The 57671-nt window shown below is 52.3% G+C and carries 53 protein-coding genes (1 of these 53 running past the window's edge); 29 read left to right on the forward strand and 24 right to left on the reverse strand.

The window, feature by feature from the left end; all coding sequences use genetic code 11:
- Positions 1 to 213: 213 nt before the first annotated feature.
- On the forward strand, positions 214 to 756 hold the full coding sequence (locus tag GF617_RS16900) for a DUF3916 domain-containing protein (RefSeq protein ID WP_108648564.1): 543 nt from the start codon (positions 214 to 216) through the stop codon (positions 754 to 756).
- A gap of 237 nt (positions 757 to 993) precedes the next feature.
- On the opposite strand, the gene GF617_RS16905 is transcribed toward GF617_RS16900, so the two are convergent.
- Positions 994 to 1554, reverse strand: a complete 561-nt coding sequence (locus GF617_RS16905; RefSeq protein ID WP_181619739.1) for a hypothetical protein — start codon at positions 1552 to 1554, stop codon at positions 994 to 996.
- A 422-nt stretch (positions 1555 to 1976) separates the two neighbouring features.
- On the opposite strand from GF617_RS16905, the gene GF617_RS16910 reads away from it, so the two are divergent.
- Positions 1977 to 2387: an ASCH domain-containing protein gene (locus GF617_RS16910; RefSeq protein WP_181619738.1), complete on the forward strand. Its 411-nt coding sequence runs from the start codon at positions 1977 to 1979 to the stop codon at positions 2385 to 2387.
- A gap of 130 nt (positions 2388 to 2517) precedes the next feature.
- On the opposite strand, the gene gap is transcribed toward GF617_RS16910, so the two are convergent.
- Together gap and GF617_RS16920 are read right to left on the reverse strand one after the other, a co-directional pair.
- Positions 2518 to 3528: a type I glyceraldehyde-3-phosphate dehydrogenase gene (gene gap, locus GF617_RS16915; RefSeq protein ID WP_203452125.1), complete on the reverse strand. Its 1011-nt coding sequence runs from the start codon at positions 3526 to 3528 to the stop codon at positions 2518 to 2520.
- A 78-nt stretch (positions 3529 to 3606) separates the two neighbouring features.
- Positions 3607 to 4587, reverse strand: a complete 981-nt coding sequence (locus GF617_RS16920; RefSeq protein ID WP_203452126.1) for a GlxA family transcriptional regulator — start codon at positions 4585 to 4587, stop codon at positions 3607 to 3609.
- A 203-nt stretch (positions 4588 to 4790) separates the two neighbouring features.
- Between GF617_RS16920 and GF617_RS16925 the strand changes: the two genes are divergently transcribed.
- Together GF617_RS16925 and GF617_RS16930 are read left to right on the forward strand one after the other, a co-directional pair.
- Positions 4791 to 5762, forward strand: coding sequence for a fatty acid desaturase (locus GF617_RS16925; protein ID WP_203452127.1), 972 nt, complete (start codon positions 4791 to 4793; stop codon positions 5760 to 5762).
- Positions 5755 to 6558, forward strand: coding sequence for a phosphate/phosphite/phosphonate ABC transporter substrate-binding protein (locus GF617_RS16930; RefSeq protein WP_181619734.1), 804 nt, complete (start codon positions 5755 to 5757; stop codon positions 6556 to 6558). Before GF617_RS16925 ends, GF617_RS16930 begins: the two co-directional genes overlap by 8 nt.
- Here the strand turns inward: GF617_RS16930 and GF617_RS16935 are convergent.
- The 7 genes from GF617_RS16935 to GF617_RS16965 all read right to left on the reverse strand — a co-directional run bounded on the left by GF617_RS16935 (position 6535) and on the right by GF617_RS16965 (position 12460).
- Positions 6535 to 7884: an LLM class flavin-dependent oxidoreductase gene (locus GF617_RS16935; protein WP_203452128.1), complete on the reverse strand. Its 1350-nt coding sequence runs from the start codon at positions 7882 to 7884 to the stop codon at positions 6535 to 6537. The two genes, GF617_RS16930 and GF617_RS16935, sit on opposite strands and share 24 nt — an antisense overlap.
- Positions 7885 to 7930: 46 nt before the next feature.
- Complete coding sequence (locus tag GF617_RS16940) at positions 7931 to 8830, reverse strand: ABC transporter substrate-binding protein (RefSeq protein WP_203452129.1); 900 nt, start codon at positions 8828 to 8830, stop codon at positions 7931 to 7933.
- Positions 8831 to 8867: 37 nt separating this feature from the next.
- On the reverse strand, positions 8868 to 9539 hold the full coding sequence (locus tag GF617_RS16945; protein WP_181623773.1) for an ABC transporter permease: 672 nt from the start codon (positions 9537 to 9539) through the stop codon (positions 8868 to 8870).
- A complete protein-coding gene (locus GF617_RS16950; RefSeq protein WP_203452130.1) occupies positions 9539 to 10168 on the reverse strand; it encodes an ABC transporter permease in 630 nt (209 codons plus the stop codon). The genes GF617_RS16945 and GF617_RS16950 overlap by 1 nt, the downstream gene beginning before the upstream one ends.
- Positions 10161 to 11249, reverse strand: a complete 1089-nt coding sequence (locus GF617_RS16955) for an ABC transporter ATP-binding protein (protein ID WP_203452131.1) — start codon at positions 11247 to 11249, stop codon at positions 10161 to 10163. The genes GF617_RS16950 and GF617_RS16955 overlap by 8 nt, the downstream gene beginning before the upstream one ends.
- Before the next feature lie 147 nt (positions 11250 to 11396).
- The gene (locus GF617_RS16960; protein ID WP_203452132.1) at positions 11397 to 11717 is read right to left on the reverse strand and encodes an AzlD domain-containing protein; all 321 of its coding nucleotides are present in this window, start codon (positions 11715 to 11717) and stop codon (positions 11397 to 11399) included.
- A gap of 2 nt (positions 11718 to 11719) precedes the next feature.
- Complete coding sequence (locus GF617_RS16965) at positions 11720 to 12460, reverse strand: AzlC family ABC transporter permease (protein ID WP_203452133.1); 741 nt, start codon at positions 12458 to 12460, stop codon at positions 11720 to 11722.
- Positions 12461 to 12567: 107 nt separating this feature from the next.
- Between GF617_RS16965 and GF617_RS16970 the strand changes: the two genes are divergently transcribed.
- On the forward strand, positions 12568 to 13407 hold the full coding sequence (locus GF617_RS16970; protein WP_309228283.1) for an AraC family transcriptional regulator: 840 nt from the start codon (positions 12568 to 12570) through the stop codon (positions 13405 to 13407).
- 1 nt (position 13408) lies between these two features.
- On the opposite strand, the gene GF617_RS16975 is transcribed toward GF617_RS16970, so the two are convergent.
- Together GF617_RS16975 and GF617_RS16980 are read right to left on the reverse strand one after the other, a co-directional pair.
- A complete protein-coding gene (locus GF617_RS16975; RefSeq protein WP_203452134.1) occupies positions 13409 to 15697 on the reverse strand; it encodes an FdhF/YdeP family oxidoreductase in 2289 nt (762 codons plus the stop codon).
- Between the two features lie 133 nt (positions 15698 to 15830).
- Positions 15831 to 16646: a hypothetical protein gene (locus GF617_RS16980; RefSeq protein WP_203452135.1), complete on the reverse strand. Its 816-nt coding sequence runs from the start codon at positions 16644 to 16646 to the stop codon at positions 15831 to 15833.
- A 320-nt stretch (positions 16647 to 16966) separates the two neighbouring features.
- Between GF617_RS16980 and GF617_RS16985 the strand changes: the two genes are divergently transcribed.
- From GF617_RS16985 to GF617_RS17015, 7 genes are all read left to right on the forward strand, one after another.
- The gene (locus GF617_RS16985) at positions 16967 to 18235 is read left to right on the forward strand and encodes a site-specific integrase (protein ID WP_203452136.1); all 1269 of its coding nucleotides are present in this window, start codon (positions 16967 to 16969) and stop codon (positions 18233 to 18235) included.
- On the forward strand, positions 18236 to 18874 hold the full coding sequence (locus tag GF617_RS16990; RefSeq protein ID WP_203452137.1) for a hypothetical protein: 639 nt from the start codon (positions 18236 to 18238) through the stop codon (positions 18872 to 18874).
- 93 nt (positions 18875 to 18967) lie between these two features.
- A complete protein-coding gene (locus GF617_RS16995) occupies positions 18968 to 19153 on the forward strand; it encodes an AlpA family transcriptional regulator (protein ID WP_203452138.1) in 186 nt (61 codons plus the stop codon).
- The gene (locus GF617_RS17000; protein ID WP_094322652.1) at positions 19150 to 19416 is read left to right on the forward strand and encodes an HAD family hydrolase; all 267 of its coding nucleotides are present in this window, start codon (positions 19150 to 19152) and stop codon (positions 19414 to 19416) included. Before GF617_RS16995 ends, GF617_RS17000 begins: the two co-directional genes overlap by 4 nt.
- 65 nt (positions 19417 to 19481) lie before the next feature.
- Positions 19482 to 20480, forward strand: a complete 999-nt coding sequence (locus GF617_RS17005) for a hypothetical protein (RefSeq protein ID WP_171882391.1) — start codon at positions 19482 to 19484, stop codon at positions 20478 to 20480.
- Positions 20477 to 21778, forward strand: a complete 1302-nt coding sequence (locus tag GF617_RS17010) for a VapE domain-containing protein (protein ID WP_198422110.1) — start codon at positions 20477 to 20479, stop codon at positions 21776 to 21778. Before GF617_RS17005 ends, GF617_RS17010 begins: the two co-directional genes overlap by 4 nt.
- Before the next feature lie 370 nt (positions 21779 to 22148).
- Positions 22149 to 22892 carry a hypothetical protein gene (locus GF617_RS17015; RefSeq protein ID WP_203452139.1) on the forward strand — a complete coding sequence of 248 codons (744 nt, stop codon included), beginning with the start codon at positions 22149 to 22151 and terminating at the stop codon, positions 22890 to 22892.
- Positions 22893 to 23296: 404 nt separating this feature from the next.
- Here the strand turns inward: GF617_RS17015 and ychF are convergent, their stop codons facing one another.
- Together ychF and pth are read right to left on the reverse strand one after the other, a co-directional pair.
- Positions 23297 to 24391 carry a redox-regulated ATPase YchF gene (gene ychF, locus GF617_RS17020; protein ID WP_181619725.1) on the reverse strand — a complete coding sequence of 365 codons (1095 nt, stop codon included), beginning with the start codon at positions 24389 to 24391 and terminating at the stop codon, positions 23297 to 23299.
- Between the two features lie 126 nt (positions 24392 to 24517).
- The gene (gene pth / locus GF617_RS17025) at positions 24518 to 25102 is read right to left on the reverse strand and encodes an aminoacyl-tRNA hydrolase (RefSeq protein ID WP_203452140.1); all 585 of its coding nucleotides are present in this window, start codon (positions 25100 to 25102) and stop codon (positions 24518 to 24520) included.
- Positions 25103 to 25381: 279 nt separating this feature from the next.
- Between pth and ychH the strand changes: the two genes are divergently transcribed.
- On the forward strand, positions 25382 to 25657 hold the full coding sequence (gene ychH / locus GF617_RS17030) for a stress-induced protein YchH (RefSeq protein WP_181619723.1): 276 nt from the start codon (positions 25382 to 25384) through the stop codon (positions 25655 to 25657).
- A gap of 124 nt (positions 25658 to 25781) precedes the next feature.
- Positions 25782 to 26828, forward strand: coding sequence for a MerR family transcriptional regulator (locus GF617_RS17035; protein ID WP_203452141.1), 1047 nt, complete (start codon positions 25782 to 25784; stop codon positions 26826 to 26828).
- On the opposite strand, the gene dauA is transcribed toward GF617_RS17035, so the two are convergent.
- The 4 genes from dauA to lolB all read right to left on the reverse strand — a co-directional run bounded on the left by dauA (position 26808) and on the right by lolB (position 31180).
- Positions 26808 to 28505, reverse strand: coding sequence for a C4-dicarboxylic acid transporter DauA (gene dauA / locus GF617_RS17040; RefSeq protein WP_181619721.1), 1698 nt, complete (start codon positions 28503 to 28505; stop codon positions 26808 to 26810). The two genes, GF617_RS17035 and dauA, sit on opposite strands and share 21 nt — an antisense overlap.
- Before the next feature lie 124 nt (positions 28506 to 28629).
- Positions 28630 to 29577 (reverse strand): ribose-phosphate diphosphokinase, encoded by a 948-nt coding sequence (gene prs / locus GF617_RS17045; protein WP_003856663.1) that lies wholly within the window; start codon positions 29575 to 29577, stop codon positions 28630 to 28632.
- Between the two features lie 125 nt (positions 29578 to 29702).
- The gene (ispE, locus tag GF617_RS17050) at positions 29703 to 30572 is read right to left on the reverse strand and encodes a 4-(cytidine 5'-diphospho)-2-C-methyl-D-erythritol kinase (RefSeq protein ID WP_181619720.1); all 870 of its coding nucleotides are present in this window, start codon (positions 30570 to 30572) and stop codon (positions 29703 to 29705) included.
- The gene (lolB, locus tag GF617_RS17055) at positions 30569 to 31180 is read right to left on the reverse strand and encodes a lipoprotein insertase outer membrane protein LolB (protein ID WP_181619719.1); all 612 of its coding nucleotides are present in this window, start codon (positions 31178 to 31180) and stop codon (positions 30569 to 30571) included. Before lolB ends, ispE begins: the two co-directional genes overlap by 4 nt.
- Positions 31181 to 31390: 210 nt before the next feature.
- On the opposite strand from lolB, the gene hemA reads away from it, so the two are divergent.
- From hemA to kdsA, 6 genes are read left to right on the forward strand one after another with little or no spacing between them, the layout of a single operon-like run.
- Positions 31391 to 32647, forward strand: a complete 1257-nt coding sequence (hemA, locus tag GF617_RS17060) for a glutamyl-tRNA reductase (protein WP_181619718.1) — start codon at positions 31391 to 31393, stop codon at positions 32645 to 32647.
- 41 nt (positions 32648 to 32688) lie between these two features.
- Entirely contained in the window at positions 32689 to 33771 is a 1083-nt protein-coding gene (gene prfA / locus GF617_RS17065) for a peptide chain release factor 1 (RefSeq protein WP_181619717.1), read from the forward strand.
- The gene (gene prmC, locus GF617_RS17070; RefSeq protein ID WP_181619716.1) at positions 33771 to 34601 is read left to right on the forward strand and encodes a peptide chain release factor N(5)-glutamine methyltransferase; all 831 of its coding nucleotides are present in this window, start codon (positions 33771 to 33773) and stop codon (positions 34599 to 34601) included. Before prfA ends, prmC begins: the two co-directional genes overlap by 1 nt.
- Positions 34598 to 34990 carry an invasion regulator SirB2 gene (gene sirB2 / locus GF617_RS17075; protein ID WP_181619715.1) on the forward strand — a complete coding sequence of 131 codons (393 nt, stop codon included), beginning with the start codon at positions 34598 to 34600 and terminating at the stop codon, positions 34988 to 34990. The genes prmC and sirB2 overlap by 4 nt, the downstream gene beginning before the upstream one ends.
- A 3-nt stretch (positions 34991 to 34993) precedes the next feature.
- On the forward strand, positions 34994 to 35803 hold the full coding sequence (sirB1, locus tag GF617_RS17080) for an invasion regulator SirB1 (RefSeq protein ID WP_181619714.1): 810 nt from the start codon (positions 34994 to 34996) through the stop codon (positions 35801 to 35803).
- A gap of 36 nt (positions 35804 to 35839) precedes the next feature.
- A complete protein-coding gene (kdsA, locus tag GF617_RS17085; protein ID WP_181619713.1) occupies positions 35840 to 36694 on the forward strand; it encodes a 3-deoxy-8-phosphooctulonate synthase in 855 nt (284 codons plus the stop codon).
- Between the two features lie 66 nt (positions 36695 to 36760).
- Here kdsA and chaA read toward each other — a convergent pair whose 3' ends face one another.
- Entirely contained in the window at positions 36761 to 37861 is a 1101-nt protein-coding gene (chaA, locus tag GF617_RS17090) for a sodium-potassium/proton antiporter ChaA (RefSeq protein WP_181619712.1), read from the reverse strand.
- 447 nt (positions 37862 to 38308) lie between these two features.
- Here chaA and GF617_RS17095 point away from each other — a divergent pair, with 447 nt between their 5' ends.
- Entirely contained in the window at positions 38309 to 39004 is a 696-nt protein-coding gene (locus GF617_RS17095) for a gamma-glutamylcyclotransferase (protein ID WP_181623771.1), read from the forward strand.
- Between the two features lie 42 nt (positions 39005 to 39046).
- On the opposite strand, the gene GF617_RS17100 is transcribed toward GF617_RS17095, so the two are convergent.
- The 3 genes from GF617_RS17100 to GF617_RS17110 form a co-directional block, all read right to left on the reverse strand.
- Positions 39047 to 39289, reverse strand: a complete 243-nt coding sequence (locus tag GF617_RS17100) for a DUF1883 domain-containing protein (protein ID WP_181619711.1) — start codon at positions 39287 to 39289, stop codon at positions 39047 to 39049.
- A 212-nt stretch (positions 39290 to 39501) separates the two neighbouring features.
- Positions 39502 to 41286 carry a methyl-accepting chemotaxis protein gene (locus GF617_RS17105; protein WP_203452142.1) on the reverse strand — a complete coding sequence of 595 codons (1785 nt, stop codon included), beginning with the start codon at positions 41284 to 41286 and terminating at the stop codon, positions 39502 to 39504.
- 107 nt (positions 41287 to 41393) lie between these two features.
- A complete protein-coding gene (locus GF617_RS17110; RefSeq protein ID WP_181619709.1) occupies positions 41394 to 41747 on the reverse strand; it encodes a DsrE/DsrF/TusD sulfur relay family protein in 354 nt (117 codons plus the stop codon).
- 73 nt (positions 41748 to 41820) lie between these two features.
- Here GF617_RS17110 and nasR point away from each other — a divergent pair, with 73 nt between their 5' ends.
- The 7 genes from nasR to GF617_RS17145 all read left to right on the forward strand — a co-directional run bounded on the left by nasR (position 41821) and on the right by GF617_RS17145 (position 54196).
- Entirely contained in the window at positions 41821 to 43005 is a 1185-nt protein-coding gene (gene nasR, locus GF617_RS17115) for a nitrate regulatory protein NasR (RefSeq protein WP_203452143.1), read from the forward strand.
- Between the two features lie 228 nt (positions 43006 to 43233).
- Positions 43234 to 44481, forward strand: a complete 1248-nt coding sequence (locus GF617_RS17120; RefSeq protein ID WP_181619707.1) for a CmpA/NrtA family ABC transporter substrate-binding protein — start codon at positions 43234 to 43236, stop codon at positions 44479 to 44481.
- Between the two features lie 2 nt (positions 44482 to 44483).
- Complete coding sequence (gene ntrB / locus GF617_RS17125; protein ID WP_181619706.1) at positions 44484 to 45365, forward strand: nitrate ABC transporter permease; 882 nt, start codon at positions 44484 to 44486, stop codon at positions 45363 to 45365.
- Positions 45366 to 45374: 9 nt separating this feature from the next.
- Positions 45375 to 46163 carry an ABC transporter ATP-binding protein gene (locus GF617_RS17130; RefSeq protein ID WP_181619705.1) on the forward strand — a complete coding sequence of 263 codons (789 nt, stop codon included), beginning with the start codon at positions 45375 to 45377 and terminating at the stop codon, positions 46161 to 46163.
- 13 nt (positions 46164 to 46176) lie between these two features.
- Entirely contained in the window at positions 46177 to 50160 is a 3984-nt protein-coding gene (gene nirB, locus GF617_RS17135) for a nitrite reductase large subunit NirB (protein WP_203452144.1), read from the forward strand.
- Positions 50157 to 52655, forward strand: a complete 2499-nt coding sequence (locus GF617_RS17140; protein ID WP_203452145.1) for a nitrate reductase — start codon at positions 50157 to 50159, stop codon at positions 52653 to 52655. The genes nirB and GF617_RS17140 overlap by 4 nt, the downstream gene beginning before the upstream one ends.
- 134 nt (positions 52656 to 52789) lie before the next feature.
- On the forward strand, positions 52790 to 54196 hold the full coding sequence (locus GF617_RS17145) for a YchO/YchP family invasin (RefSeq protein WP_203452146.1): 1407 nt from the start codon (positions 52790 to 52792) through the stop codon (positions 54194 to 54196).
- Between the two features lie 2 nt (positions 54197 to 54198).
- Here GF617_RS17145 and narL read toward each other — a convergent pair whose 3' ends face one another.
- Positions 54199 to 54849, reverse strand: coding sequence for a two-component system response regulator NarL (gene narL / locus GF617_RS17150; RefSeq protein WP_203452147.1), 651 nt, complete (start codon positions 54847 to 54849; stop codon positions 54199 to 54201).
- Positions 54842 to 56638, reverse strand: coding sequence for a nitrate/nitrite two-component system sensor histidine kinase NarX (gene narX, locus GF617_RS17155; RefSeq protein ID WP_203452148.1), 1797 nt, complete (start codon positions 56636 to 56638; stop codon positions 54842 to 54844). Before narX ends, narL begins: the two co-directional genes overlap by 8 nt.
- 309 nt (positions 56639 to 56947) lie before the next feature.
- Here narX and GF617_RS17160 point away from each other — a divergent pair, with 309 nt between their 5' ends.
- Positions 56948 to 57671 carry the 5' portion of a NarK family nitrate/nitrite MFS transporter gene (locus tag GF617_RS17160; RefSeq protein ID WP_181619699.1) on the forward strand. Its footprint extends 674 nt past the window's final position, so the window shows 724 of its 1398 coding nt (coding positions 1-724); it begins with the start codon at positions 56948 to 56950; its stop codon lies off the right edge, out of view.

The following is a 57671-nucleotide window of genomic DNA, read 5'->3' on the forward strand; positions in this document are numbered from 1 at the left end:
ATATTTGCTGGCTCTCGAAGCGAGACACTCGCCCTTACTGAAGCCATAAAAAGCTTGTCGAATGTCTCAGGGCGTGAAGCGGACATAATTTCTCGCAAACCGATTGCGGTGCGTTAAATTACATGCATAACGATAAACTGAACAAATTAGGATAGAATGCTTTGTGTAGGGACACAACTCGAACTGTTTGACGAGCTAAAAAGTAAACTATTCATGAGTAGACGACTTAATAGAGACTATCGAACCAAAATCAGAAATATTCCCCGACGCCTAAAAGCTCTTAACCGTTGGGCTAGTACTTTTCACAACCCTGAACGTAGCATTTTCTCAGAAGATGAGCATTACTGGAATTTCAAAATTCCAGTAGACATTAATATCGTTGAGGGGAAATGCAGCACGCTTAAAACCAAAGCGGCTTGTGCGCAAGCTTTAATTAATGCATGTTCAAACCTCATAACGGCTACTGCTGGTATGAATTACAGTCCTCGAATTACCGCTGTCGTATGTCTTCCTGATATGTTTACAAGTGAGGTCTGTCTTTATCGATCCGAAGAATACTTTCAAGGGTTTATAACTGAAGGTCGCTCTGAAAATGGTGCTTCGGCTTTGATCAAAGATCGTAGCCTTGCAGCTGAGTGGGGACTCGTTCTTCCCGCTAACATACAGGAAATCGGTATCACTCTCGAATATTATGGAAGTGAGGACCGTGATGAGTGGTTTACGGGAGAACGCTGGTATTATGGTCAGGTGACTTAAGGGAATTGCTTTCATTTGATTAAAAATAATGCACTTATAAAAAGGGATACTACTTATGTCTAACGTCCGCTCCTGGCACTGAGCGGCTATTCAGTTAGGTTAACTTTTGTACCTGAGTTCATAGAGTGAACGATGAAATTTTTGCTGAATATACTCAAGTAAAATGCGAAAAAGAGTTCAAATCTGATGGAATTATGCACAGAGGAAAGACACCTTTCAGGGGGGGGGGGGTATAAATTACCGCACAAGCAGATCCAACCAATCTGGGTTCTCAATTTTACGGGAATAGGGCAGCATCGCGCGATTAATCAGCTCAAAGAATTCTGACTCATCCATCCTTGCTGCTTCGCTTGTACCAGTGCCCTCCCACTCGTCAAAGAGATGCCAGTAAAGCGATTTCAGGGTATCCACTACTTCCGCGAAAATCTTTACATCAGGTTCAAGCCAATGGCACACCAGAAAACACATTTTCTGTTCTGCATCATGGATGGACGCACACTGGGAAAGTTGACTCATAAATAGCTTGATCCAGACCAATGCTGCTGTTTTTAGCGGTGGCAGATCTATCCGCTGTTCTGTCATGTATCGTAACAGATATAATTCAACCTCGGTCCGTTCAGGTTCATTATCAAGTCCCAGCGAAGCGAGAATTAAAAGAGTCTCCGAATCATTTCCTTCGGTGATTTGATCTTCAGCCCATGCAATGATCAGACAGTCCAGATCATTGTGCAGAAAGTGATATTTCTGTGAAAAAACAAGCAGCCCGAGCAGGTCATTGAGTGTATATAGAGATGGCATCTGGTATTCCCTTTCCTGTACTGTTTACATAAATCCTGGCAACGCTAATCTCTGAGCCCATCATTAATTGAACGATGGATCTATGTAACCGAATGAAACTTCAGTTAACCTTCATTTTCTCTTACCTATTAATATAAATAGCATAAAGTGCAATGGCACACCGATTTTAGCCACGTATTCAGGAATGCGAAATACCCGCTTCTGGCACACAGCAAACCCATTGATTATTCTCCCTCCAGGATGTCTTTTGCTTTATCAGACCAGACACAGGAACAAACCTCTGTCCAGTAGACACGATTTTAGCTTTTACGAACATCACGGAGCTGGACAGAACAGGTTGAAATAACGGCTATTTTTCCGTGTTTCTACATTCAGAAGAGGGTAGATTAATCTTATAACGTATCGTTGAGAAGGGTCTGAAGATGAGCGCGGTTGATAGCGTAAACGCGAAGTATCCGGGAGCAAATGCCTGGCAAATTGGCGACAGTACCGATATGGCCAATGCACTTGCAGATCTGGTGGTAAAAGGGATGAAAACCGCCTCATGCGGCTCTTTGGCTTCCTTTCAGGCAGAAGCGTCTGCGCCCAAAATAGGGAGTTATAATATTATCCTCAATGGTCAGGGTACGCCGGTCTGCGTTGTGAGAATGGTGTCGATGCGCCTGGTTCGTTTCTGTGATGTTACCGAAGAGTTTGCCAGGAAAGAAGGTGAAGGCGATTTAAGTCTTGAATACTGGAGGAAAGAGCACCAACGTTTTTTCACCCGGGAAGGTTTCTTTTCTGCTGATATGGAGCTGGTTGCTGAGGAATATGAGCTCGTTGAAGTTCTGTAATCCACCTACGTTATGCGCAGTATCGACAGGAAACATAATCTGGCGCAATGCGCATTCAGCCGATCCTCTTCGTACCGCAGGGGGAGGGACAACGCCGGAAACCCTCACCCTCGCGGGTGAGGGCCGTGTGCTAAAGCCCTTTTTTCTCCATCAATACCGCCAAATCAACCAGGCGGTTTGAGAAGCCCCATTCGTTGTCATACCAGGCCAGGATCTTGACCATATTTCCGCCAATCACCAGAGTGGACAGCCCGTCGATAATGGATGAGCGTGGATCACCCTGGTAATCACTCGATACCAGCGGTTCGTCGCTGTAACCCAAAATCCCAGCCAATGGCCCACTGGTCGCGGCTTTTCGGAAGGCGGAATTAACCTCTTCGGCGGTCACGTCGCGGCTGAGCGTCACCGTCAGGTCGACAATAGAGACAACAGGAACCGGGACGCGAAGCGAATAGCCTGTCAGGCAGCCATCCAGTTCCGGGATGACTTTCCCCAGCGCTTTCGCCGCACCGCTGGAGTAAGGGACGATAGACAGGGCTGCCGCACGCGCCCCGCGAAGATCTTTCTCCGGCTGGTCGTGTAGTGCCTGGCTGTTGGTATAGGCATGAGTGGTATTCATCAGGCCATGTTCAATACCAAATTGCTGGTGCAGTACCTGAGCCGCCGGGGCGAGGCCGTTAGTGGTGCAACTGCCGTTACTCACCACGAAATGCTGTGTGGGGTCATACAGTTCGTGGTTTACCCCCATCACAATTGTCAGATCGTCATTCTTACCTGGGGCTGAAATAATGACGCGTTTTGCCCCACCGCGATGAATATGTACTGCGGCTTTTTCCCGTTCGGTGAAGAACCCGGTCGCCTCGATAACCACCTCAACGCCCACATCTCGCCAGGGAATAGTGGCCGGGTCGCGCTCGCTAAACACCGTGATCCGCTGACCATCCACCTGTAGCGCACCATCAGCAGCCTCTACAGGGGCAGGCAACGTGCCAAGCAAGGAATCGTATTTCAGTAAATGGGCGAGGGTTTTGCTGTCCGTTAGATCGTTTATGGCTGCAATCTGAATATTCGGATTGCCCAGCGCTGCGCGCAGGAAATTACGTCCGATTCTGCCAAAACCGTTAATACCGACCTTAACCATGATCAACTCCTTATCTGTGATTTCTGGAGTGACTGTAGGCGTCAGGCGTGATGGCGTAAATGACAAAAAAGGATCATATTACGCCATGTTGCGGCAGTGAAAGCGCTGGCGGTACTCGCCAGGTGTGAGATGAAGCTGTTTTTCGAACACCCGGCGCAGATTGATACTGCTGCCAAACCCGCTCTTTTCGGCAATAAGTTCCAGTGATTCAGTTGTTTGCTCCAGTCGCTGACGGGCTGCGGCAAGACGGGCCTCGGTGACATAGCGAGCCGGAGACACGCCAGCATCACGGGTAAACACGCGGGTGAAGTTACGCGGACTCATTGCGGCTCTTTCCGCCAGATTTTCAACACACAGGTCGGCGGTGAGGTTGTGCAGGATCCAGGCTTGTAGCTCGCTTATCGGGCCGGACGCGCCGGTTTGTTGCAGGTTATAACGGCTGAACTGCAGTTGTCCGCCGGGGCGACGCAGATACATCACCATGTCCTGGGCAACGTTCCTGGCAAGAGTAAAACCGTAATCGTCCTCAACCAGTGCCAGAGTCAGATCAAACCCGGAGCTGACGCCACCGGATGTCCAGATTGGACCATCCTGAATGTAAAGCGGGCCACCTTCGACATTGATTTTTGGATAGCTGGCTTGCATTGTCTCCAGCAGTCGCCAGTGCGTCGTCGCGCGTCGGCCATCAAGCAACCCGCTCTGGGCCAGCAGCATCGCCCCACCACAAATGGATGCAATACGCCGCGCATGAGGAGCCGCAAGGTGTAGCCAGTCCACCACGGCGGTGCTCTCCAGTTCGTTCATTCCGCGTCCGGTGATGATGATCGTATCGAGCGGTTCACGCGGGTCCAGCTCCGGCAAGCGATAATCCGCGAGCAGGTTCAAACCAGACTGACCGTGGATCACCTGATGGGGTTGCGTGGTGGCGATAATAATGCGGTAGCAGGGATGTTGCAGGCCTTCCGGGTGCTGCCGGTTGGCCTGCATCAGAATGTCGGCGATACCCGCGGCTTCAAACAACATGCCGCCATCAGGAACAATAATCAGGATTTTCTTCATGTCCTGAAAAGTACCTTTATTACAGAGTAAGTCAAGTGGCAGAGTGTGGGCGAGCATGCGGACAAGAAAGAAAAGAAAGCGCAGCGCAGGCGTAGGATGCTCATTTTTCTGGCAAAGCATAGTCGTTTAAGTTCGTTGTCATTTCTCGCGCGATCTCAGATCGTCAGAGCACAACGATACTGACGGAAATGGCGCGAGAAGGAATGGGTAAACGATCGTCCCTTTATTTGCACGAGCAGCAACGAGAACGTATTCACCAGCTATCAACAACCTGGTTGTGGCGAAGCGAAATACCCACCTGGATACTCATCATCGTGATCTATAGCGGCTGGTTTATCACGCTCGCGAACTGGCAAACGCTGGGGTTAGTGCCCACGACGCTGATCCTTACCGTGTTTACCGCCTGGTATATGTCGCTTCAGCATGAATTAATCCATTGTCATCCCACACGCTTTCCGTGGCTCAACCAGCTCTTCGGCATACTGCCGCTGGCGGTATGGTATCCCTACGGACTTTACCGGGATTCACATCTGGCGCATCACCGTAACGATCATCTGACCGTCCCGGTTGACGACCCTGAGTCCTACTATTTCACCGATGAGAGCTGGGCGCGATTTTCCCCGTGGCAACGGCGCGTCATTCATGTACGTAACACGTTCATGGGCCGGTTGTTGCTGGGGCCACTCCTGGATATTGTTCAGACGCTGGGTGGGGCGATAACCGCGTTTCGGCGTCTGGATTTTCCGGCCATCATGATGTGGCTGGTGCATGGCCTGTTGCTGGCCGCACTGTTCACGTGGATGTCGCGCGTTGAATTTTCCCCACTCTGGTTTGTGCTGGCGGTGAGCTACCCTGCGCTGGCGTTGACGAAAGTGCGTTCCTTCCTTGAACACCGTGCGGCGGACGATCCGCTCGCTCGCTCGGTCATCAACGAGGCCGGGCTGTTCTGGCGCGTGTTGTTTCTGAACCTTAACTACCATTTAGTGCATCACGATCTGCCTGGCGTCCCCTGGTATGGGTTGAAAGCGATCTACCAGCATAACCGTGATGATTATCAGCAGCGAAACCAGCAATTTCTGGTTCGGGGTTATGGTGAATGGTTGCGCAAGTTCTGGAGCAGACCGGTGGATGTGACCGTCCATCCCGGCATCAAAAAAGAGGATAGCGATGCATAACTCGCTGGCATTCCCTATGTATGCGGTAAGCCGTCAGGATACCGAATCTCTGTGGCGGGCGGTACAGCACTTGCTGACAGAACGTGGTGTCCCTGTGGGTAATCTGACGCCGGGTTGGCCAGAATCGGCGCTACTGGAACACTGGAAAAACCCCGACCTTATCCTGAGCCAGACCTGCGGCTACCCACTGGTAACTGTGCTACCGGAAGTGCAGACCGTTGGCTGTTTTCACTATACAGCGCCGGGCTGTGAAGGGTTCTGTTATCGTAGCCTGCTGGTGGTTCGCGACCAGGAGCGTGACAACACGCTGGCGGATTTTCGTGGTCGCCGGGTGGTGTGCAACGCCACCGATTCCCAGTCGGGTTACAACGTGTTGCTGAAAATGGTGGCCCCTCTGTCGGAAAACGGACGCTTTTTCTCGCAGGTGATACTGAGCGGCAGTCACCGTCAGTCGCTTATCGCAGTGCGGCGTGGTGAAGGTGACATCGCAGCCATTGACTGCGTGACGTATGCGTTATTGCAGCGCCATGAACCCACGTTGCTTGATGGCCTGGCGATAATTGCCAGCAGCCCGCTTGCACCTGGGTTACCGCTCATTACATCGGTAAACACGGCGGCCGAAACGCTCCATGCCATCCGCGATGCCCTTAAAGCGTTGGTGAGCGCTCCTGAGTATCGGGAGGTGCTTTCCGCCGTATTGATTGGCGGGTTTAGCGAGGTGACGCGCCAGCCGTATTCCTTACTGCTCGACTGGCGCAAAGAGGCGGGAAGGTCAGGTGTGACGCGTCTGGGATGATGCCGCGAAGCGGTTCTCAGGCACTGGCAGCCCCAATTTTTCCCGTAACGTCCCCGGCGCATACTGCATTTTCATCACTCCACTGGCTTTCAGGAGTGGCACAACCTGCTCCGTGAAGCGTTCAAAATCACCCGGCAGCAGGGGGAACATCAGGTTAAAACCGTCCGCCGCACCAGAACGATAGATCCTGATCAGAGTGTCGGCCACCTCCTGCGCACTGCCGATCACCAGCCAACTGTCTGAACTTTGTAGCAACAGACGGCCCAGCTCAAGGATGGTGAGAGACGGATCATAGTCACGAATCAGTTGTAGCGTCGTGCGAATGCCATTGAAGCTATCTTCATCCGGCAGTGGAGGAAGGGGGTGATCGCGGGGATACTGGCTCAGATCTCGCTTCAGATAAGATGAGAGCAGATCAATCGCCATCTGGTCGCTCATCAGTTGCGCATTAAGCTGCTGGCGTTCGGCTTTTTCCGCTTCGGAATTCACCACCACGGGCAGCACACCGGCGATGATTTTGAAATGTTCAGGTTTACGCCCAAGCTTAACCAGCCTCTGGTTCATCTCTTCGCGATAGGCCAGCCCTTGCTCAATGGATTTGATAAACACGAAATGCATATCAGCCCAGGTTGCCGCCAGATGTTTACCTGCTTCAGATGATCCCGCCTGAACCAAAACGGGGTGTCCCTGAGGCGGGCGTGGGACGTTAAGTGGGCCGCGAACCTTAAAGAAATCGCCCTGATGGTTGAGATGATGAATGTGTGCGTTATCTGCAAACAGACCGCTCTGTTTATCGAAAAGCAGCGCGTCGTCTTCCCACGAGTCCCACAGACGAGTGACCACGTCGATAAATTCACCCGCACGCTGGTAGCGATTGTCGTGCCGGGGGATCTGATCCAGACCAAAGTTGGCCGCTTCCTCTTCCAGCCAGGAGGTTACGATATTCCAGCTTGCTCGCCCGTGACTTAAAAAATCGAGCGAGGCAAAGTAACGCGCCAGATTATAGAGTTCAATCCAGGAGGTGGATGCGGTTGCCATCAGGCCGATATTATCCGTTACTGCGGCGAGCGCAGACAGGAGCGTCAGCGGCTCCAGACGCGCGTTAGCGTAGTGGGTTAAACCGCTAGGTACGCTATCCCAGACGCCCGTATGATCAGCGACAAAAATGGCATCAAGGGTAGCCGCCTCGGCCTTACGCGCGAGATCGGCATAATATTTCAGGGTAAAGACAGCTTTTTCCGGAGCGTCCGGATGACGCCAGGAAAAACGGTAGTCTCCCTGCGGGTTAAAGAAAAACAGATTCAGGATCAGTGTGTTGTGCGACATTGTCAGGCTCGTTTCTGGTTGCGGCCATTCCCTGGCCATAAAGGGGTTACTGCGCGGTCAGGTGAGTGTTGACCCATTGTTCCGCGACGGCGGCTGGATCTTTATGCTGTAGATCGACCTGTTTGTTCAGCTCAACCAGCGCGGTGTTATCCAGTTTGCGGGAGACACTGTTCAGGATGCTGTCAATTTTGGGTGTCAGTGCGGCTTTACGCACCAACGGAACCACGTTCTGGCTCGGTTGTTCGTGTTTGTCGTCTTCCAGCACCACCCAGTCTTCTTTTGCGAGCGAGCCCTGTGTTGAGACGACGGTTGCCACATCAATCTTGCCGGAATTGAGCGCCAGGCGAGACAACGGACCGCCCATATCCAGCGACTTCACCGCCTTGAACTCCAGCCCGTAAACGCGTTTCAGTCCCGGCAAACCCAGGGCGCGAACCGGAAATTCCGGTGGACCGCCGATCACCAGTTCGTGGGCGATGGGGGTCAGATCAGAGAGTTTGCTTAACCCGTATTTCTTTGCGGTTTCGGCCCGAACCGCCCAGGCGGTAACGGAGCTGGCGGAAGAAGGTGTCAGCAGTGTGAAATCGGCAGGCAGCACTTTCTCCAGCTCGGCGCTGACGTCGCCTTGCTCGGTCGCCAGCGTTTTACCATCATAATAATTAAGCAATGCGCCGAGATATTCCGGGACAATATCAATTTCACCACTTTTCAGTGCCGGAAGAATAATTTCACGGTTACCCAGATTAAGACGGGTTTTTACCTCAATATTATTTTTCTTTAGGGCACTGGCATAAATATTGGCGAGAATAGAACTTTCGGTAAAGTTTGCGCCGCCAATGGTGACGGTTTCCGCCAGTGTCGTAAAACTCAGGCTAAATAATCCTGCCGCCAGTAGGGATAATGTAAACCCACGACGGTTAAATACTTGCCAGAATGGTTGTGTCATAGTGCCTCTTTTATTGTGCAGGTGGTTTTTGTGAGAATTAATTGAGTGCGGATGCGGCCTGTAGCCGAAATATCCGTTTACCGATCAGCGAAAATAACGCTTCGCAGGCGATGGCGAGTAGCGTGACCACCAGGGAGCCCGCAATCACTTGCGGCATGTCGCGCTGGCCGAGTCCGTCAATCAAAAAACGGCCTAACCCGCCCAGACCCGCGTATGCCGCGACCACCGCGGTAGCGATCAGTTGCAACAGCGCGGTACGTATACCCGCAAAAATCAACGGCATTGCCAGTGGAATACGCAGTTGCCAGAGGCTTTGTAGTGGGGTCATGCCCAGCGCGATGGCTGCGTCGCACAGCGTCCGGTCGGCATGGTAAATTCCAACCCACGTGTTGGTCAGAATGGGCGGAATCGACAGTGCGACCAGCGCCAGAAATACCGGGACATCGTTGAAACCAAAAAGAATAATGCACAGCAAAATCAGCCCCAGCGAGGGGATCGCCCGGCCAATATTAAACAGATTGATCACCAGGAATGCCCCTTTGCGCCAGTAACCCAGCATCACACCGAGTGGAAGCGCGATGGCGGATGCGATCGCCATGCTGATCAGTACATACCAGAGATGTTCGCGTAGCCGCAGGAGTATCCCCGTATCACCTGACCAGTGATTCGGCTGTATAAGCCAGTGAAGAGTTGCCGTTAACGTCTCCATCATCGTGTCCAGGGGGTGATCCAATAGCCCAGATGCGCTATCAGAGAGTCAAAAGTAAAGGACAACAGCAGGCTCAGAACCACGCTGACGGCGATAGGTGTCAGAAAATCCTGGTTGAAGCCCGAGAGCAGCAACTGTCCGAGACCGCCCTGACCAATCAGTGCTGTTACCGTAACCAGACCAACCAGCGTGACCGATGCAATACGCAGCCCGGCAAACAGTGAAGGGATAATCAAATACAGTTCAACGTCAATGAAACGCTTCCAGCGCGTGTATCCCAGAGCGCGTGCAGACTCCAGTACATCGAACGGCAGTTTTTCGATCCCGGCGACCACATTACGCAGCAGGATCAACAGGGAGTACAGCGTAAGTCCGATAACCGAGGTGGTCAGTGACAGCCCCGTGAAGGGGATCAACAGAATAAACAACGCCAGCGACGGGATAGTGAATAAGATCCCGCACAGGTAGAAGAGTGGTGGCGCAGAGGCGGGCCAGCGCAGCGTCAGGCCAATCAACACGCCGGTCAGAACTGTGCCGAAAAAGAGCGAAACCAGCACCAGTTGGGCGTGCTGCCAGAGCAACGCCGCGATCGGCGTCTGGTTATCCACGATCCATTGCCAGTCAATCATAGCGGCGAACATCCACATGCCCGTCCAGCACATGCTGGAGCAGGGTGTGCGTAATGCTCCCCTGATACTGTCCGTCGCCGTTGACGTGGACCAGGACGCCACCCGGAGCATCCAGCAGGGCGCTGTAGGCAAAACGCAGGGTATGCAATGCCTTGAGTGTAAGGGAAAGTGGGGTCGTGATGCGGCGCTCAGGATCCAGCCAGTACAACGGGCGTCGCTGGTTATCCAGCACCAGTCGCAATGGGCTGGCAACGGTAGGGTGCTCGCTGGAGATCGGCGTCAGTGTTTCATCGACAAGCGCGACATCATGTCGCGGAAGCTGGCCGACCTGGAACCTGCCCAGACGTTTCAGGTTCGGCTCTGGCCCAATGAAGCGCGCCACAAACTCACTGGCCGGATGGGCCAGAATGTGATCGGGCGTATCGAACTGCGCCAGCACGCCGCCCTCCTGAAATATCGCGATTTTGTCGCCTAAACGGATGGCTTCATTGATGTCATGGGTGACAAGCACGATGGTTTTATGCAGCCGCTGTTGCAGCTGGAGCAATTCATCCTGCAACTTTTCGCGAACCACCGGATCAATTGCCGCGAAGGGTTCATCCATCAGTAACACCGGTGGGTCGGCTGCCAGCGCGCGGGCAATGGCAACCCGACCCTGCTGCCCGCCAGAAAGCTGGTGGGGATAACGGTTCAGCAGTGTGGGATCAAGCGACATTAATCCAACAAGTTCGTTAATTCTCGCCAGAATATGTTTTTTATTCCAGCCCAGTAAACGCGGTACGGTGGCAATATTCTGTGCCACCGTTCGGTGCGGAAATAATGCCGCGCTTTGCATGACAAAACCTATTTTACGGCGCACCTGAATAATATCTGCGTCCGCTATTTTGTTTCCCTGAACATATACGTTTCCGGTATCAGGAATATCCAGCTGATTAATCATGCGTAATATTGTTGTCTTACCGCAACCGCTGGGTCCGACAAACGTACAAAACTCGCCTTCACGGATAGTAAGGTTGAGTCCACGTATAGCGGCATGCGTACTGCCAGGGTACGTTTTGTTAATGTTTTCGAGTCTGATCATAGGAAACAATAGCACCCTGAAAGTATTGCATTTATATAAACGACAAATTACAGAGGCAGAGAGGGGGGCGCAAATATGATATTTGCATTTGTATTGCTGCTATTTGTCTTTTGTTTCCCCTCTGCCAGGACGCAGAGGGGGAAGGGATTACATCAGTATGTAGCTTAACCCGGAGAAGGCAACCATCCCGGCAATGACCGTGGCGAAGAGGCTGCGGGTTAGCATTCCGGCGACGGCAGAGATGGCGGCGGCCAGCAACGAGATACTGATCCCCGAAGGGGTTAGCGCCGGTTTGCCAATCAGCTCAGCGGTGATGATGGCCGCCATGATGGCGGATGGAATAAAGCTCAACCATTGCTGCAAAATGGGCGCAAGACGAAAACGCGAAAGCAGCAGGATCGGAACCGTGCGCATCAACGCCGTGACCAGCGCGGAGATAAAAATCGCCAGCAGAATATTTCGTTCCATCGTTATTTCTCCCCTTTGTAAAAGAGGCGTAACCCCAGGGTGGCAAGCGTTGCGGCGACAGAGGCGGCAATAATGACTACGACGCTGATATCCAGCTGTTTTGCTGTCAGCAGCGTAATCGCGACCGCGGTGGCAATACTGAAGGTTTCCAGTGTTTTTTTGCGGCTGGCGAACCAGATCATCAACACGAGGCCAATAAACATCGACACCAGACTGAAGCTCAGCCCTTCCATTAGCGAAGGCGGAAGCGCTGAGGCGAGCCATGCACCGACGACACAGGCCAGGATCCAGTTAAGCCACGCGGCCAGATTGAGGCCGAGCATCCAGGCATAGGGCACGTGATTCGAATGGCTGCCGCGTTGCACGGCGACGCCAAAGGTTTCATCGGTCAGCAGCAACCCGCTGATGAGCTTTTGCGTAGTGCTCTGCTCGCGAAAGAAGACGCTCATGGCGGAGCTCATTAGCAGATAGCGCAGATTCACCAGAAAAACGCTGAATACCACCGAGGCGACCTCCGCCCCGGTCGCCCAGAGGGAATAGAACAGAAACTGTGCGGACCCCGTGTACAGCACGCTTGCCAGCAGCGCGGTTTGTATGGTCGTAAACCCGGAGAGCGTACCGATGGCGCCAGCGGCAAAACCAATACTCCAGTATCCCGGAATAGTCGGCAGGCAGGCGCTGATCCCGGCGCGAAATTCTGCGGTTGCCTCATCCCTGTGAGCGGTCTTTGTTTTCATCAACATTAATTTGTCCCGTAATGTACATCACTGAATGATAATCTTAAGAAATGGCAAAAATCGCTATAGTAAAATCCTGCGCATTTGCAGAAATATCAATTTAAGGGTGTGATGTGGCAAAAGAGACGCGGGATGACATCAGGCTCTGGCGGGATAATGCGCTACACGGTGGCATGGAGATCCTGCGTGCTTCCTGTTACGAGCACAGCTATCCGCCTCATTTTCATAATGAGTTTGTGATTGCCGCCTTTGCCCGTGGTGCGCAACGCACTCGTATCAGCAGAGAGCGAGGCATTGCGGCCCCAGGTACGGTGATGTTTATTATGCCGGGAGAGGTGCATACCGGCGAAGCGGTACAGCGCGATGAAGGCTGGGATTATTGTGCATTTTATCCTTCCGAAGGCCTGGTTCAGGATGTGGCGGAGACGGTGCTGCGTGGGCAGGGAAGTGTGAATTTTGGCACAGACGGTATGCGCCACGATCCTGGCATGGCGAGACGAATGCTACAGGCCGCGTCGGTGCTCAGCGCCAGCCACGACCCGCTAGAGAAAGAGTGCGTGATGTATCAAATTCTCAACCTGCTGGTGGGACACTATGGGGAGCGAACCGTAAATTCTGGTCGCCAGGCCATTCTGCGGGCGGATATCCGCAAGGCGGTTGATTACCTTCATTCGGCCTACCAGCATTCCCTTTCGGTCAAAGAGATTGCCGATGTCGCAGGACTGAGCGAGTTCTATTTTATGCGCACGTTCCAGTCGATGACCGGCTTGTCGGTACACCAGTATCTGACCCAATTGCGGTTGGTGCGTGCAAAAGCACTGTTAGCCCGGGGGATGGGGGCTGCACAGGTGGCGACCGATGTGGGCTTCTTCGACCAGAGTCATCTGATCAAACATTTTCGTCATCATTTTGGCACGACGCCCGGCGCGTTTGCCGTGGCGTCGGCCTTATAGTTTACAATGCCCGGATCTCTTTCGAACGCAGCGTCACTCTGATGGGCACTGATTTAAACGAGGGTGTGCCGCTGTCCTTATCAAGGTAATCGAGCGGAACCAGGACGTTGGCTTCCGGATAATAGGCTCCGACGGAGCCAGACGCGATGTTGTATGCAACCACGGTAATATCCTCCAGGCGCTGCGTCTCGCCCGGTAAGGCCGTTTCGAGATCAACCCGATCGCCATGTTCCAGCCCAAGCTGTTCCATATCCCCTTCATTCATAAAAAGAATATCCCGCCGACCGAACACGCCGCGATAACGGTCATCCAGCGCATAGATGGTGGTGTTGTACTGATCGTGACTGCGTAATGTAATCAGGCGCAGGACGTTGTCGCCTTCGCCCGTGGCATTCTCATCCACACCCTGGAAGACGGAGAACATGGCTTTGCCGGTCGGTGTTGGCCAGACTCGCGCGACAGGAGGCAGTGGCATGCGAAAACCGCCTGGCACGCGGATGCGTTCATTGTAGTTTTCGAAACCAGGGATGGTTTTTTCTATCAGATCGCGGATGCGATCATAATCAGCAACCAGTTCCATCCAGTTTACGTTACTGTTTGTGAGTGTCGCTTTGGCCATACCTGCGACGATAGCTGGTTCGGCGCGAATCAGGGGCGACGCAGGTTTCAGCTTCCCGGATGAGGCGTGCACCATCGACATGGAGTCTTCCACGGTAATGGACTGTCGCCCTGTTTGCTGAATATCCAGTTCCGTGCGGCCAAGGCAGGGCAAAATAAAGGTTTCTTTGCTCACCAGCAGATGCGTGCGGTTTAGCTTTGTGCCGACGTGAACACTCAGATCCAGCGTGCGCATAGCCGGGAAACCCCGCGTGTGGTCTGGCATGGCCACGGCAAAATTACCGCCAAGACAGATAAGGGCTTTGGCGGTTCCGTCGATCATTGCCTGGGTGGCCTGGACCGCATCGTGTCCGTGTTTTGACGGTGGAACAAAACCGAAGAGATTTTCCAGTCGTTCCAGAAATTCTGCGGACGGTTTTTCTGTGATACCGACGGTCCGGTTTCCCTGAACATTAGAGTGTCCGCGAAGCGGGCAAATACCCGCCCCGGCTTTACCGATATTGCCCCGCATTAACAGCAAGTCGGCAATCAGGCGGACGTTTGCCGTCCCTTTGTTATGCTGGGTGATGCCCATACCGTAGGTGATGATGGTGGCGTTAGATTTGGCGTAGGCATCGGCCACACTTTTCAGGGCTGCCTGTGATAAGCCTGACTCGCGTTCGATAAGTTCCCAGTTTGTTTGCATGATATCTGCAGCAAAATCATCAAAACCCTGCGTATGTTCGGCAATAAAGACGCTATCAAGCACATTGTCGTGCAGGGATTCAGACTCCAGCAGATGTTTCGCAATGCCTTTTAACGCTGCCGCGTCACCGCCTGCCTTTACCTGGAAATAAGTCGAGGCGATATCGGTCGAGCTGTAGGTGGCCATTTCTATCAGGCTTTGCGGATCGGCAAAACGCTCCAGAGCTCTTTCCCGCAGCGGGTTGAACACGATAATGGGCACGCCGCGACGTGCCAGTTCGTGCAGCGTACCCATCATCCGTGGGTGGTTGGTTCCGGGGTTGTGCCCGATAGAAATGACCAGTTCTGTCTTGTCAAAATCATCCAGCGAGACCGTTCCTTTGCCAATCCCAATCGAGCGGGGTAATCCAACGCTGGTCGCTTCATGGCACATGTTGGAGCAGTCCGGGAAATTGTTCGTACCGTATTCACGTGCGAAGAGCTGGAACAGCCAGGCGGCTTCGTTTGAGGCGCGCCCCGACGTGTAAAACTCGACCTGATCGGGTTCAAGACCGCGCAGGATCTCGCCGATGCGCGTAAAGGCCTGTTCCCATTCCACTGGGCGAAATGTGTCACTCTCTGCATGATACTGGAGGGGGCGAGTCAAACGGCCATAGCCTTCAAGTTCGAAATCTGATTTTTCGAGTAAAGCGCTGACCGTGTGTTGCGCCAGAAATTCCGGCGTGACGCGTTTGCTGGTGGCTTCCCATGTCACCGCTTTCGCGCCGTTTTCGCAAAACTGGAACGTGGATTTGTGTTCTTTATCAGGCCAGGCACAGCCCGGACAGTCGAAACCATCCGGCTGGTTGGTGCGCAGCAGCGTGGCAGGGGCATCCAGGGTGTCCATTTGCGTGCGTACGGCAATGGCCGTCGCTTTCAGAGCGCCCCAACCGCCGGCAGGACCGTCGTAGTGTCTGATTCCGGGAACTGAGCGTCTTTTGGTCTTCATCTGGACTCCTGATCGATAGGTTAACAGATGAATTTTACACCAACATTCTTAACAAAATAACAACGAATCAGCATCATGTAAAAGAGGTATTTGCTGTAGGTTGCATTACCGGATGTCTGCAATCTAAATCCGGCTATGCTCGCGGACTACGTGGTTTAGAATGTGGTCTGTCTCTCTTATCTTTCTTAGATGCGGCCAGAAGTATTTCTTTTTCAATAGCGGGATAAACGTGTTGGAAATTATCAATGCCACTGAGGAAAGATTCCATGAGACCTTTTTGTTTTATTGTTAATTTAGTAAACCCTGATGATTTAATTCTGTTTGCCAGATCGATGAAATCAGTTGCTGTTTCCTCATCTAAAATTCCGTTGATAAAACGGCCTTCAGTGGAATACAGCATTATCAGAATGCCATTATTCGGACATTTTAATTGTTTCAATGCTTGGCATAATATACCAAACTCTTCAATATTCGAGTGTTCTGCAGTCCCCCCACCTTGGTTGCCTTGAGTTATCAGCCAGTTCCATAAATTATCATGGTTGCTAACATCAGGTTTTTTACCGAATAGCCTTCTGGGCAAAGAGTAGTTTGACTGTTTCAGTGTATTCGAAAAGCTATCTGCATCTTTATTAATGGAAAGGCCTGCGATTTCATCGGTATTGTTATAAACATATTTAATTGGGATATTTAAATCTTCAAGATGACAATTACCAATGTACTGCTCTTGATCATATCGGATGAGTTCATTGATTTTGCAATCATGAACTTTAACTTCGGCATAAAGCGGTGTTTGATTCTCAATATATGACATAAAATCGAAACATGACCGTGAAGAGTTTTCTCCTTGCTGATTTGCATAGGTAAAAATGTTTGTACAAGTAAGGTCATTCTTGGCGCAGTATATGGCAATGGCATCCATAATTGCGCTTTGGTATTCATTTTCAGTCATCCTGGAGTTCCTGTTTGAAGCGTTATCTTTTTTAAGGATTTATGGTTACTCTTTCAGTGGATGGTAAGGTAGATGCCCCCAAAAAAAACCTACGCAATTGCGTAGGTTCAGGGATGATAAAGTGAAATGCTATTTTAGACGTTGAACAGGAAGTTCTAAAATATACGTTTTCACTCTGTGTCTGTCTGTATCAAGTTTTACTATTATTTTGTCTTTATATCATGCACTTATGTTTCCTTGCTTTGTCATGTTGTTTCACCGATAATCACCCCTAGTCAGGTTTTGTTTGTACGCGAAGTTGTACGCGGATGGGGGCAGTTATGGCATTGAGGACAGACAGAGAGATAGCCAACCTCAAAAGTGAGGACGGTAAGCGAAAGGTATTAGCTGTGAGCAGCGGAGCAGGCGCAGGGCTGTGTATTGAGGTACGTCCAGACGCCGTTTCTAAATCGTGGCTATACCGATACCAGTTTGCGGGCAAGGCTAAGAAGATGACACTGGGTAGCTATCCAGCAATGTCGCTGACGGAAGCCCGCAAAGCGCACACGCAAGCGATGGCTATCCTGAAGTCAGGGCAAGACCCCTTGGCAGTCGCTCGTGCAGACAAGCATAAACGTAGTTCCGTCCCTACCTTTGCTGAGTTGTTCCAGGAGTGGATGGAGTGGAAAACCGTCGCTAAGCCGCTAAAGCCTCGCAGCCTGAAAGCGTACAACTACACCTTTGACAATTACATGGTGGAACTCCATAAGTTACTTGTCACAGACCTGAGCAGAAGTATTCTGTTCAATCACTTAGCAAAGCTCCGAAAACAAACCGTTTCCGGCACTAAGAAAGCACTAACCATTCTTCAACAGAGCCTCGATTACGCCGTGAACATTGGCGCTATTACCATTAACCCATCCAGAACGATTCGCCCCATTGATATTGGTGCGACGGCTGCTGCACCTCGTCAGAGATGGCTGGAGCGTGAGGAAATCGCAGCATTCTGGAAAGGGCTTGAGGAAACCGGTGCGCACCCGGCGCAGGTGAACTGTTTAAAGCTGATTTTATTAACTGGAGCACGGAGGACGGAAGCAAGCGAGATGAGGTGGGAGGAAATTGTTGGTAATAAATGGGTTATCCCCGCCGAACGTAGCAAAAACAGTAAGAGCCACACTATCACGTTGCATCAAATGGCTCAGGATATTATCGCCCACCAGCGTGGAATCAGCGGCGGTAGTGAGTTCGTATTTGAAGCGATACGCACTCACGACGTTGGGAAAGCACATATCGACGGTAATGCGCTCCGCTGGGTGCTTGAACGTGTTAGAAACCTGCATATGCCTCAGAGCGAACCATTCACATGTCATGACCTACGCAGGAGCTTCGCCAGCGGATGTGCTGAGTATCTGGACGCCAACGAGGCGATAATTGAGCTGGCTCTGAACCACGCGAAAAAAGACCGTCTTGTGGCTACGTATCAGGCTGGTAAGCGAGCGGCTAAGGTGGAACAGCTTTTTCTGGAGTGGGGAGAGTTTATTAAAACGCACACTCAATCAGAAGCAGTTGAGGCGGGTAATGTCGTGCAAGTGAATTTCGGGAGACGTTGAGTGACAGCACAGGAAGAAGTTTTAAGGTTATTAAGTCGCTATTCGAATTTACTCGAGCATAGCGATTTTGTTTATGGTCGTTTTGATAATCTGCAACCGAGGACTATCAGAGAATTTCATGTGCGAAAAAAGCTGCTTGATAATTTTATCGCCGGTAAAGACCCCCAGAAGATTGAAATGCTGACAGCACAGGACTTTGCATCGCCACGAGATTCAATTCCTGATGAAATTATCAGAATTATTGGGAGCAGGAAGCAACTAACGCCTTTTGTTGATAATATTTGGTTAACTGAATATCCGTTTATTACTGCTTTGTTACAGTCTGATTTGATGGGGAAGGTCAAATGGACTAGAGGGAAGTCGGGCGCCGTTTCTTTTACGCACAATGACCGTGAAATCGACCTAGTAGGCGTTGTGTTATTTTTAACCGGGATTGGAGGGTTCACGCAGAAAGCTGTATTTCAGTTTATTGCTATACATGGAAGCCGCGCTGGCGTGGATAGTGAGTGCGATAACCCGGGTCAGCTTAGTAAAGCGGCAGAGGCGATACAGAAAACGTACGGATCACTGAAGTCTGAATGGGAAAAGCTGAACTTTAGTGAAGGGTCATTGCAGGCTGAAATAAAAAAGGAAAAATAACGAGTATTTCTATTCCTTTGAACCGACCTATTCAAATCATTATTGTGATCTCCATGATACAGCATGACGCTGTACGCAACCGGAGATCACAAAATGCTTTTAACCATCAAACAATTGTCCAGCCGTCTCGGTGTTAGCCGCGCAACCGTTGAGCGCCTTCGCCGTTCTCCTGATGCTGCATTCCCCAAAGCCATTCCAATAGGGCCTAACTCGATTCGCTTTGATGATACAGAGATAGAGCAGTGGCTAGCATCTCGCCGCCAGAAGGTGGCTGCATGATGACTCCAGCAGAAGTAAAAGCACGCACGCAGAGATTACTAAATGAACGGGGTGTTATTGATCTTCACAGTGCTGTTTTCTGGATGAGCTTTGGATTGTCGGAACCAATTCCAGAAGCCATTTATCATGCACTAATGGAAATTTTCAACGTGCCAAGAGAAGAGATTATTTTTGCGATAGGTGATTGGTTGATGGAAATACATCAACCAACAATCGCTGATATTGAAAGCGCTCGCACATATTTCAGTGAGAGCGCCCAATAGTTAACAATCAGCTGGTGGCCGTTCTTCGCGGGGCAAGCCACCAGCTATTCGGAGATTAATCTGATATGTTCAATTTTACAACAATTAACTCAATCAAAGAAAATGTGAGCTATGGAACCCTTCAATGGCATGAGCTGGTAGCATATGCAAAAAAGCCACATAAAAGCCACGCACAAACACCAGAAGCCGCCAAGAAAACGGCTAAATTAGTCGCCGCTCATAATGGTAGTACACGCCATAAACAACAAGCAGAGGCTAGCTTGTTCGGTTTGTTACGTGCAGATCTAGATGATGCCCTTAATCAAACTCCTGAGACAATAGCCGCTGCTTTGCGTGAGCAAGGTTTAGATGCTTTCATTATTTACTCAACGTTAAACCACCAGCCAGAATTACCACGTTATCGGGTGTTTGTGGCGTTAGCCGAACCTGTCACTTTTGCTGTGTGGCAAGATCTCCAGTTTGAGCTAGCTGAATTGCTAGATTCTGATCCATGTGTTAATCGTTCGGCTCAGTTTATGATTTTACCAACCACTATTGCTACAACAGCCAATCATTACACTTACTTAATTGCTGAAGGTACGGCTCTTTGTTCTACAGGTGTTTTTTGGATGAATGCCCTTAATAAGGCAAAAAAATATGCTATTGCTGCTATGAGTACCACGCCACCAGCACCAGAAAAAGCAATCGAGTCTTTACTTGGGCGACAGGTATCTATTATTAATCTGGTCAACAATAGCTATAGCTGGGCAGAACTTCTCTCATTTTATGGATATAAACAGAAGGGGAAAGCCACTTGGATTGCACCAGAGTCAGTCAGTGGAGTCGCAGGGGTGCATCTTCTAATGAGTTCTACCGATGGTAAGGAAAGGATTTACTCACATCATGAAAGTGATCCTGCTGGTGGCCGTCTGTGTGACAAATTTGATCTTATGGTCATTCGGAGTTTTAACGGGAATCATAGAATTGCGCTGGAAGAAATAGCAAGAAAGGCATTTCCTGATGCGTATAAGCATAATCGGCGTGAATGGCGAATAGCGCAAATGGGTAAGGGAGGTGCAAAATGAGTCTACCCATGCCTGAGCATTCTGTAGTTACTTCATTACCTGAGCCAACAAGATTAAAAGGGCCAAGATTCCCCGATCGTAATCCAGATAACGGTAAGGTATTAAGAACGTCCGATAACCTTAGTGCTCTCTTAGATTTTTGTGGCTATAAGGGCAGGTATAACTTGATGACTGCGGAACCTGAGCTAACAGATGATAGTTTTAGTCGATTAGGCGGTAGTGCGGCGGGGCAACGTTCAATGCTAGTTGATGCCTGTCAGCGTTACGGGCTATCCGAGCAAACGATTGATGATCACTTGATTGCTTTGTGCGAGCGTAATAGCTATCACCCTGTCAGAGTCTGGTTAGAATCGGGCCCAGATTGGGACGGTGACGACCGACTTACAGGAGTATTACAGACTCTTGGAGCGCAGAATAGTGACTATGCAAAGCAGGTTATGACTCCGTGGCTTGTTGGATGTATTGCGTCACTGTATGAAAACACATTTCATTCTAAATTAGTGCCAGTGCTGCAAGGTGGACAATCATCTATGAAATCTGCATGGCTACATCGCATTTGCAGTGTTACTACCGGAGCATATGGAGATGGCTCACTTAATCCAGATAAAACCGATGATGTTCGGCGTGTTTGTAGTCATTGGATTAATGAGTTAGCCGAGTTGGAAAGTACCACGCGGCATGAAGCGGGAAGCTTAAAAGCCTTTATCACTCGCTCAACTGACAAATTTCGCATTCCTTATGCGCGTGATTTCACTATCAAGCAGCGGCAAACGTCTTTTATTGCTACCGTCAATGGTAGCGGCTTTCTAAAAGATCAGACGGGTAACACGCGATTTGCTGTTATTGAGTTAGCCAAGCCTGTGTTAATTGATTACCTAAATATGTATCTTGGCTGGGTGTGGAATGGTAGAGCGACGCTTGAATACCCAGAGTCATTACGTCAATTTTGGTTGCAGATAAAAAACCTTTATGACAACGGAGCTAGCTGGTTTCTTGATACGGAAACACAAAATATAGCCGCTGCTGTTAATGACCCGCATACAGATAAGGGGGCATATTATACCGCCATAGTGGATAGACATTTAAACACCGAGTTTGGAAAACCAAAATGGTTAACTGCAACGGATGTATGCAAACTACATGGCGAAAGAACTGGGCTAAGCGGTCAATATGGTAAAGCACTTAAATTGCTCACTGAAGAGGGGAAAATTGAATCTCGTTCAGTGCGTGGCGGCAGAACAGAGTATCAAATCTGGATAACTGATAATGACGCGATTCGGTTGATAACTAGAAACTAGCCAGTGCTTTTTTGATGCCCTGCCTAAACAGTGGGGCTTACTGTTACTTCACCACTGCCTCACCAATTCTTGATTACTACCTCACCCGTTTAGAGAAAGCCTCACTGACACCTCACCACCTAACCATAGCCTAACCAATCTAAATCATTGTAATAAAATGTTTTTTTACGTGGTGAGGATGGTGAGGTAACTTTCAAAGATTTAGAATAATAGGTTAATGCTACAAAAAGATACGGCTAGAGTGAGTAAATGGCATAAATTTATAGAAGTAAGCAAAGTTACCTCACCATCCTCACCATCCTCACCAGTTCAGTGTTAGTATTAGAATCATACTAAATGGCTTGCTTAAACATAGATGGATTGCCTTACTATGAAAAAAGTGATTGTTGCACTTGGACTCGTCTTTTGCTCAACAAATATTTTCGCATATGCACCGGGCGCGGAGAACGTTATTAAGTATCTTGATGAACCGTTTACAGTTACGCATCTTAAAGAACTCAATGTCGATTGTGTTTGGACAAGAAACGAAAATGGGTACTTGGAAAATCGAAATGGGGGATTTGAAGGGACGGGCGTTTGTTGGGATATCAAAGCAACGGAGCAGTTAGATGCTTTAGAAAAAGCAGGAAAGTTGGTATGGCATAAACCATTGGCTTTCGATTATGAGTATGGAGATAAAAATAAGTGCTATTACAGGGTAGATAAGGCTAGTGGGATTGTTGATCTTCTGTTTGGTAATGTTAACGAAAAGGAAAGTGAAGAATGTAGAAAAGAAGAAAATCAAAAAAAGGCACTAAATTTAGCTACAAAAATCAAAAAAGAAGTCCGGTTTGGCGGATATATAGCTACTCAAGACAACATACTAGGCTCAGTTATTTTAGCTTGTTATAGCGGTAGTATTGATAGTAATAGCCGATTGGTTTCAAATGATGAACGTACCAGAAGATATAAGGCATTACTTAGTCTATATGAAGGTGATAAAAAAAATACACAGCGAATAACTAACGCATTCAATTTTGCTAACAATAATCTACGTGATAGGTATCCACTGGATACTGAAGGACGGTATAGAGCGAGGGTTTGTGATGAAATGATACGTAAGGGAAAACTTTAAATTAATTTAAAATTAGTACAGGGGTTAGGAATATCCTATTATTACCCTAATATTCGGTATCTGAACGGCAAGATAGCGGCTAGTTTTTAGGCTATTCCTTCCATAACCTTCATGTTAGTGACCAGCTACACTTCCAGCTAATCAACAGCAAAAGGGGAATATAAGGGGGGGATAAAAGCCCTGCAACTCTATGGCCTCACATCACAAGTCAACTTGAATCGTTACACCGTACTGAAAAGAAAACCTTAAGATAAAACCGACCACTTAATATGATCGGTTTTATCGACATGCGTGCAATTTACCTAATCCTAGCGTCGCCCAGTTTGTACGCGGATTTGTACGCGGAAGATAAAATACGCAGGTTTAATCATGATAACTAAATGATTTCATTAAGTTATTTATTTTTAAACGTTGAACAGGAAGTTCATCACATCGCCATCTTTAACGATGTAGTCTTTGCCTTCAGCACGCATCTTGCCCGCTTCTTTCGCGCCTTGCTCACCCTTGTAGGTGATGAAGTCTTCGAACGCGATGGTCTGTGCGCGGATAAAACCTTTCTCGAAGTCGGTGTGGATTTTACCTGCGGCTTGCGGTGCGGTCGCACCCACAGGAATAGTCCAGGCACGAACTTCTTTCACGCCAGCGGTGAAGTAGGTTTGCAGGTTCAGTAGTTCGTAACCTGCGCGGATCACGCGGTTCAGCCCCGGTTCTTCCAGACCCAGCTCAGCCATGAATTCTTCACGGTCAGCATCGTCCAGTTCGGCGATATCGGATTCAACGGCGGCACAAACGGCCACAACAACAGAACCTTCTGCCGCAGCAATTTCACGGACTTTATCCAGGTACGGATTGTTCTCAAAACCGTCTTCGTTGACGTTAGCGATGTACATGGTTGGTTTCAGCGTCAGGAAGCTCAGGTACTTGATGGCAGCCTTGTCTTCTTCTGTCAGGTTTTTCAGCGCGCGCAACATGCCCGCGTTTTCCAGCTGTGGCAGACATTTTTCCAGCGCAGCCTGTTCAGCTTTCGCGTCTTTATCGCCACCTTTGGCTTTCTTCTGCACACGGTGCAGGGCACGTTCGCAGGTGTCCAGGTCAGACAGCGCCAGCTCGGTATTGATAACGTCGATATCGTCAGCCGGGTCCACTTTGTTGTTTACGTGGATGATGTTGTCGTTCTCAAAACAACGAACGACGTGACCAATCGCTTCCGTTTCACGGATGTTGGTCAGGAACTGGTTGCCCAGACCTTCACCTTTGGATGCGCCTTTTACCAGACCCGCAATATCCACGAATTCCATGGTGGTTGGCAGGATGCGCTGCGGTTTCACGATTTCCGCGAGCTGATCCAGACGCGTATCAGGCATGGGTACGACACCGGTGTTCGGCTCAATGGTACAGAACGGGAAGTTTGCCGCTTCAATACCCGCTTTGGTGAGCGCGTTAAACAGGGTGGATTTGCCAACGTTAGGCAGACCAACGATACCGCATTTGAATCCCATTTCTAAATCACCTTAATGTCTTGATTATCAATCCGTTAGAGCTAACCGATTGAAGAAAAGTAAATAACTTCGCTTATTATACACGTAACCCGCATGTCGCGCGGTAAAAAAGCCGTAATGTCCGGATTATTGCGCTTTGAAGGCATGTAAGCGGTTTGTCGCTTTTGTTAAGCCATCTTTCAGCCAAATTTCGGTGCAACGCGCCGCTTCGTCTACTGCATCATCAATCAGTTTTTGCTCAGAAAGCGGAGGTTTGCCGAGCACAAAGCCGACAACTTTGTTTTTATCGCCCGGATGGCCGATTCCAACGCGTAAACGGTAAAAATTCGGGTTATTGCCCAATTTACTGATGATGTCTTTTAGCCCGTTGTGGCCACCATGACCACCGCCCAGTTTGAATTTTGCCACTCCTGGCGGCAGGTCCAGCTCATCATGGGCGACCAGAATTTCGTCCGGATTGATGCGATAAAAAGTTGCCATCGCCGCAACCGCTTTGCCGCTCAGATTCATAAATGTGGTTGGCACAAGCAGGCGCACATCAGCACCCGCCAGGTTTATACGCGAAGTAAAACCATAGAATTTCGGTTCTTCGCGCAGGGGGGCGCGTAACCGTTCGGCCAGCAGATCAACATACCACGCACCGGCATTATGGCGGGTTGCAGCATATTCAGCGCCCGGGTTGGCAAGGCCGACAATCAGTTTAATCGTCACGGTTTAATTCCTAAAAGATTCCAGATCTGGCGCGTAGTTTACTGTCTGGCGCGCCGCTTGACAAAATTCTGCGCCGGCAACGCCAAAATACGAATAATTACTGATGTGAACCATTAGAATTTCAAGCGGTTCAGAGGCTTATTTGTAAACTTTTGTGGTGGAGATGAGCGTAATTGTGATCGTTCACGCAACTCCTGAAAGGGCCGTTGTCTATACTTTACACACAAGGATTAGGGACATACTGCCCTGCAACCCAAACCAAAGTTCCGGAGGTAATCTATGAAACGCAAAAACGCTTCGATACTCGGTAACGTACTGATGGGGTTGGGACTGTTCGTGATGGTCGCCGGTGTCGGTTACTCTATTTTAAACCAATTGCCGCAGCTCGACCTGCCACAATATTTCGCACATGGCGCGGTATTGAGTATCTTCGTAGGTGCTGTCCTCTGGCTTGCAGGTGCGCGTGTCAGTGGTCATGAACAGGTGAGTGACCGGTACTGGTGGGTGCGCCACTATGATAAACGCTGCCGCCGCGATCAGCATAAACACAGCTAGCGGTTATAGCAGGATTTTATGAGAAACGGTTCCTGTCGGAACCGTTTTTTTTGCATATCAGCTTGACCCTCACGTAACGTAAGGCTCCAGAGTGAGTGCCACTGGCAAAAGAAAAGGAACCGTTATGTTGATTCAAGTGGGGGAACTGGCCAGACGGGCCAGGATCACCGTGCGAACATTGCACCATTACGAACAAACAGGGTTGTTACTGCCTTCTGCCAGAAGTGCGGCTGGCTACCGGCTTTATAATCTGGCTGATGTTAAACGCCTGCACATGATACAGGTGCTGGCAAAAGCAGGGCTGGAGCTTGCCGAAATACGAGACTTTCTGGATCACGCGTCTCTCTCGCTGGCTGATCTCCTGGACGCACAAATCCGCTTGCTGGATAAACAGGTACGCAGCATCAGTACGTTGCGTGACCGACTGACGGATTTACGTACCGGACTGAATGCACAGGAGACGCCGGACCTTGAGTCCTGGCTACAAACTCTGGAGTTAATGAACATGTATGATCGCTGGTTTAGCAAAGAAGAGTTACAGCAGTTACCCTTTGCGGCGCAGAAAGCCGAGTTGGCTGTGATTTGGTCAGGCCTGGTTAATGAGGCTCAAATGCTGCTGGAACAGCATGTTAGTGTGACGGATCCGAGAGCGATGGATCTCGCGACACGCTGGATGCTGCGTCTGGAGGAGGACACGGCAGGTAAGCCAGAATTCCTGACCCGGCTTAATGAGATGCATAGCGTTGAGCCGCAAATGCGCGAGCAAACAGGGATAACACCTGAGATGACCGATTATGTTACGCGGGCTTTCGCCGAATCAAAACTCGTTATCTGGGAAAACTATCTTACCGCAGAAGAGATGGTGTTTACGCGCGCCCACTATTTTGACCGGATGATGGAATGGCCACCGCTGGTAGCGAAATTACACCAGGCGCAGCAAGCGTCGCTCGATCCCTCAACAGAAGCTGCACAAGCGCTGGCTGAAAACTGGCTGATGCTTTTTCAGTCCTACGCGGGAACAAACCCGGCCACACAGCAAAAGTTTCGGGTTGCGATGCAACAGGAGCCGCATCTGATGAAAGGAACGTGGATGACGCCTGCTGTGCTTGAATGGCTACAGCAGGCGATAGACATCATGATGCAAAAACGCTTATTGATGCTCGGTCACTAACACATCGGCTAAGGCTGCTTCGCGATTAGGATAGAATGCGAGACGGCCTGGAACTGGTTGTACACCAGCCCGCGCCATGGTGCGCAGAGGCTGGAATTCAAGATTACTCACGCGCAGTTCGCAGCCTTCCGGCAGCTTTTTGACAAAGCGCTGGAAGGCATCCAGACCTCCCGCATCCAGTACCGGAACTGCATCCCACTTCAGTACCACGATCCGTTTACCGGCAATGCGTGACTCCAGTTCGTTGAACAGGCCTTCTGCTGCGGCAAAGAACAGCGGGCCGATCACCCGAAGCACCAGTACATCATCCGGAACCTCGACGTTCACCGGGGAGAGGCGGGTCATTTGTGCAATTCGGCGCATAAACAGCAGGGAAGCCAGCACAATGCCCACGCTAATGGCGATCACCATGTCAAACAGAACGGTCAGCGACATGCAGATCAGCATCACGATGATGTCGTCTTTTGGCGCACGACGCAGCAGGTGGACCACCTTATGCGCTTCGCTCATGTTCCAGGCGACCATCAGCAGCAGGGCTGCCATAGCCGAAAGCGGGAGCCAGGAGAGTAAGGGGGCAAGGATCAGCAGTGCAAGGATCACCAGTACCGCGTGAATAACGGCTGATACCGGAGAGGTTGCGCCTGCCCGAACGTTAGCCGCGGAACGCGCAATTGCGGCGGTGGCAGTGATGCCGCCAAAGAAAGGGGCAATGATGTTGCCAAGTCCCTGGCCGACCAGCTCGCTGTTGGCTTTATGCTTGGTTCCTGTCATACCATCCAGCACGACGGCGCAGAGCAGCGATTCAATAGCGCCCAGCATTGCCATCGAGAACGCAGCAGGTAGCAGCGCGCGCAGGGAGTCCCAGCTTAAAGTGAAGGTGGAGCCTGGCATATCCCACGGCAACACCAGTTGCGGTAAAAGCTGAGGGATCCCGTTGCCCTGCGAGCCATCGGCTAACAGGTAATGGAACTGGGAACCAATAGTTGCCACGTGACCGCCAAGCATGTTGACGATAGCCATCACTGCACATCCCAACAGCAATGCTGGCAGATGACCTGGCAGGCGAATGCCCAAACGTGGCCAGACAATCAACGTGCCCAATGTGACGATACCAATGGCAGCATCGCCCATATTGATAGTGGGTAGCGCCATAAACAGTGCCCCCACTTTTTGCAGGTAATGTTCCGGTACATGCGGCAACTGTAAACCCAGGAAATCCTTGATTTGCATCGTCCCGATGGTAATACCAATCCCTGATGTGAACCCCAACGTCACGGAAAGGGGGATATATTCGATTAACCGACCAAAGCGGGCCAGCCCGAACAGAATCAAAAAGACGCCAGACATCAGTGTGGCAACCAGGAGGCCAGCCAGCCCAAACTGCTGTGATACCGGGTAGAGGATCACCACAAAGGCGGCGGTTGGCCCCGAGACGCTAAAGCGAGAACCCCCCGTCAGCGCAATCACAATCCCGGCAACTGCCGAGGTATACAGCCCATATTGCGGTGCAACACCGCTACCAATTGCCAGCGCCATCGCCAGGGGAATCGCAATAATCCCGACGGTGATACCCGCAATAACGTCGCGCATAAAGCGTGACAGGGTGTATTTCTCTTTCCAGCAGGCGTCGATGAGGGCGCGAAAGGGCAGAACTTGTGAGGAAGTTACGTTTTTCACAATAATCTATCATCCGTGTGCGCATCATCTGTCATGTGAATGGCAGGTGAAGGAGGCATTGGTCATACAAATGAATATTCAAAACAAAAAAACCCGCCGCAGCGGGTTTTTCGGCCGTGTTCGATCAGTGCTCGAACATTGCTGAGATGGATTCTTCGTTGCTGATACGACGAATCGCTTCGGCCAGCATCCCGGACAGGGTCAAAGTACGTACGTTTGGCAGTGCTTTGATCTCATCGCTTAATGGGATGGTATCGCAAACCACCACTTCATCGATAACAGAGTTGCGGAGATTATTCACCGCATTACCGGAGAAGATCGGGTGAGTTGCGTAGGCGAACACACGCTTAGCGCCACGCTCTTTCAGCGCCTCGGCTGCTTTACACAGCGTACCACCGGTATCGATCATGTCGTCAACCAACACGCAGTCACGACCTGCAACGTCACCGATGATGTGCATCACCTGAGAAACGTTAGCACGTGGACGGCGTTTGTCGATGATAGCCATATCGGTATCGTTCAGCAGTTTGGCGATAGCACGAGCGCGGACTACGCCGCCGATGTCCGGAGAAACCACAATCGGGTTATCCAGGTTCAGCTGCAGCATGTCTTCCAGCAGAATTGGGCTGCCGAATACGTTATCAACCGGGACATCAAAGAAGCCCTGGATCTGCTCGGCGTGCAGGTCAACCGTCAGAACACGGTCTACACCGACGCTTGACAGGAAATCGGCAACAACTTTAGCGGTAATAGGTACACGCGCGGAACGGACGCGACGGTCCTGGCGGGCATAACCAAAGTAAGGAATAACAGCCGTGATACGGCCTGCAGAAGCACGGCGCAGGGCATCGACCATAACAACCAATTCCATCAGGTTGTCGTTAGTTGGAGCACAGGTGGACTGGATGATGAAAATATCACCACCGCGTACATTTTCGTTGATTTGTACGCTGACTTCGCCGTCGCTAAAGCGACCTACAGCGGCGTCGCCGAGGGAAGTGTACAGGCGGTTGGCAATACGTTGTGCTAGTTCCGGGGTAGCGTTACCAGCAAAAAGCTTCATATCAGGCACGAGAAGAACCTCAGGCATGCGTCCAATGGTGGATAACATTCGCCAAAAACTGTGCGGGCCAGGCGAAGGCTATCCAGGCGGTGTATTAAAGAGCGCGATGCAACGTCTGGAACAGGGTGACGTTGTCACCGAAACTCAGTCTGCGCAAGAAGGGTCTGCTGTAGCGGGGAAGTGTTCATCCCACGCGCCACAAAACCATGCAGCCATTCTGGCGCTTGCTCTAGCACCTGACGAGCGGCGGATTCAGTGTCAAATTCAGCAAAGACACAAGCCCCTGTGCCAGTCAGGCGCGACGGCGCGTATTCTAACAGCCAGGAAAGCACCGCATCAACCTTACGAAAACGTTTTCTTGCGATAACCTCGCAATCGTTGCTGAATTCACATTTTAATAACGTTTCTATTGACCGCGTTGGGGTATTACGCGGGAGGTCCGGATCGTTGAAAATAACAGGCGTGGGAATACTCACGCCGGGGTGGGCGATCAGATACCATTTTTCCGGCGGTTCAGCCGGTGACAGGATTTCACCGACCCCTTCTGCAAAGGCGGCATGGCCACGAACAAATACCGGAACATCGGCTCCTAGTGTCAGCCCCAGGGCCGCCAGTGCGTCTGTTGACAAACCACATCCCCACAGATGATTCAGCGCGACCAGAACGGTAGCGGCATTGGATGAGCCGCCACCCAGTCCACCGCCCATAGGCAGCCGTTTCTCAACGCGGAGATCTGCACCGCTTCCGGTCGGCAGCCGCCCACTCTCTCTCGCCGCTTTCATCAGGAGGCGCGCGGCACGCACAATGAGATTATCGTCGTGCTCCACACCTTCAACAGGGGTCAGCAGTTGAATCTGGCCATCATGGCGAGGGCTGATCGACACCGTGTCACCATAATCGACAAACTGAAACAACGTTTGCAGTGTGTGGTAACCGTCTGCCCGTCGCCCGGTGATGTACAGGAACAGATTCAGTTTTGCAGGGGAGGGCCAGTGGGTCATCATTTGACCATCCAGTTATCCATTTTCAGCTTGATACGCTGAGTGCCTTCGGTCAGTTCCATATTGGATGGCAGCGCCGGTTTGCTGTTGCTGTCATAACCGCTGTACACCACTTTCCAGGTTTTGCCCTTTTCCGTGTAATTGACCTGGCTCAGACGATACTGGTCGTCGAGGGTATAATCGGTCGCATTACCCGGCAGGCCGAGGATCCACTGACGCAGGCTATTGAGCGGAATCGGCATGCCGGTCAGTTTGCCAATCATCTCTTCGGCATCGGTCGCGGTGTAATGCTGGCCTTTGTTGTCGGTAATTTGTGCTTCGCCAGGCTTCGCGTTTAACTCCAGTTCTGTGCTACCCAGCGGGTTCAGAAGCAGCAGACGGTAACGATCCTGCCCCGTTTGCTGCCAGAAGAAACGGGCGTACACTTTTTGCTCGTCAGATAGGTAGGCAAACGCACCGCGCGTCTGGTATTGGCTCAAATTGCGCACATCCTGCTGGTGCTGACGCCACTGCGGGGAGTCAGGGCTTTTACCCGGACCTTTGGGTGGAGTAATAGAACACGCGGTCAGAAGCAGCGCCGTCAAAGGCAGCAGGCGAATCAGTCGGGTCATAATAATGACAAATCCTTGAGATACGTTGCAGTAATAACCCTTAATGCTAGCGCCCGGCGCTGGCAGCGTCTACGTTCATATTGTCTTAAATCATTTAATTAGCGCGGAACACCTATTACTCCGAAAGGGGGCGGTCTCTTTTATTGATCTCGCGCATCCTGTATGATGCCACCTGCTAACCTTATTAACGCTGGTATTATTCCCGCTCACATGACCCTTTTAGCACTCGGTATTAACCACAAAACAGCCCCGGTTTCGTTGCGAGAACGTGTCACGTTTTCGCCGGATACACTCGACCTGGCGCTGGATAGTCTGCTTGCACAACCTATGGTGCAAGGTGGCGTGGTGCTGTCGACGTGCAACCGTACCGAACTCTATCTCAGTGTAGAAGAGCAGGATAATCTGCATGAAGCGCTGATCCGCTGGTTATGTGAATATCACAACCTGAACGAAGAAGAGTTGCGTAATAGCCTGTACTGGCATCAGGACAATGATGCAGTCAGTCACCTGATGCGCGTCGCCAGCGGTCTGGATTCTCTGGTACTGGGTGAACCACAAATTCTGGGGCAGGTGAAAAAGGCGTTTGCAGATTCCCAAAAAGGGCATCTTAAAGCCAGTGAACTGGAGCGCATGTTCCAGAAATCCTTCTCCGTGGCTAAGCGTGTGCGAACCGAAACCGACATTGGTGCCAGTGCGGTTTCTGTTGCTTTCGCAGCCTGTACGCTCGCTCGTCAAATCTTCGAATCACTCTCAACCGTTACGGTATTACTGGTTGGTGCGGGTGAAACCATTGAACTTGTGGCTCGCCATTTGCGTGAGCACAAAGTGAAGAAGATGATTATTGCTAACCGTACCCGTGAACGGGCGCAGGTTCTGGCAGACGAAGTCGGCGCAGAGGTGATTGCGTTAAGCGACATTGATGAACGTCTTAAAGAGGCGGATATCATTATCAGTTCTACCGCCAGCCCGCTGCCGATCATCGGTAAAGGGATGGTGGAACGCGCACTGAAATCCCGTCGTAACCAACCGATGTTGCTGGTCGATATCGCCGTTCCGCGCGATGTCGAACCGGAAGTCGGCAAGCTGGCGAACGCCTATCTTTACAGCGTGGATGACCTGCAAAGTATCATTTCGCACAACCTCGCGCAGCGTAAAGCGGCCGCAGTTCAGGCGGAAACGATTGTTGAGCAGGAAACCAGTGAGTTTATGGCCTGGCTGCGCGCCCAAAGCGTTAGCGAGACCATCCGCGAATATCGCGGTCAGGCAGAGCAGGTGCGAGACGACCTGACTGCCAAAGCGCTGGCTGCCCTTGAACAGGGCGGTGACGCGCAGGCAATTATGCAGGATCTGGCATGGAAACTGACCAATCGCCTGATTCATGCACCAACCAAATCTCTTCAGCAGGCTGCCCGAGACGGGGATGATGAACGCCTGACTATTCTGCGCAACAGCCTCGGGCTGGAATAGCGCCACACACCCATTTTCTATTACAAGGTGCATTTACGCCTATGAAGCCCTCTATCGTCGCCAAACTGGAAGCTCTGCACGAGCGCCATGAAGAAGTACAGGCGCTGCTCGGTGATGCCGGGACTATTGCAGACCAGGACCGTTTTCGCGCGTTATCCCGTGAATACGCACAGTTGAGTGATGTTTCGCGCTGCTTTATTGACTGGCAAAAAGTTCAGGAAGATATCGAAACGGCACAGATGATGCTCGACGACCCGGAAATGCGCGAAATGGCGCAGGAAGAGTTGCAGGATGCAAAAGCGCGTGCCGAAGAGATGGAGCAACAGCTTCAGGTTCTGCTGCTGCCAAAAGATCCGGATGACGAACGTAACGCTTTTGTCGAAGTGCGCGCTGGTACGGGAGGGGATGAAGCCGCTCTGTTTGCTGGCGATCTGTTCCGTATGTACAGCCGTTATGCTGAAGCTCGCCGCTGGCGAGTCGAAATCATGAGCGCCAATGAAGGTGAACATGGTGGGTATAAAGAAGTGATCGCCAAAATCAGCGGCGAAGGTGTTTATGGCCGTCTGAAATTCGAATCAGGTGGGCATCGCGTCCAGCGCGTTCCTGCAACGGAATCCCAGGGTCGAATCCACACCTCCGCCTGTACCGTCGCGGTCATGCCGGAACTGCCGGAAGCAGAACTGCCGGATATCAACCCATCGGAGCTGCGCATTGATACCTTCCGTTCTTCCGGTGCGGGTGGTCAGCACGTTAACACCACCGACTCCGCAATTCGTATTACCCACCTGCCAACCGGTATTGTGGTGGAGTGTCAGGACGAACGTTCGCAGCATAAAAACAAAGCGAAAGCATTGTCAGTTCTGGGGGCGCGTATTCGTGCCGCCGAAGTGGCAAAGCGCCAGCAGGCGGAAGCCTCAACGCGCCGTAACCTGCTTGGTAGCGGTGATCGCAGCGACCGTAACCGTACCTATAACTTCCCGCAAGGGCGCGTTACTGACCACCGCATCAACCTGACGGTTTACCGTCTGGATGAGGTGATGGAAGGGAAACTCGACATGCTGATCGAACCTATTGTCCAGGAATTCCAGGCCGATCAACTGGCGGCGCTGGCTGAGCAGGACTAATGGATTTTCAGCACTGGTTACGCCATGCCGTCAGTGAGCTTTCCGCCAGTGAAAGCCCGCGTCGTGATGCCGAAATATTGCTGGGGTTTGTGACGGGAAAAGCCCGGACCTTTCTCCTGGCGTTTGGCGAAACGGTGCTGAGTGCAGAGCAGGAAGCGCAACTTGCGGCACTGCTTTCACGCCGTAAAACGGGGGAACCTGTGGCACACCTGGTGGGTGAACGTGAGTTCTGGTCACTGCCGCTCTATGTCTCTCCAGCCACGCTGATCCCGCGTCCTGATACGGAATGCCTGGTCGAACAGGCACTGGCGCGGTTGCCATCTCATGCATGTCAGATCCTCGATTTAGGCACAGGAACGGGGGCGATCGCCCTGGCTCTGGCCAGTGAACGTCCTGATTGCCAGGTGACTGCCGTCGATGTGATGCCCGATGCGGTTGCGCTAGCAAAGCGTAACCTTGAGCGTCTGGGGCTGAGCAATGTGACGGTGATCCAAAGCAGTTGGTTTGCCGCTCTGGAACATTGCACCTTTGAGATGATTGTCAGTAATCCGCCCTACATTGACGAGCGAGATCCTCATTTGTCAGAGGGGGATGTCCGCTTCGAACCGATGACAGCGTTGGTTGCGGCTAACGAAGGGCTGGCCGATCTTGAACACATCATTGATTTGGCTCGCCAGCACCTGCTGCCAGGTGGTTGGTTGTTGCTGGAACATGGCTGGACGCAGGGAGAAGCGGTACGTCTGCTGTTCACCCGTGTCGGTTATCGCGCGGTGGAGACCTGCCGTGACTATGGGGGCAATGAGCGTCTGACGATAGGTAAATGGTCATGACGCTCTTTACTGTGCTGATCTCCGTTCATCTGGCGTCTGTCGCATTGACCATCAGTTTTTTTATTCTCCGTTACTGGTGGCGTTACAGCAACAATCCGTTGCTCGAAACCCGCTGGGTACGCGTTGCACCACACTGCATCGATACACTGCTGTTCCTGTCCGGTGTGGGCTTAATGTGGAAGACAGGCTATCTGCCATTTACTGATAAAGGCACATGGCTGACTGAAAAGCTGTTTGGCGTTATCATCTACATCGTTTTGGGTTTTATCGCGCTTGGACGACGTCGTCCGCGCAGCCAGCAGGTCGGTTTTATCGCCTTTCTGCTGGGTCTGGTGGTGCTGTACATCATCATTAAACTCGCCACCACAAGAATACCGTTACTGGGGTAAGTCATGAGGTCCTTGGCCGATTTCGAATTTAACAAAGTGCCGCTTTGCGATGGCATGATTCTGATTTCAGAGATGATCCGCGATGATTTTACGTCGCAGTACGTCAATGCTGAGCTGGAAAACCTGGTAAGCCTGGCGCGAGAAGAGATAAATCAGTCGCGCCCGCAGGACTGGCAATTAGAGAAGCTGGTTGAGCTTTTCTATGGAGAATGGGGTTTTTGCGATACGCGCGGTGTGTATCGCCTGTCCGACGCACTTTGGCTGGATCAGGTCTTAAAAAATCGTCAGGGCAGCGCGGTTGCTCTGGGCGCGATTTTGCTATGGGTTGCGCACCGTCTGGATATCCCTCTGGTTCCGGTCATTTTCCCGACACAGATGATCCTGCGTGCAGAATGGCTGGACGGTGAAATGTGGTTAATTAACCCGTTTAACGGCGACACACTGGACGAACACACGCTTGACGTCTGGCTGAAAGGCAACATTAGCCCGGTAGCCGAGCTCTTCAACGAAGATCTCGATGAAGCTGATAATTCAGAAGTGATCCGTAAACTGCTGGACACGCTGAAGGCGGCATTAATGGAGGAGCGTCAGATGGAACTGGCATTGCGTGCCAGTGAAGTGCTGTTGCAATTCAATCCGGAAGATCCATATGAAATTCGCGATCGCGGTCTTATCTATGCACAGCTTGACTGTGAACATGTCGCGCTGAACGATTTGAATTATTTTGTCGAACAGTGCCCGGAAGACCCGATTAGCGAAATGATCCGCGCGCAGATCAACGCGATCGCGCACAAACAAATTACACTGCATTAATCTTAATTCCGATTCACACCTGAATAAGGCGATCCTATGAAACAAAAAGTGGTTAGCATTGGTGATATCAACGTGGCAAACGACCTGCCGTTCGTGCTCTTTGGTGGCATGAACGTTCTGGAATCCCGTGATCTTGCCATGCGCATCTGCGAACACTACGTGACCGTAACCCAGAAATTGGGTATTCCGTATGTGTTTAAAGCCTCTTTTGACAAAGCCAACCGTTCCTCTATCAACTCTTACCGTGGCCCAGGCCTGGAAGAGGGAATGAAGATTTTCCAGGAGCTGAAGCAGACGTTTGGCGTGAAAGTGATCACCGACGTACACGAAGCATCACAAGCGCAGCCTGTGGCTGATGTCGTTGATGTGATTCAGCTTCCGGCATTCCTTGCGCGTCAGACCGATCTGGTTGAAGCAATGGCTAAAACCGGTGCGGTGATCAACGTGAAAAAACCCCAGTTCGTAAGCCCGGGTCAGATGGGTAACATCGTTGATAAGTTTATCGAAGGTGGGAATGACAAGGTGATCCTGTGTGACCGTGGTGCAAACTTCGGTTATGACAACCTGGTGGTCGACATGCTGGGTTTCAGCGTGATGAAGAACGTTTCCAACCAGTCTCCGGTCATCTTCGACGTGACCCACGCCCTGCAATGCCGCGATCCGTTTGGCGCAGCGTCCGGTGGACGTCGTGCACAGGTTACGGAACTGGCGCGTGCCGGTATGGCGGTCGGTCTGGCAGGGCTGTTCATTGAAGCGCACCCTGATCCGGCCAATGCGAAATGCGACGGTCCATCCGCGTTGCCACTGGATAAACTGGAGCCATTCCTGAAGCAGATCAAGGCGATTGATGATCTGGTGAAGAGCTTCGACGAGCTGGATACCAGCAACTAATAAAAAAACCCGCTTCGGCGGGTTTTTTTATATGTGCATCTTCTCACGCCGGAGAGGGCATCAGGTTCACGCAAAGATCGTCATCAGGTATGCAATAAACAAGGCCATATGCGCCGCACCGTTCAGTACGTTAGTCCTGCCGGTCGAGAAGGAAATATGGCATAGCACCAGTGACGCGACCATGACAATCATCTCCGGCGCACCCAGCGCAAACTGCAGTTCGTTGCCAGTCATAAACGCAATCAGCGTCACGACCGGGACGGTCAGTGAAATGGTTGCCAGCACGGAACCAAAAAACAGGTTCATCGCACGCTGTACCTGATTGCTCAGTACGGCCTTCAACGCACCTAAACCTTCCGGTGACAGGATCAGCAACGCGACCAGGAAACCGGTAAATGCCACAGGGGCATTCAGCTCTGTTAACAGGGTTTCCAGTGGATTGGCGTTCATTTTGGTCACGGCGATAACCGCAATCAGATGTACGATCAGCCAAATCGTATGCCAGGCGTTACTGTGCGCCGAAGGTTTACCGTGATGGGGGTCGTCGTCGTCGCTGTCATCTTCATGTTCATAGACAAACAGGCTCTGGTGCGTTTTCGTCTGAATAAGCAGAAATACGCCGTACATGGCCGCAGAAATCAGGGCAACCAGTAACGCCTGTCCAGTGGTGAAATTCGCTCCCGGCAGCGCCATTGGAAAGATCAGAACAATAATGGCAAGAGGAAAAAGAGCAATCAGGTACTGTTTAATACCAAACAGATTCATATATTGAGTGGCAAACTTACGTCCGCCCAATAACAGAGAAAAACCGACCAACCCGCCGGTAACAATCATGATGATGGAGTACAAGGTGTCTCGCATCAGTGTCGGCGCAGCATCACCTGTCGCCATCAGTGCTGAAATCAGACTGACTTCAAGAATGACGACGGAAAGACTTAATATTAATGAACCATATGGCTCGCCCAGACGGTGCGCTAGCACGTCGGCGTGGCGAACAACACTGAATGCACTGCTCAAAATACCAATCAGGGCAAGGATATTAATGCCGACGACCACTGGCAATGACTGGCTGCTTCCCCAAAAAAGCAACACTGCCAGTGCCAGGACCGGGAAAATGAGTGATGTCTCCTTGTGGCGGGTCTTCACCGCCTCATGTGTCGCTGTCATGTTGTTCTCCCTCAATGCAGGTGCTTGTAATTATAGATAGAAAATTTGTGGCCATTAAACTAACAGATCAAAATTACTATTCTGTTATTTTTTACTTACTTTTACCGTAATGGCTGTATTTCCGCTGAGTTATCTCTAATAGTGTGTTTTATCTAATTAAAAATCTAAATAACAATGAATTAAGTCGTCCATTTTTTCACTTTTGATAATGTCGGGCAAGAGCATAGATCGGCGATAGATGAGGCGCAGTAGTAGGTCAAACGTACTACACGGCTGAATAATTAGCAGCCTCAATTTTGACTTTTCAGGTGGTTGAACTTTCGTTGTATTGCAACTGGCCTGCGAATTGCTTATCGTTAATTAACTGCTGTCAAAATGAACAGCACATAATGCCGGGAAGGCGAATTACAGATGTCGCAAGGAAGCATGCAGTGGCGGAGGTGTAAAGTGTTAACGCGTGATTTCTTAATGAAGGCAGATTGTAAAACAGCATTTGGTGCTATTGAGGAATCGCTTCTCTGGTCGGCTGAGCAACGTGCGGCATCGCTCGCGGCCACGCTGGCGTGCCGTCCGGATGATGGCCCGGTATGGATTTTTGGTTACGGCTCCCTGATGTGGAACCCGGCTCTCGAGTTTGTCGAATCGGCGACAGGGACATTACCTGGCTGGCATCGCGCATTTTGTTTGCGCCTGACGGCCGGACGAGGCAGCGCCTGCCAGCCAGGCCGTATGCTTGCACTGAAAGAGGGCGGGCGCACCACCGGGGTTGCATACCGCTTGCCGGATGCGACGCTGGAGGATGAACTCACGCTCTTGTGGAAGCGGGAGATGATCACCGGCTGCTATATGCCAAGCTGGTGCAAGCTTGAGCTTGATGATGGTCGTACTGTCAACGCGCTGGTATTTATTATGGATCCGCGCCATCCGCTGTATGAAGCCGATACACGCACTCAGGTTATCGCCCCGCTGATTGCATCCGCCAGCGGGCCATTAGGCACTAACGCTCAGTATCTGTTTTCTCTTGATGAAGAACTGACGCGCCTCGGCATGAAAGATGAGTGTCTGAATGAGCTGGTGGCGAAAGTGCAAGCCTTGCTCGAAGGGAATGTGCGAAATAACCCGTTGCGTCCGGGATTTGCCTGATAAAACGCCCGGTTGCCAGAAGGCAAACCGGGCGCAGACATATCAGGCGGGAACGTAACTTACAGAGTGCTCAAGCGATTGACTGTGGCTGTCAATCAGGACATCCCACGTGCCGGTATAGGGCACAGTGAGCCACGCATTATCTTTATCCTGCACGCTTAAAATGTCAGCCTGCGATTGTTTTTGCGCTTTTGAACTCATCAGATGAATGTGGCAGCGCTCTGAGCAACGCACCACCACCGTATCCCCGCCAAACAGTGTCAAACTTGTTTTTACCAGTGCCATTATTTACCCCGTAGTCCGAAACGACGCTCTCCTTGCAGCCAATCCTGAGCGTGATGTTGTTCACAATTCACTCATGGCATAACACCAAACGGGAGGGGGTGAGATGCTGATTTTGATCAAAAAATTGCATAACGTTTAAACAAAAATGACAAAACACCTGAAAGCATTCAGCTGGCGCGTATTTAACAAGGTAAAGACGCGCCTGAATAAAATTAAATGCGGAAATGCCCGGCAGTTTCAGCGAGGTCGCCCGCCTGGCTCTGCAGCGCACTGGCGGCGGCGGCGGATTCGACAACCAGTTCGGCATTCTGCTGTACCATTCGATCAAGATGCGTCACCGCATGGTTAATCTCATGGATACCTTTCATCTGCTCGCTGGTGGCGATTGAAATCTCACGCATAATCCCGGACACACTGCCGATGCTGGAGCGGATCTCGTCCATGCTTTCGCCTGCCAGATGGACATAGCGAGAACCGGTTGCCACGCTGTCGGTAGTGGAGTCGATCAGGGATTTAATCTCTTTGGCGGCTTGTGCGCTGCGGCTGGCAAGGTTACGAACCTCTCCGGCGACAACGGCAAACCCGCGCCCCTGTTCTCCGGCTCGCGCCGCTTCTACCGACGCATTCAGCGCCAGAATGTTCGTCTGGAAGGCAATGCCGTCAATCACACTGGTGATATCACCAATCTTGGCAGAAGCCACTTCGATAGATTGCATGGTCGAGATTGCCTGAGAAACGACATCCCCTCCGCGCGATGCGGCAGCCGAGGCTTTGCTTGCCTGATCGTTTGCTTCCGCTGCGGACTCGTTTGACTGGGTCACGGAGGCTGTGATTTGCTCAACGGCACTTGCCGTTTCACGCAGGCTGGAGGCAGCCTGTTCGGTACGCCCGGAGAGATCCTGGTTACCCGCGGCAATCTCCTGTGCTGCATTTTTTACCGATGCGCTGGCATCGCGTAACTGCACCATCACCACGGATAATTTGTCACTGAACGCATTGAAGGCCTGCGCGATTTGCGCCACCTCATCGTCACCGCTGTCCGGAAGACGCTGGGAAAGATCGTTGGTCCCGTTGGCGATGGCGTGCATAGCATCACGGATATCGGACAAGCGTCTGAGCAGGCGGGCAATCAGGAAATGGACAATGGCTCCGCTGAGCAGGGCAAGGATCACCAGGGAGATCGCGGAGGCTTTCAGCAGAGAGCGCATTCCGGAGGTGGCATCGTTGTTATCGAGGGCAACCACCAGCATCCAGTGTGTACCGGCGACGGGCGTTGCTATAAAGGTTTTCTCGACACCATTAAATAACCCATCAACCGAAACGCCGCTTTTCAGGGCAGTGAAATCAGTGTCTTTGACGGTTTCACTAAAGGGTTTCAGCGTCAGAGCGGGATCGTTGGCGGCAATGACTGTACCGTCGCTATCAACCAGTAAGCCACTGCTTGCAGGTGTAGGATGGATCCCGCGAACGTTAGCCACCACGCTGTCCATCGCCACATCGCCCGCCACCACGGCTTTAAGCGTGCCATTGTCTTTGACCGGTACGGCAAAGGTCACGACCAGTTTACCGGTTCCGGCATCAACGTAAGGGGCAGTTACGACAGGGGCATCGGTGCTGACGACCTGCTGATACCACGGGCGGACGGTAGGGTCGTAATCAGCAGGCACGCCGGCAGGGTCGGAGAATTTCGCCGTTTTACTGGCATAACCCACGTAGACGTTAGTAAAACCACCGGCCTCGGCGAGTTGTTTAAACACCGGAACCGGATCATCGCTTAGCGCCACGTTTTGCGCAGAGGCGATCACGGTCATTTTGCTGTTTACCCAGTCGGCAATCGCCATATTGTGGCTGGCACTGGTGCTGGTCAGAATATCGCGTTGCGATTGCTGGTTATCCTGGCGAGTAACCTGAAAGTTGATAACGGTGTTAAGAATAAGGGCGACGATCAGACAGCCTGTCGTCGCGGCAATGATGCGTGCGCGAATTGATCTGAACATAAGTAAAATACCTGCTGTGTTGTTTCACATGCCTATCGGCAACCCGGCAGGTAAACTTGATGCTGAAACCGCGTCCATAAGAAAATAATATTTTTCAGAATATATTATTAAAAAGTTAATACTTTATCTGCGGTAAGTGTCCATTGAGCCAGTTCGACCAGGGTTCCAATTGCAACTCCGTCAATCAGCGGTAATTCCGTGATACCCCGTCCGTCAGTGCAGGTCTTGCACAGTTTCACTGGGACATTTTGCGCCGTCAGAATTTCCAGCATTTGCTGGATGTTATATCCCTCGGCGGGTTTTTGCCCCTTCAGTCCGGCGGTGACCGCATCAGACATTAAAAAGAGACGTAATTGCAGTTCGCTGTCCTGATCGCGCAGGGCAATCGCCAGACGCAGACTGTTGAAGAGGGATTCACTGCCATATGCCGCACCGTTGGCGACGATTACAATCTTCTGCATGTTGACTCCTGTTCTTTGATAAGGCACGAATATTGCTTATCTCAACCGATAATACCGAACCGGGAGAGTAAGCATGACAATAATGGCTGGCCGTTCACCTGGCGCAATTGAATGGTTCCAGCGCGCAAAGCAGATGCGTCGACAACAGCTCAACACACTGGCACAACTGGGCTCACTCGTGAACGGCATCAGCCGTCTGGCGCATATGCTACAGTGCGAGCGTGGGGCGTCAAATGTCTGGCTCTGTTCCCAGGGAACGTTGTATGCCCTGGAATGCAAAGCCAGCCGGGCGTTAGCGGATGATAATCTCGCCGCGCTTTACCGTATCCTCGATGAACAATCCCCCATGCCCGGCAGTACCGTGTGTGAACGCATTGCGAGTGCGATACAAAGTCTGGATGGGCTTTCGGCACTGCGTGATGGCGTAAGCGAGCAAAACATCACCGCACCTCAGGCGATGGAGCACTACAGCCGTATACTCCGTCATCTGCTCAGTATCGTGCCACAACTGAATGACAGCATTGATGATCCGCAAATTGCGGGGCGATTCGTCGCGCTCTACAGCCTGATGCAGGGCAAAGAGCTGGCAGGGCAAGAGCGCGCGCTGGGTGCAATTGGCTTCACGCAGGGTTTTTTCAGTGATGATACTCGTCAGAGGCTGGTCGACCGCATTGATGGGCAGCAGTCCTGCTTTGATGTCTTTTTATCGTACTGCCGCGAAGATGTACGGGAGACATTTATGCTCAATTGTCAGCCGTGTCTGGAGACTGAGCAACTCAGGCGAGTTGCCTGTACCCGTCAGCCTGGCGCAGACAATGGTCATACGGCGCTTCACTGGTTTGCGCGACAAACCGCGCGTCTTGAGCATCTGAGAACCCTGGAAGAGATCGTTATCGCCGACCTGATGATGGCGGTGGATGCGCGCATCCAGAATGACGATGAGATAACGCCTGTGGATGATGAACAAGACGATCCCCTCGCGTGCTATCCGGATAAACCGTTGTTGCCACTGCTTCGCCAGCAGGCCCGCGAGATTGAGCTGCTGTCCCGCCAACTTGCATCGCTACGCGATACGCTGGAAGAGAGGAAGATCATTGATAAAGCGAAAAGCGTGCTGATGGCACACCAGAATATGAGTGAAGAACAGGCGTGGTATGCCTTGCGAAAAATGGCGATGGATAAAAACCAGCGGATGGTGGATATCGCTCACGCATTGCTTACCGTAAAAACATTGTGGCAGGTAATACCAAAGGAGTAGTTGCACAATCAGTGGGCATTTACTGCATGGTTGAGGTGCGTAAATCTCTCCTGAGGCAGGTTATCACCCGTAAAACAGAGCATAAAACCTGGCATCTACTTTGCATTAACTGATTACCATTTTTTGACGATGCACCAACGGCGGTGCATGCGTCTTCGGGATAAAGGCGTCCAACAGTGCTACGGCATTGTCGGGCGCTTTTTTTTGCTTTTTATTCAGGAGTGGGTCATGGCGGATTTGTCGAGACGGCGATTTTTGCAGGCCAGTATGCTGGCAAGTGGCGCGATGCTGTTACCGGGTGTCATGCAGGCGGCGTGGGCGGGTGGGTCGGATAAGCCGGAGCAAGAGACCGTGCGAATCGGGTTTATCCCCCTGACCGACTGCGCTCCCGTCGTTATCGCAGCACTTAAAGGGTTTGATAAAAAATACGGTATCACCATTGTGCCCACCAAAGAGGCGAGCTGGGCTGCTGTACGCGACAAACTGGTCGCGGGCGAACTGGATGCGGCGCACATACTTTACGGCCTGCTGTACGGGCTGGAGCTGGGAATTGCCGGTAAGCCACAACCGATGGCGAACCTGATGACGCTTAACCATAACGGTCAGGCGATTACCCTTTCCAGCGATCTGGCAGAAAAGGGGGTTCGTGACGTCGACGGGCTGCAAAAGCTGATAGGGCAGCAGGCTCCAGGGACATACACCTTTGCGCACACTTTCCCGACGGGAACACATGCCATGTGGCTTTACTACTGGCTGGCGAGCGCAGGGATCAATCCGTTTGATGATGTGCGCACCGTGGTTGTACCGCCGCCGCAGATGGTCATGAATATGCGCATTGGCAACATGGTCGGTTTTTGTGTCGGTGAGCCCTGGAACGCGCGGGCCATCAACGACCGTATCGGTTTTACAGCCGCTACCTCGCAATCTATCTGGCCGGAACATCCGGAAAAGATCCTCGGGACCCGACGTGACTGGGTCGAGAAAAACCCGCATACCGCGCGAGCACTGGTTAGCGCCGTTCTGGACGCTGCACGATGGATTGACGCATCCCCGGATAACAAACGTGAAACCGCGCAGATCCTCTCTCGTCGTGCATGGCTTAACACTAAAGAGCAGTACCTCACCGGACGCATGCTGGGGGAATACGACAACGGCATCGGCCAGCGCTGGCAGGATGCACACCCGATCCGCTTCTTCAATGACGGTGCAGTCAGTTATCCGTGGTTATCCGACGGCATGTGGTTTTTAACCCAGTTCCGTCGCTGGGGATTGCTCAAAACGGAGCCGGACTATGCCGCTATTGCCCAACGTATTAACCAGACATCAGTCTGGCAGGACGCGGCCACAGCGGTAGGTGGCATCAGTGCGCCATCGTCACCCATGCGCAGTAGCACCTTAATGGACGGAACCGTGTGGAACGGTCTCGATCCGGAAGGCTACGCAAACCGCTTCGCCATTCATCGTAAAGGGGCCTGATTATGACGCATCTGCAAAACAGACAATCCGTTGAAGAAAAACCGACAGGCGGCGAGGTGATTGTGCTTCCGCCTGTTCAGGTTCGTCGTCGTGCCCCGGCGTATGCTCGCCGGTTAAATGCCCTGCTTCAGCGCATTATTCCTGGTTTTCTGGGGCTTGGACTGCTGGTGGTTTGCTGGCAACTGGCTGCAATTAACAGCAAAGGTTTTCCGACCCCTCTGAGTACGTTTGACTCTGCACTTACCCTGTTCGCAGACCCGTTTTATCGCGATGGGCCCAACGACATGGGGATCGGCTGGAACGTGCTGGCCTCTTTACAGCGGGTCGCCGTGGGCTTTGGCCTGGCAGCGTTGGTGGGGATCCCGATGGGCTTCCTGATTGGTCGCTTTACCTTTGTCTCACGCATGTTTACACCGCTGGTTGCGCTCCTGAGACCCGTGAGTCCACTGGCCTGGCTGCCTATTGGTCTGCTGTTGTTCCAGAAAGCGGAGCCGGCATCGAGCTGGACCATTTTTATCTGCTCCATCTGGCCAATGGTCATTAACACTGCCGAAGGTGTACGCCGTATTCCACAGGATTACCTCAACGTTGCGCGGGTGTTGCAGCTTTCTGAGTGGACCATCATGCGACGCATTCTTTTTCCGGCTGTGCTGCCTGCGGTATTGACCGGGGTTCGCCTCTCTATCGGCATTGCCTGGTTGGTCATTGTCGCGGCCGAAATGCTAACGGGTGGGCTGGGTATTGGGTTCTGGATCTGGAACGAGTGGAACAACCTTAACGTCGAAAATATTCTCATCGCCATCGTCATTATTGGCGTGGTGGGGTTGCTGCTGGAGCAGGGGCTGATGCTGATTGCCCGCCGTTTTAGCTGGCAGGAAAAATAAGGAGTGAACATGAAACCGATTATTCAGGTACAAGCGGTGAGTCAGCGTTTTTCCACTGCCAGCGGCGAGTTTCTGGCATTGCAAAATGTCTCTTTTGATATTCATGAAGGCGAAACCGTGAGCCTGATTGGTCACTCGGGGTGTGGCAAATCCACGCTGCTGAACTTGATCGCCGGGATCACGTTGCCCACAGAGGGCGGGCTGATTTGTGATAACCGTGAAATTGCCGGACCCGGCCCGGAACGCGCGGTTGTGTTTCAGAACCATTCACTGCTGCCGTGGCTCACCTGCTTTGATAACGTGGCGCTGGCAGTAGACCAGGTCTTTCGTCGCACGATGAGCAAGGCTGAGCGCAAAGAGTGGATCGAACACAACCTCGAACGTGTGCAGATGGGTCATGCGCTGCATAAACGTCCAGGGGAGATCTCCGGTGGAATGAAACAGCGGGTCGGTATTGCCCGTGCGCTGGCGATGAAACCCAAAGTCCTGCTGATGGATGAACCGTTCGGTGCTCTGGATGCGCTCACGCGCGCTCACTTGCAGGATTCGGTGATGCAAATTCAGCAGGCGCTAAACACCACCATCGTACTGATTACCCACGATGTGGATGAAGCGGTACTGCTTTCGGACCGGGTCATGATGATGACCAATGGCCCTGCGGCCACCGTCGGTGAAATCCTGCATGTTGACCTGCCACGCCCACGTAACCGGGTGCAACTGGCTGACGACAGCCGCTATCACCATATGCGCCAGCAAATTCTGCATTTCCTCTATGAAAAACAGCCCAAAGCGGCGTAACGAGGAGAACACAATGCGACTGGTGATTATCGGCAATGGCATGGCAGCTACGCGACTGATTACATCGCTGAGCGAGAAGGCTCCCGGTCGCTTCACTATCACTGTTGTTGGTGATGAGCCGGAGCATGCGTACAACCGCATCCAGCTCTCTCCGGTGCTGGGTGGGGAAAAACAGGCCGCGGCCATTCAACTGTACGATGACGCGTGGTATCGCGCCCGGGGTGTCACGGTGTTGAGGGGGGAAAAAGTGGCTGCCGTAGAGGTGGCGAGCGGTGAGGTTCGCACCGCGAACCGTGTACTGCAGTGGGATGAACTGGTCTTTGCGACGGGGTCTGTGCCATTTGTCCCGCCCATACCCGGCGGTGAGTCTTCACATGTTTTCCCTTTTCGCACGCTGGGTGATGCCAACGCCATTATGGCAATCGCTGGTCCGGCTGTGGTGCTGGGTGGGGGCGTGCTCGGTATTGAGGCCGCCGCTGCACTGGCGCGAAATTGTGACAACGTCACGCTGGTGCATCGCGGAACGTGGCTGATGGAACAGCAGTTGGATCAGCAGGCAGGACGCTTGCTGGAAGAGGCTCTGGCTGAACGCGGTATCTGTTGCGAACTGGCATCCGGGATCGCGGAGATTGGTACGGATTCGGTCACGCTTATCAATGGTCGCCGGGTTGACGCGACGCGCGTGGTGCTGGCAACCGGTGTTGTGCCCAACATCCATCTGGCGAAGGACTGCGGATTGCAGTGTGCCAAAGGCATCGTGGTGAACCACTTGATGCAAACCTCATTGCCACATATCAGTGCCATCGGTGAGTGCTGCGAGATTGATGGCCAGACATTTGGCCTGGTCGCTCCTTGTCTGGTGCAGGCCGACAACCTGGCCGCCCGGCTGGCTGGCGATGTGCCCACGGCATTTATGCCTGGCGACAGCGGGATGCGCCTCAAGGTGACGGGTATTGAGCTGTTCAGCGCTGGGGGCGTATCGGTGCAGCCAGGCGATGCGGTCTGGCATTCATGGGATCCGTTAACCCGCCACTATCGTCGATTATTGATCCGCCACGGCATGCTGGCGGGTGTGCAGTTGATGGGGGATTGCCGCAGTGCCGCGACGTTCACCGATTTACTGGCAACGCCTGTTCCCGCACATGTGGACTGGCTTTTCGATCGTTTCACTACGCAACCACAGGTTGCAGGACAGAACGCTATGACAAAACCTACTCTGGTGGTGGTTGGACACGGTATGGTCAGCCATCATTTCCTCGAAGATTGCGTGAACCGCAATTTGCATCAGCAATACCAGATTATTGTCTTCGGTGAAGAGCGCTATGCCGCCTATGACCGTGTTCATCTTTCAGAATATTTTGGCGGACGTAGTGCTGATTCGCTCTCTCTGGTGCAGGGCGATTTCTTTGCAGACAACGGTATTGAACTCCGTTTGTCGCAACAGGTAGTGGCTATAGATCGTGACGCGCATGTCGTGCGTACAGCCAGTGGACACGAAACCCACTGGGATAAGCTGGTGCTGGCAACCGGTTCTTATCCCTTTGTTCCTCCTGTTCCTGGGCGTGAACTGGCAGGGTGTTTTGTTTACCGCACTCTCGACGATTTGGATCACATTGCGGCGCACGCAGAGAATGCCCGGCGCGGCGTGGTGATTGGTGGCGGGTTACTGGGGCTTGAAGCCGCAAACGCACTGAAACAGCTGGGTCTGGAAACGCATGTTGTGGAATTTGCGCCGAACCTGATGGCGGTCCAGCTCGACAATGATGGCGCGGCGATGCTGCGTAAAAAGATAGAGGCGCTGGGTGTGGGGGTTCACACCAGTAAAGCCACTACGGAGATTGCTGCTACAGATACAGGGCTGGCGCTACGTTTTGCCGACGGCGAACAACTCGATACCGATATGGTGGTCTTTTCCGCCGGGATCCGCCCGCAGGATGCGCTGGCGCGTAGTGGTGGACTGGCCGTTGGCGAGCGCGGCGGGATCTGCATTGATGCGCACTGCCGGACCTCTGATAAGAATGTGTTTGCCATCGGGGAGTGTGCGCTCTGGGAAGGCAAAGTTTACGGTCTGGTCGCTCCCGGATACCAGATGGCGCGTGTCGCGGCAGCACAACTGGCGGGAGACGATAAGATGTTTGCCGGGGCGGATATGAGCACCAAACTGAAGCTACTGGGTGTGGATGTTGCCTCATTTGGTGATGCACATGGCCGCACACCAGGGGCATTAAGTTACCAATGGACACACGGGCCGCAGCAAATCTACAAAAAGATTGTGGTTAGCCACGACAGTAAAACGTTGCTGGGTGGGGTGCTGGTGGGGGATGCGGGTGAATATGCCACGCTGTTACAGATGATGCTGAATGGTATTAGCCTGCCCAAAGAGCCTGAAACGCTGATTTTACCCGCCGTGGCAGGCAATGCGCCAAAAGCGCCTGGAGTGGCAGCCCTGCCGGAAAGTGCGCAGATCTGTTCCTGCCATAATGTCAGCAAAGGTGATATCTGCCAGGCGGTGAGTACCGGTGCTACGGATATGGGCGCGATTAAACAGTGCACCAGAGCCGCGACCGGCTGCGGGGGGTGTAGCGCGCTGGTCAAACAGGTGATGGAATACCAGCTAGCGGAACAGGGTGTGGAAGTGAAAAAGGATATCTGCGAACACTTCCCGTATTCACGGCAGGAAATTTATCACCTGGTGCGTGTTAATCACATTCATACCTTTGACCAGCTTATCAGCCGCTACGGAAAGGGACACGGATGTGAGATTTGTAAGCCGCTGGTGGGGTCGGTACTGGCCTCCTGCTGGAACGAATATTTACTGAAACCGGCACTCCTGCCGTTACAGGACACAAACGATCGCTATTTCGCTAACATCCAGAAAGATGGAACCTATTCCATTGTGCCGCGTATGCCCGCAGGTGAAGTTACCGCCGACGGGCTGATTGCCATCGGTCAGATTGCCAAACGTTATCAACTGTACAGCAAAATCACCGGGGGGCAGCGTATCGATCTGTTTGGTGCAACCCTTGAGCAACTGCCGGAGATCTGGCAGGCGCTGGTGGAAGCGGGATTCGAAACCGGACACGCCTACGGTAAGTCACTGCGCACGGTGAAGTCCTGCGTTGGCTCCACGTGGTGTCGGTATGGCGTGCAGAACTCCACCGGACTCGCCGTCACGCTGGAGCATCGTTATAAAGGATTGCGCGCGCCGCACAAAATCAAAATGGCTGTCTCCGGGTGTACCCGCGAATGCGCAGAAGCGCAGAGTAAAGATGTCGGGGTCATTGCAACCGATAAAGGCTGGAACCTCTATTTATGCGGAAACGGGGGGATGAAACCTCGACATGCCGATCTCTTTGCCAGCGATCTGGACGAGGCAACGCTGCTGCGTACTGTCGATCGCTTCCTGATGTTCTATATCCGTACCGCCGATCGCCTGCAACGTACCAGTACCTGGATGGACAACTTGGAAGGTGGGCTCGATTATCTGCGCGAGGTGATCCTTGATGACAGCCTGGGTATTGCTCACGAGCTGGAGCAGGAAATGGCACGGGTTGTCGAGACCTATCAATGTGAGTGGCAGACGACCCTGAACGATCCTGATCGTCTGGCGTTGTTCCGTTCTGAGGTCAACAGCACGCAGACGGATGACAAACGCTGGCAGGAGATTTGCGCCATCGACGAAATCCCTGAACAGGCGGGGATTGGCGCACGGCTGGGACGTAAACACATCGCGCTGTTCCGTTTTGGTAAAGCGGTTTATGCCCTTGACGACCAGGAGCCGGGCAGCAGCGCAAATGTTCTTTCGCGCGGTATCCTGGGGGATGCGGGCGGTGAGCCAGTTGTGATCTCTCCGTTGTATAAGCAGCGCATTCGTCTGCGTGACGGACGTCAGTTCGAAAATGGTGAACCTGCCGTTCGCGCCTGGCCGGTGAAAATTGAAAACGGCAAAGTCTGGGTTGGCAATGAAGAACTGGTCATGCGGGCGGAGGCATCATGAATGAAACGCGTACAACGTGTCCTTATTGTGGTGTTGGCTGCGGAGTGGTTGTAAGACGAGAGAACGGAAACGTCAGCGTGCGGGGAGATGAAACGCATCCGGCTAACTACGGAAGGCTCTGCGTTAAAGGCTCGGCATTGGGTGAAACAACCGGTTTGCAGGGCCGACTTCTGCGCCCGAGGGTGGATGACCACGATGTTACCTGGTCCCGGGCGCTGAGTGTTGCCGGGGAGCGATTGCAGGCGATCATTGAGAGGTGGGGACCGCAGGCGGTGGCGTTTTATGCTTCCGGGCAGCTATTAACCGAGGACTATTACGCGGCAAATAAGCTGATGAAGGGATTTATCGGCGCAGCCAACATCGACACTAACTCGCGGCTCTGTATGTCATCGGCGGTGACAGGTTATAAGCGGGCGTTTGGCGAAGACATTGTTCCGTGCAGCTATGACGATGTGGAAAACAGCGATCTGGTGGTGCTGGTGGGTTCGAATGCCGCCTGGACGCATCCGGTTCTGTTTCAGCGTCTGGTAAAGGCGCGTCAGGACAATCCCGATATGAAAGTGGTGGTGATTGACCCGCGAAAAACGGCGACCTGTGATATCGCGGATCTCCATCTGGCACTGATGCCGGGCAGTGATGCCGGGCTGTTTGTTGGTTTGCTAAATGCCATTCAGGGCGATACGACCTGGAGCATTGACCGCGTGGCGGATTTTTGTGGCCTGTCGGTCGGCGAGGTGGGGACATTTTACGACTGGTTTATCACCGCTCCGCGCGCGATAACGCTCTATACCATGGGGATCAATCAGTCCACCAGCGGCAGTGACAAGTGCAATGCCATTATCAATGTGCATCTGGCCAGTGGGAAAATTGCCCGGCAGGGCTGTGGGCCTTTTTCGCTAACCGGGCAGCCAAATGCGATGGGGGGACGCGAAGTTGGCGGGCTGGCGAACCAGCTTGCGGCCCATATGGGGTTTGAACCGGACGATCTTGCGCGAGTGGCCCGTTTCTGGGGGACGGAGCGGCTGGCGCAGACGCCAGGGTTAATGGCAGTGGAACTCTTTGATGCGATTGCCCGTGGCGAGGTTAAGGCTGTATGGATTATGGGGACGAATCCCGCCGTGTCCCTTCCTGACAGCCACGCAGTTTGTCAGGCGCTGGCGGCATGTCCCCTGGTGGTTGTTTCGGAAGTGATGAGCGAAACGGATACCAGCCGCTTTGCTCATATTCGCTTTCCGGCACTGGGCTGGGGCGAGAAAAACGGCACAGTGACGAACTCTGAGCGCCGTATCTCGCGCCAGCGTGCATTTTTACCTGCACCAGGGGAGGCAAAACCCGACTGGTGGATCATCGCACAGGTGGCAAAAGCACTGGGATACGGCGAGGCGTTTGCATGGACGCACCCGCAGGAAATTTTTTGTGAGCATGCGGCACTTTCGGCATTTGAAAATGACGGATCACGGGCGTTTAACCTCCGCGAACTTGCCTCGCTGACCCGCGAACAGTGGGATAACCTGACACCGTATCAGTGGCCGACGGGGGATATGCCGTATCGAAAAATTGTGCCGGTGGAGCCGCAGAAGCACAGTGCCAGGGTTGATGCCCTCTATCCACTGTTACTCAACACCGGTCGTGTCCGCGATCAGTGGCATACCATGACCCGCACAGGCTATGTTGCCAGACTGATGCAGCATATCGACGAACCTCTGGTCGAGATCTCGCCCGGCGATGCGCGTCGTTTTATGCTGATGGACGGGCAACTGGCTCGGCTTAGTTCCCCACGTGGGGTGATGGTCGCCAGAGTGCGAATACTCCAGGGCCAGCGGGAGGGGGAATTATTTGTGCCCATGCACTGGAACAATCAGTTCGCTCGCCAGGGTAAAGTCAATGTGCTGGTGGAAGGGCGCTGCGATCCGCTCTCTGGCCAGCCGGAGAGTAAACAAACCGCCATCCGGATCATGCCCTGGCAACCTGGCTGGCAGGGGGAGCTTTACGCGCGGGACCTGCCTGAAGTGCCACCTTCGGCTTGCTGGTGGCGTAAAGCGGCGCAGGGTGTGCAGCATTTAACGGTGGCAGGAGATAAATCTCTGCTGGAAGACATCATGGCACACTGCCGTGTCCAGGAGTGGCAACTTCAGCTTGCCCACAGCGGCGATCGTAACAGTGTTCTGGCCTGGCACAACGGAGAATTGATGCTGGGGTACTGGGAAGACAACACATTGCCGGAGTTGGCCCATACTTTTGTTGAAGAGGCCTTTCATACTGCGCCTGCGGAACTTGCCGCGCGCCATGCATTACTGAACGGACAACGTCCGGGTGAGCAGGTTGGGCAGGGGCGTATTATCTGTAGCTGTTTTAGCATTGGCGAAAGGGCAATCAATGAGGCGATCGCCGAAGGGTGTGATTCCGCTGCGGCATTGGGGGCGAAACTGCGGTGCGGGACTAATTGTGGCTCTTGTGTTCCTGAGCTGAAGGCATTGATAAGCGCAAGGGGGTAAATGTCTTTGGGGGCGAGTCGCTTTTCAGAGTTCAGGTTTTTCCTGAAATTTCTGTTAAGGCTGCAATTACTTCCTGAACACGCTAAGGTAGTAAAAGGTATATTTCAAAATACAGGTTCCTTTTCCAGACGTTGATGGTTGTTTCTTCCCGCATTCGCCCGCTGTGTTTACTCTTCCTTGTCTCGGCCGGGCCTGTTTTCGGCACGCCGAATTCCTTTGTGCAACAGGCGCAAAATCCATTTGATAACGATGGCGATGGTTTACCTGACCTGGGGCTGGCAAAGCCTACAGCCGACGGTGAAAAACATCTCGCAGAAGTGGCTAAAGCGTTTGGTGAAGCCAGCATGGTCGATAATGGCCTCACCACCGGTGAGCAGGCGCGTCAGTTTGCTTTTGGTCAGGTGCGGGATGCGCTCAGCGGTGAGGTGAACCAGCAGATTGAATCCTGGCTCTCGCCATGGGGCAATGCCAGTGTCGACTTGCTGGTGGATGAGAATGGCGAATTCACAGGCAGCAGTGGCCGTTGGTTTGTGCCCTGGCAAGACAATAACCGCTATCTGAGCTGGAGTCAGTTGGGGCTTACCCAGCAAACCGACGGTCTGGTAAGCAATGCGGGCATTGGACAACGCTGGCTGGCCGGGAAATGGTTACTGGGCTACAACACTTTTTATGACAACCTGCTTGATGAAAATCTCCAGCGGGCAGGGTTGGGGGCAGAGGCCTGGGGCGAAAACTTACGTTTATCGGCAAATTACTATCAGCCATTTGTCAGTTGGCGAAACCGTTCCGATGTGCAGGAGCAACGCATGGCGCGCGGATACGATCTTACCGCAAAAGCCTGGCTGCCCTGGTTTCATCACCTGAATACCAGCGTCAGCTTCGAGCAGTATTTTGGCGATAGTGTGGATCTGTTTAACAGCGGGACGGGTTATCACAATCCGATGGCGGTGAACCTTGGACTCAACTACACGCCAGTACCGCTGCTAACGTTCTCAGCGGCGCATAAGCAAGGGGAAAGCGGCGTAAGCCAGAATAATCTGGGCATGAAGCTCAACTATCGTTTCGGCGTTCCGCTTGAGAAACAGCTTTCCGCGAGCGAAGTGGCGATCACACGCTCGTTACGGGGAAGTCGGTATGACTCTCCTGAACGGGATAACCTCCCCGTGATGGAGTTCCGTCAGCGTAAAACGTTGTCAGTTTATCTGGCGACGCCGCCCTGGGATCTCAAAGGGGGGGAAACGGTAATACTGAAATTACAGGTCCGCAGTACACACGGTATCCGCCAATTACACTGGCAGGGAGACACGCAGGCCCTGAGCCTGACATCGCCCGCAAAACAGAGCAGCGAAGAAGGCTGGAGCGTGATTATGCCTGCCTGGGATGGGCAAGAAGGAGCAAGTAATCGCTGGCGGTTGTCTGTCGTGGTCGAAGATGAAGACGGGCAGCGTGTCTCTTCCAATGAGATCACGCTAACGGTTGTGCCACCGTTGATCGCGTTGCCCAACGACGATCCTCGGTGGAAGCTGCTGCCGGAAGAATGAGATTAAAAAATACGTTCCTGATGAACCCACACCGCGGCTTCAACCCGTGATTTCAACTTCATTTTCTTCAACATATGCTTCACATGGACTTTGACCGTACTTTCGGTGATATCCAGGCGACGGGCGATCATTTTGTTCGGCAGACCCTGCGCAATCAGCTTCAGGATATCGCGTTCACGCGGGGTTAACTGGCTGACGTCGCGGTCAGACGTGGCACGGTTGGCGCGCAAACTCGCAGCCAGCACGGGCGTTAACGCTTCACTCCGCACCATTTCGCCTGCCGCAGCTTGTTGCAGCGCCTTAAGCAGATCTTCTGGCTCCATATCTTTCAGCAGATAGCCGTCAGCCCCGCGTTTTAGCGCCGTCACCACGTCTTCTTCATGGTTGGAAACGCTGAAGACCACCACGCGGCCTGATAGCGATTTTTCCCGCAGTTTATCGAGCGTTTCGAGTCCGTTCATGCCGGGCATATTGAGATCGAGCAAGATCAAATCAGGATCGAGTGATTCGGCAAGTTCAATACCCTGTTCGCCGTTGCTGGCTTCGCCCACAACGGTGATATCCTGCGCCATGCTGACAAGCTGTTTGACACCCGTGCGCAGCATTGGATGGTCGTCGATCAACAGGATGGTTGCCGGTTCCTGATTAGTCATGGTTTTCTCCTTGAGCAGTTATTTGAGGCTTTTCGGGAATAAAGGTGACCACTACTTCAGTGCCACCAGACTCTCCCCGGCGAACCTGGCAATCACCGCGCAGGCTTTGTGCGCGGTCTCGCATGATAATTAAACCATAGTGGTTACTTCTCTCGGCATTTTCCGGCACGCCGCAGCCGTTGTCCTGAACCGTAAGTTTCACCTGGTTAGCGTGATGACTGACAGTTACGGTTACTGCGGTTGCATCGGCGTGTTTGAGTGCGTTACTCAGCGCTTCACGGGCAATTTGCAGTAAATGAATGGCCTGATGGGAAGGAACAAAACGCGGCGGAAGCTGATAATCGAGCTTCACCGGGAACCCCAGTCGGGCGCTAAATTCACGGCAGCTGGCTTCGAGAGCGGGACGCAAACCCGGTTCAGTCAGCTGCAAACGGAAGGTAGTCAGTAATTCGCGAAGCTGTACCCACGAGGTGTTGAGTTCGTTGCGGATCTGGCTCAGCAATTGCTTGCTGCTGTCCGGCATACCGTCGTCCTGCATTTGCAGACAGCTGATCTGCATTTTCATACAGGAGAGGGACTGAGCGATGGAATCATGGAGTTCGCGGGCGATGGTGGCGCGTTCTTCCATCACGATCAGCTGTTGTTGTTTTTCCTGGTGACGATCGAGAGCCAGCGTGGCCGTCAGTTGTTCAACCAGCGTATCGACCAGCTGTTGTTGATCGTGGCTCAGATGACGGCCATTAGGCAGCGTCGCCAGAAGAATGCCGTATTGTGTATGGCTGTCTGTCAGGCGCCATTTAAGCGTTGTGCCGCTGTTGTTCATCGGTGGTAAACCGCGAGGGCAAAGATGGCAGCCTTTGTCGTCGCATGACATATCCGACTGACAGGTGAATTCCTGATGATTTTCCTCATCTTCAACGTCATAGACACGCAATTCCAGGTCGTGCAGGAGCGTCAGATTTTGCAAACCATTCAATACCGGGGAGAGGCGCTCACAGAGAGGAACCTGCATGTGCAGCCGACGATTAGCTTGCCACAGGAAAGAGAGGATTTCGTTTTTCTGCTCCAGACCGGCGGTTTTTTCCTGTACACGTTGTTCCAGTACGGCGTAGCTCTCAGCCAGCTCAGCAGACATGTCATTCAGCGCCTGGCCGAGCATGGCCATTTCGTTACGACCGCTGATGCGAGCACGTTTTGTGAAGTCTCGATGGGTGACAGCGCGGGCTACCGCCAACAGTTGTTTCCACGGATTGAGCAAGCGCTTGCGTAGCCAGATGATGGTGAAAACCAACAGCAGCCCCATGAAGATGGCCATGGCCCGATGCAACAAAACAACCTGCTCGATACGCATCTCAGTGGTATGGTCAAACGAGGAGACAAGGTCATCGATGCGCGCCACAAAACGGGCAACGTCGGTCGCGACTGTGTCCGGTGATTTTGCCTGACGCAGGCCGGGTTCAAGCTGGCTGTGCCAGTATTCCTGTAAGGCTTTTAGCTGCGCCTGCAGCCCGTCACGGTTGGCGGCAAAGGCCAGCTCAGAACTGAACGCGGTTCGCTCCATTTCATCCAGAAGGGGTTGATCTTCTGCGGTGAGCGGAATGGCGGCGAGCAGACGATAACTCTGCATGCGTAGTGAGCCTGCCTCGTTAATGGCATGTGCGCTACCCTGTACGCCCTGGACCAGCCGACCGGAAATAGCCATGCCTGCCACACCGATGGCGGTGGAGAGCAAAACGATTAACGCTAACTGGTTGACTAGCGTCAGCGGAGATAAACATCTTTTTAACATAGGGTTGCCGGGCTCCTGACGTGGCCTGCTTGCAGGAATGGCGCTATTCTCGTGCATACCCTGGAGTATACCCATACCAATAAAGGATTACCTCTAAATTGCCAAAGAGGTACGGGGTTGTGGAAGGGGGAGATGCTGACGCCTCAGCACCGTGAAAAACCACACCTTTTTTGCCGAAAAACCCTACCCACTAAGAGTAATGATCTTTTTTTGACCGCGGATCCTCCACCTTTTCCTTTGATTTATATCAACTTACCTCTGCCCTAAAACCCTAATGTTTGCAGCATCATTCAAGAATCAGAGGTGTCTATGAGTCACTCATCCGCTCCCGAAAGGGAAGACGGTGCTGTCATTACCGAATGGCGTCCGGAAGATCCGGCGTTCTGGCAACAGCGCGGTCATCGTGTAGCAAGTCGTAATCTGTGGATTTCAGTTCCGTGCCTGATGTTGGCATTTTGTGTATGGATGTTGTTTAGTGCAGTGGCAGTAAACCTGCCGAAAGTGGGCTTTACGTTTACCACCGATCAGCTGTTTATGTTGACCGCCTTACCGGCATTGTCCGGTGCGTTGCTGCGTGTGCCCTATGCCTTTATGGTTCCCCTGTTTGGGGGGCGTCGCTGGACGGCTTTCAGCACCGGGATCATGATTATCCCGTGCGTATGGCTGGGTTTTGCGGTGCAGGACACCTCGACACCCTTTAGCGTGTTTGTGATTATTTCCCTGCTGTGTGGCTTTGCGGGGGCAAACTTTGCCTCCAGCATGGCGAATATCAGCTTCTTCTTCCCGAAAGCGAAGCAAGGTGGCGCGCTGGGTATTAACGGCGGTCTGGGGAACATGGGCGTCAGCGTCATGCAGTTGATTGCCCCGTTGGCTATCTCCGTTTCTATTTTTGCCGTATTTGGCGGAACCGGTGTCGCACAGCCTGATGGCTCCTGGCTGTACCTGCAAAATGCGGCCTGGATTTGGGTTCCGTTCCTGATCGTACTGACGCTTGCCTCCTGGTTCTTTATGAATGACCTGTCGGCGTCAAAAG

Source organism: Lelliottia sp. RWM.1, assembly GCF_016859735.1.
Lineage (GTDB): Bacteria > Pseudomonadota > Gammaproteobacteria > Enterobacterales > Enterobacteriaceae > Enterobacter.

What these genes read in the sequence shown, in the direction of transcription:
- GF617_RS16900 (WP_108648564.1), top strand. Translation starts at nt 214, where the DNA reads ATGAGTAGACGACTTAATAGAGACTATCGAACCAAAATCAGAAATATT.
- GF617_RS16905 (WP_181619739.1), bottom strand. Translation starts at nt 1,554, where the DNA reads ATGCCATCTCTATATACACTCAATGACCTGCTCGGGCTGCTTGTTTTT.
- GF617_RS16910 (WP_181619738.1), top strand. Translation starts at nt 1,977, where the DNA reads ATGAGCGCGGTTGATAGCGTAAACGCGAAGTATCCGGGAGCAAATGCC.
- gap (WP_203452125.1), bottom strand. Translation starts at nt 3,528, where the DNA reads ATGGTTAAGGTCGGTATTAACGGTTTTGGCAGAATCGGACGTAATTTC.
- GF617_RS16920 (WP_203452126.1), bottom strand. Translation starts at nt 4,587, where the DNA reads ATGAAGAAAATCCTGATTATTGTTCCTGATGGCGGCATGTTGTTTGAA.
- GF617_RS16925 (WP_203452127.1), top strand. Translation starts at nt 4,791, where the DNA reads ATGGGTAAACGATCGTCCCTTTATTTGCACGAGCAGCAACGAGAACGT.
- GF617_RS16930 (WP_181619734.1), top strand. Translation starts at nt 5,755, where the DNA reads ATGCATAACTCGCTGGCATTCCCTATGTATGCGGTAAGCCGTCAGGAT.
- GF617_RS16935 (WP_203452128.1), bottom strand. Translation starts at nt 7,884, where the DNA reads ATGTCGCACAACACACTGATCCTGAATCTGTTTTTCTTTAACCCGCAG.
- GF617_RS16940 (WP_203452129.1), bottom strand. Translation starts at nt 8,830, where the DNA reads ATGACACAACCATTCTGGCAAGTATTTAACCGTCGTGGGTTTACATTA.
- GF617_RS16945 (WP_181623773.1), bottom strand. Translation starts at nt 9,539, where the DNA reads ATGGAGACGTTAACGGCAACTCTTCACTGGCTTATACAGCCGAATCAC.
- GF617_RS16950 (WP_203452130.1), bottom strand. Translation starts at nt 10,168, where the DNA reads ATGATTGACTGGCAATGGATCGTGGATAACCAGACGCCGATCGCGGCG.
- GF617_RS16955 (WP_203452131.1), bottom strand. Translation starts at nt 11,249, where the DNA reads ATGATCAGACTCGAAAACATTAACAAAACGTACCCTGGCAGTACGCAT.
- GF617_RS16960 (WP_203452132.1), bottom strand. Translation starts at nt 11,717, where the DNA reads ATGGAACGAAATATTCTGCTGGCGATTTTTATCTCCGCGCTGGTCACG.
- GF617_RS16965 (WP_203452133.1), bottom strand. Translation starts at nt 12,460, where the DNA reads ATGTTGATGAAAACAAAGACCGCTCACAGGGATGAGGCAACCGCAGAA.
- GF617_RS16975 (WP_203452134.1), bottom strand. Translation starts at nt 15,697, where the DNA reads ATGAAGACCAAAAGACGCTCAGTTCCCGGAATCAGACACTACGACGGT.
- GF617_RS16980 (WP_203452135.1), bottom strand. Translation starts at nt 16,646, where the DNA reads ATGACTGAAAATGAATACCAAAGCGCAATTATGGATGCCATTGCCATA.
- GF617_RS16985 (WP_203452136.1), top strand. Translation starts at nt 16,967, where the DNA reads ATGGCATTGAGGACAGACAGAGAGATAGCCAACCTCAAAAGTGAGGAC.
- GF617_RS16995 (WP_203452138.1), top strand. Translation starts at nt 18,968, where the DNA reads ATGCTTTTAACCATCAAACAATTGTCCAGCCGTCTCGGTGTTAGCCGC.
- GF617_RS17000 (WP_094322652.1), top strand. Translation starts at nt 19,150, where the DNA reads ATGATGACTCCAGCAGAAGTAAAAGCACGCACGCAGAGATTACTAAAT.
- GF617_RS17005 (WP_171882391.1), top strand. Translation starts at nt 19,482, where the DNA reads ATGTTCAATTTTACAACAATTAACTCAATCAAAGAAAATGTGAGCTAT.
- GF617_RS17010 (WP_198422110.1), top strand. Translation starts at nt 20,477, where the DNA reads ATGAGTCTACCCATGCCTGAGCATTCTGTAGTTACTTCATTACCTGAG.
- GF617_RS17015 (WP_203452139.1), top strand. Translation starts at nt 22,149, where the DNA reads ATGAAAAAAGTGATTGTTGCACTTGGACTCGTCTTTTGCTCAACAAAT.
- ychF (WP_181619725.1), bottom strand. Translation starts at nt 24,391, where the DNA reads ATGGGATTCAAATGCGGTATCGTTGGTCTGCCTAACGTTGGCAAATCC.
- ychH (WP_181619723.1), top strand. Translation starts at nt 25,382, where the DNA reads ATGAAACGCAAAAACGCTTCGATACTCGGTAACGTACTGATGGGGTTG.
- GF617_RS17035 (WP_203452141.1), top strand. Translation starts at nt 25,782, where the DNA reads ATGTTGATTCAAGTGGGGGAACTGGCCAGACGGGCCAGGATCACCGTG.
- ispE (WP_181619720.1), bottom strand. Translation starts at nt 30,572, where the DNA reads ATGATGACCCACTGGCCCTCCCCTGCAAAACTGAATCTGTTCCTGTAC.
- lolB (WP_181619719.1), bottom strand. Translation starts at nt 31,180, where the DNA reads ATGACCCGACTGATTCGCCTGCTGCCTTTGACGGCGCTGCTTCTGACC.
- hemA (WP_181619718.1), top strand. Translation starts at nt 31,391, where the DNA reads ATGACCCTTTTAGCACTCGGTATTAACCACAAAACAGCCCCGGTTTCG.
- prfA (WP_181619717.1), top strand. Translation starts at nt 32,689, where the DNA reads ATGAAGCCCTCTATCGTCGCCAAACTGGAAGCTCTGCACGAGCGCCAT.
- prmC (WP_181619716.1), top strand. Translation starts at nt 33,771, where the DNA reads ATGGATTTTCAGCACTGGTTACGCCATGCCGTCAGTGAGCTTTCCGCC.
- sirB2 (WP_181619715.1), top strand. Translation starts at nt 34,598, where the DNA reads ATGACGCTCTTTACTGTGCTGATCTCCGTTCATCTGGCGTCTGTCGCA.
- sirB1 (WP_181619714.1), top strand. Translation starts at nt 34,994, where the DNA reads ATGAGGTCCTTGGCCGATTTCGAATTTAACAAAGTGCCGCTTTGCGAT.
- kdsA (WP_181619713.1), top strand. Translation starts at nt 35,840, where the DNA reads ATGAAACAAAAAGTGGTTAGCATTGGTGATATCAACGTGGCAAACGAC.
- chaA (WP_181619712.1), bottom strand. Translation starts at nt 37,861, where the DNA reads ATGACAGCGACACATGAGGCGGTGAAGACCCGCCACAAGGAGACATCA.
- GF617_RS17100 (WP_181619711.1), bottom strand. Translation starts at nt 39,289, where the DNA reads ATGGCACTGGTAAAAACAAGTTTGACACTGTTTGGCGGGGATACGGTG.
- GF617_RS17105 (WP_203452142.1), bottom strand. Translation starts at nt 41,286, where the DNA reads ATGTTCAGATCAATTCGCGCACGCATCATTGCCGCGACGACAGGCTGT.
- GF617_RS17110 (WP_181619709.1), bottom strand. Translation starts at nt 41,747, where the DNA reads ATGCAGAAGATTGTAATCGTCGCCAACGGTGCGGCATATGGCAGTGAA.
- nasR (WP_203452143.1), top strand. Translation starts at nt 41,821, where the DNA reads ATGACAATAATGGCTGGCCGTTCACCTGGCGCAATTGAATGGTTCCAG.
- GF617_RS17120 (WP_181619707.1), top strand. Translation starts at nt 43,234, where the DNA reads ATGGCGGATTTGTCGAGACGGCGATTTTTGCAGGCCAGTATGCTGGCA.
- ntrB (WP_181619706.1), top strand. Translation starts at nt 44,484, where the DNA reads ATGACGCATCTGCAAAACAGACAATCCGTTGAAGAAAAACCGACAGGC.
- GF617_RS17130 (WP_181619705.1), top strand. Translation starts at nt 45,375, where the DNA reads ATGAAACCGATTATTCAGGTACAAGCGGTGAGTCAGCGTTTTTCCACT.
- nirB (WP_203452144.1), top strand. Translation starts at nt 46,177, where the DNA reads ATGCGACTGGTGATTATCGGCAATGGCATGGCAGCTACGCGACTGATT.
- GF617_RS17140 (WP_203452145.1), top strand. Translation starts at nt 50,157, where the DNA reads ATGAATGAAACGCGTACAACGTGTCCTTATTGTGGTGTTGGCTGCGGA.
- GF617_RS17145 (WP_203452146.1), top strand. Translation starts at nt 52,790, where the DNA reads ATGGTTGTTTCTTCCCGCATTCGCCCGCTGTGTTTACTCTTCCTTGTC.
- narL (WP_203452147.1), bottom strand. Translation starts at nt 54,849, where the DNA reads ATGACTAATCAGGAACCGGCAACCATCCTGTTGATCGACGACCATCCA.
- narX (WP_203452148.1), bottom strand. Translation starts at nt 56,638, where the DNA reads ATGTTAAAAAGATGTTTATCTCCGCTGACGCTAGTCAACCAGTTAGCG.